This is a genomic window from Geodermatophilus nigrescens, from assembly GCF_900129495.1.
GTDB classification, from domain to species: domain Bacteria; phylum Actinomycetota; class Actinomycetes; order Mycobacteriales; family Geodermatophilaceae; genus Geodermatophilus; species Geodermatophilus nigrescens.
Genome location: NZ_FQVX01000002.1, coordinates 850,607 through 908,277, shown reverse-complemented (window position 1 = coordinate 908,277; position 57,671 = coordinate 850,607). Strand labels below are relative to the sequence as shown.

Annotated in this window: 46 protein-coding genes and 1 riboswitch (2 of these 47 running past the window's edge); of the genes, 26 read left to right on the top strand and 20 right to left on the bottom strand. The window is 75.8% G+C overall.

The genetic code is table 11. The features are described 5' to 3' along the window. On the bottom strand, positions 1 to 142 hold the 5' portion of the coding sequence (gene pdxS / locus BUE37_RS24185) for a pyridoxal 5'-phosphate synthase lyase subunit PdxS (protein ID WP_073420329.1). 758 nt of this gene lie to the left of the window's left edge; the window shows 142 of its 900 coding nt (coding positions 1-142); its start codon is at positions 140 to 142; its stop codon lies beyond the left edge, outside the window. Between the two features lie 67 nt (positions 143 to 209). Here pdxS and pdxR point away from each other — a divergent pair, with 67 nt between their 5' ends. After that, entirely contained in the window at positions 210 to 1,616 is a 1,407-nt protein-coding gene (pdxR, locus tag BUE37_RS11840; protein ID WP_217651218.1) for a MocR-like pyridoxine biosynthesis transcription factor PdxR, read from the top strand. A gap of 48 nt (positions 1,617 to 1,664) precedes the next feature. Here the strand turns inward: pdxR and BUE37_RS11835 are convergent, their stop codons facing one another. Continuing rightward, positions 1,665 to 2,282 carry a TetR/AcrR family transcriptional regulator gene (locus tag BUE37_RS11835; protein WP_073420328.1) on the bottom strand — a complete coding sequence of 206 codons (618 nt, stop codon included), beginning with the start codon at positions 2,280 to 2,282 and terminating at the stop codon, positions 1,665 to 1,667. Positions 2,283 to 2,422: 140 nt separating this feature from the next. On the opposite strand from BUE37_RS11835, the gene BUE37_RS11830 reads away from it, so the two are divergent. Genes BUE37_RS11830 through BUE37_RS11820 form a run of 3 tightly spaced genes read left to right on the top strand, consistent with a single transcriptional unit; the run spans position 2,423 to position 5,906 of the window. Continuing rightward, positions 2,423 to 3,226, top strand: coding sequence for an SDR family NAD(P)-dependent oxidoreductase (locus BUE37_RS11830; protein WP_073420327.1), 804 nt, complete (start codon positions 2,423 to 2,425; stop codon positions 3,224 to 3,226). A gap of 26 nt (positions 3,227 to 3,252) precedes the next feature. Beyond that, positions 3,253 to 4,371 carry a DUF5938 domain-containing protein gene (locus BUE37_RS11825; RefSeq protein ID WP_073420326.1) on the top strand — a complete coding sequence of 373 codons (1,119 nt, stop codon included), beginning with the start codon at positions 3,253 to 3,255 and terminating at the stop codon, positions 4,369 to 4,371. Then, complete coding sequence (locus BUE37_RS11820) at positions 4,368 to 5,906, top strand: acyl-CoA synthetase (RefSeq protein ID WP_073420325.1); 1,539 nt, start codon at positions 4,368 to 4,370, stop codon at positions 5,904 to 5,906. Before BUE37_RS11825 ends, BUE37_RS11820 begins: the two co-directional genes overlap by 4 nt. A 49-nt stretch (positions 5,907 to 5,955) precedes the next feature. Here BUE37_RS11820 and BUE37_RS11815 read toward each other — a convergent pair whose 3' ends face one another. Beyond that, on the bottom strand, positions 5,956 to 6,513 hold the full coding sequence (locus BUE37_RS11815) for a TetR/AcrR family transcriptional regulator (protein WP_073420324.1): 558 nt from the start codon (positions 6,511 to 6,513) through the stop codon (positions 5,956 to 5,958). Between the two features lie 82 nt (positions 6,514 to 6,595). Between BUE37_RS11815 and BUE37_RS11810 the strand changes: the two genes are divergently transcribed. Then, entirely contained in the window at positions 6,596 to 7,318 is a 723-nt protein-coding gene (locus BUE37_RS11810; RefSeq protein ID WP_073420323.1) for an SDR family oxidoreductase, read from the top strand. Between the two features lie 9 nt (positions 7,319 to 7,327). Here BUE37_RS11810 and BUE37_RS11805 read toward each other — a convergent pair whose 3' ends face one another. From BUE37_RS11805 to BUE37_RS11795, 3 genes are read right to left on the bottom strand one after another with little or no spacing between them, the layout of a single operon-like run. Then, on the bottom strand, positions 7,328 to 8,395 hold the full coding sequence (locus tag BUE37_RS11805; RefSeq protein ID WP_073420322.1) for a DNA polymerase domain-containing protein: 1,068 nt from the start codon (positions 8,393 to 8,395) through the stop codon (positions 7,328 to 7,330). Positions 8,396 to 8,421: 26 nt separating this feature from the next. Then, positions 8,422 to 9,987 (bottom strand): alpha/beta hydrolase, encoded by a 1,566-nt coding sequence (locus tag BUE37_RS11800; protein ID WP_073420784.1) that lies wholly within the window; start codon positions 9,985 to 9,987, stop codon positions 8,422 to 8,424. Positions 9,988 to 10,022: 35 nt separating this feature from the next. Continuing rightward, positions 10,023 to 11,090, bottom strand: a complete 1,068-nt coding sequence (locus BUE37_RS11795; RefSeq protein ID WP_073420321.1) for an ATP-dependent DNA ligase — start codon at positions 11,088 to 11,090, stop codon at positions 10,023 to 10,025. A gap of 89 nt (positions 11,091 to 11,179) precedes the next feature. Here BUE37_RS11795 and BUE37_RS11790 point away from each other — a divergent pair, with 89 nt between their 5' ends. Both BUE37_RS11790 and BUE37_RS11785 read left to right on the top strand, forming a co-directional pair. Then, positions 11,180 to 12,697 (top strand): serine/threonine protein kinase, encoded by a 1,518-nt coding sequence (locus tag BUE37_RS11790; protein WP_073420320.1) that lies wholly within the window; start codon positions 11,180 to 11,182, stop codon positions 12,695 to 12,697. A 34-nt stretch (positions 12,698 to 12,731) separates the two neighbouring features. Continuing rightward, a complete protein-coding gene (locus tag BUE37_RS11785; RefSeq protein ID WP_083628572.1) occupies positions 12,732 to 15,290 on the top strand; it encodes an ATP-binding protein in 2,559 nt (852 codons plus the stop codon). Here the strand turns inward: BUE37_RS11785 and BUE37_RS11780 are convergent. The 6 genes from BUE37_RS11780 to glgX all read right to left on the bottom strand — a co-directional run bounded on the left by BUE37_RS11780 (position 15,280) and on the right by glgX (position 23,695). Continuing rightward, positions 15,280 to 15,642, bottom strand: a complete 363-nt coding sequence (locus tag BUE37_RS11780) for a DsrE family protein (RefSeq protein WP_073420319.1) — start codon at positions 15,640 to 15,642, stop codon at positions 15,280 to 15,282. The genes BUE37_RS11785 and BUE37_RS11780 overlap by 11 nt on opposite strands. A 135-nt stretch (positions 15,643 to 15,777) precedes the next feature. After that, on the bottom strand, positions 15,778 to 16,509 hold the full coding sequence (locus BUE37_RS11775) for a dihydrofolate reductase family protein (RefSeq protein WP_073420318.1): 732 nt from the start codon (positions 16,507 to 16,509) through the stop codon (positions 15,778 to 15,780). Then, positions 16,509 to 18,260, bottom strand: a complete 1,752-nt coding sequence (treZ, locus tag BUE37_RS11770) for a malto-oligosyltrehalose trehalohydrolase (protein ID WP_073420317.1) — start codon at positions 18,258 to 18,260, stop codon at positions 16,509 to 16,511. Before treZ ends, BUE37_RS11775 begins: the two co-directional genes overlap by 1 nt. 108 nt (positions 18,261 to 18,368) lie before the next feature. After that, positions 18,369 to 18,944 carry a LysM peptidoglycan-binding domain-containing protein gene (locus BUE37_RS24835; protein ID WP_073420316.1) on the bottom strand — a complete coding sequence of 192 codons (576 nt, stop codon included), beginning with the start codon at positions 18,942 to 18,944 and terminating at the stop codon, positions 18,369 to 18,371. 5 nt (positions 18,945 to 18,949) lie between these two features. Next, positions 18,950 to 19,082: riboswitch (cyclic di-AMP (ydaO/yuaA leader) on the bottom strand. Between the two features lie 153 nt (positions 19,083 to 19,235). Then, positions 19,236 to 21,581, bottom strand: a complete 2,346-nt coding sequence (gene treY / locus BUE37_RS11760) for a malto-oligosyltrehalose synthase (RefSeq protein ID WP_073420315.1) — start codon at positions 21,579 to 21,581, stop codon at positions 19,236 to 19,238. Continuing rightward, complete coding sequence (gene glgX / locus BUE37_RS11755; protein WP_073420314.1) at positions 21,578 to 23,695, bottom strand: glycogen debranching protein GlgX; 2,118 nt, start codon at positions 23,693 to 23,695, stop codon at positions 21,578 to 21,580. The genes treY and glgX overlap by 4 nt, the downstream gene beginning before the upstream one ends. A 474-nt stretch (positions 23,696 to 24,169) precedes the next feature. Between glgX and uvrB the strand changes: the two genes are divergently transcribed. From uvrB to BUE37_RS11710, 9 genes are all read left to right on the top strand, one after another. After that, positions 24,170 to 26,287, top strand: a complete 2,118-nt coding sequence (gene uvrB, locus BUE37_RS11750; RefSeq protein WP_073420313.1) for an excinuclease ABC subunit UvrB — start codon at positions 24,170 to 24,172, stop codon at positions 26,285 to 26,287. Positions 26,288 to 26,612: 325 nt separating this feature from the next. After that, a complete protein-coding gene (locus BUE37_RS11745) occupies positions 26,613 to 27,734 on the top strand; it encodes a TerC family protein (RefSeq protein ID WP_083628571.1) in 1,122 nt (373 codons plus the stop codon). 249 nt (positions 27,735 to 27,983) lie between these two features. After that, positions 27,984 to 28,580, top strand: a complete 597-nt coding sequence (locus BUE37_RS11740; protein WP_281248082.1) for a TerD family protein — start codon at positions 27,984 to 27,986, stop codon at positions 28,578 to 28,580. Between the two features lie 162 nt (positions 28,581 to 28,742). Further along, complete coding sequence (locus tag BUE37_RS11735; RefSeq protein ID WP_073420311.1) at positions 28,743 to 30,140, top strand: VWA domain-containing protein; 1,398 nt, start codon at positions 28,743 to 28,745, stop codon at positions 30,138 to 30,140. Positions 30,141 to 30,229: 89 nt separating this feature from the next. Beyond that, positions 30,230 to 31,432 carry an HpcH/HpaI aldolase/citrate lyase family protein gene (locus tag BUE37_RS11730; RefSeq protein ID WP_073420310.1) on the top strand — a complete coding sequence of 401 codons (1,203 nt, stop codon included), beginning with the start codon at positions 30,230 to 30,232 and terminating at the stop codon, positions 31,430 to 31,432. Continuing rightward, the gene (locus tag BUE37_RS11725) at positions 31,429 to 32,727 is read left to right on the top strand and encodes a phosphoribosyltransferase domain-containing protein (protein WP_073420309.1); all 1,299 of its coding nucleotides are present in this window, start codon (positions 31,429 to 31,431) and stop codon (positions 32,725 to 32,727) included. Before BUE37_RS11730 ends, BUE37_RS11725 begins: the two co-directional genes overlap by 4 nt. Next, positions 32,724 to 33,851, top strand: coding sequence for a cysteine protease StiP family protein (locus BUE37_RS11720; RefSeq protein ID WP_175562813.1), 1,128 nt, complete (start codon positions 32,724 to 32,726; stop codon positions 33,849 to 33,851). Before BUE37_RS11725 ends, BUE37_RS11720 begins: the two co-directional genes overlap by 4 nt. Next, positions 33,848 to 34,666, top strand: coding sequence for an HAD family hydrolase (locus tag BUE37_RS11715; RefSeq protein WP_217651217.1), 819 nt, complete (start codon positions 33,848 to 33,850; stop codon positions 34,664 to 34,666). The genes BUE37_RS11720 and BUE37_RS11715 overlap by 4 nt, the downstream gene beginning before the upstream one ends. Before the next feature lie 2 nt (positions 34,667 to 34,668). Beyond that, entirely contained in the window at positions 34,669 to 35,547 is an 879-nt protein-coding gene (locus tag BUE37_RS11710; RefSeq protein ID WP_245794542.1) for an alpha/beta hydrolase fold domain-containing protein, read from the top strand. Here BUE37_RS11710 and BUE37_RS11705 read toward each other — a convergent pair. Further along, positions 35,544 to 36,830 carry a hypothetical protein gene (locus tag BUE37_RS11705; RefSeq protein ID WP_073420308.1) on the bottom strand — a complete coding sequence of 429 codons (1,287 nt, stop codon included), beginning with the start codon at positions 36,828 to 36,830 and terminating at the stop codon, positions 35,544 to 35,546. The two genes, BUE37_RS11710 and BUE37_RS11705, sit on opposite strands and share 4 nt — an antisense overlap. Positions 36,831 to 37,090: 260 nt before the next feature. On the opposite strand from BUE37_RS11705, the gene BUE37_RS11700 reads away from it, so the two are divergent. From BUE37_RS11700 to BUE37_RS11680, 5 genes are all read left to right on the top strand, one after another. Next, complete coding sequence (locus BUE37_RS11700; protein WP_217651216.1) at positions 37,091 to 38,209, top strand: DUF475 domain-containing protein; 1,119 nt, start codon at positions 37,091 to 37,093, stop codon at positions 38,207 to 38,209. Between the two features lie 142 nt (positions 38,210 to 38,351). Next, on the top strand, positions 38,352 to 38,969 hold the full coding sequence (locus tag BUE37_RS11695; RefSeq protein ID WP_073420306.1) for an AIM24 family protein: 618 nt from the start codon (positions 38,352 to 38,354) through the stop codon (positions 38,967 to 38,969). A 3-nt stretch (positions 38,970 to 38,972) separates the two neighbouring features. Continuing rightward, positions 38,973 to 39,617 (top strand): AIM24 family protein, encoded by a 645-nt coding sequence (locus BUE37_RS11690; protein ID WP_073420305.1) that lies wholly within the window; start codon positions 38,973 to 38,975, stop codon positions 39,615 to 39,617. A gap of 10 nt (positions 39,618 to 39,627) precedes the next feature. Beyond that, positions 39,628 to 40,599 (top strand): AIM24 family protein, encoded by a 972-nt coding sequence (locus tag BUE37_RS11685; RefSeq protein ID WP_083628569.1) that lies wholly within the window; start codon positions 39,628 to 39,630, stop codon positions 40,597 to 40,599. 65 nt (positions 40,600 to 40,664) lie between these two features. Beyond that, on the top strand, positions 40,665 to 42,608 hold the full coding sequence (locus BUE37_RS11680) for a S9 family peptidase (protein ID WP_073420304.1): 1,944 nt from the start codon (positions 40,665 to 40,667) through the stop codon (positions 42,606 to 42,608). Position 42,609: 1 nt separating this feature from the next. On the opposite strand, the gene BUE37_RS11675 is transcribed toward BUE37_RS11680, so the two are convergent. Together BUE37_RS11675 and BUE37_RS11670 are read right to left on the bottom strand one after the other, a co-directional pair. Beyond that, a complete protein-coding gene (locus BUE37_RS11675; RefSeq protein ID WP_073420303.1) occupies positions 42,610 to 44,922 on the bottom strand; it encodes a hypothetical protein in 2,313 nt (770 codons plus the stop codon). A 3-nt stretch (positions 44,923 to 44,925) separates the two neighbouring features. Continuing rightward, positions 44,926 to 46,632 carry an Hsp70 family protein gene (locus BUE37_RS11670; protein ID WP_217651215.1) on the bottom strand — a complete coding sequence of 569 codons (1,707 nt, stop codon included), beginning with the start codon at positions 46,630 to 46,632 and terminating at the stop codon, positions 44,926 to 44,928. 98 nt (positions 46,633 to 46,730) lie between these two features. Here BUE37_RS11670 and BUE37_RS11665 point away from each other — a divergent pair, with 98 nt between their 5' ends. Continuing rightward, positions 46,731 to 47,720 (top strand): TerD family protein, encoded by a 990-nt coding sequence (locus tag BUE37_RS11665; RefSeq protein ID WP_175562851.1) that lies wholly within the window; start codon positions 46,731 to 46,733, stop codon positions 47,718 to 47,720. 93 nt (positions 47,721 to 47,813) lie between these two features. Here BUE37_RS11665 and BUE37_RS11660 read toward each other — a convergent pair whose 3' ends face one another. Then, complete coding sequence (locus BUE37_RS11660; protein WP_073420777.1) at positions 47,814 to 48,470, bottom strand: MBL fold metallo-hydrolase; 657 nt, start codon at positions 48,468 to 48,470, stop codon at positions 47,814 to 47,816. A gap of 48 nt (positions 48,471 to 48,518) precedes the next feature. On the opposite strand from BUE37_RS11660, the gene BUE37_RS11655 reads away from it, so the two are divergent. The 3 genes from BUE37_RS11655 (at position 48,519) to BUE37_RS11645 (ending at position 53,797) form a co-directional block, all read left to right on the top strand. Beyond that, positions 48,519 to 49,943: an amidase gene (locus BUE37_RS11655; protein ID WP_073420302.1), complete on the top strand. Its 1,425-nt coding sequence runs from the start codon at positions 48,519 to 48,521 to the stop codon at positions 49,941 to 49,943. 138 nt (positions 49,944 to 50,081) lie between these two features. Then, entirely contained in the window at positions 50,082 to 52,979 is a 2,898-nt protein-coding gene (uvrA, locus tag BUE37_RS11650; RefSeq protein ID WP_073420301.1) for an excinuclease ABC subunit UvrA, read from the top strand. 14 nt (positions 52,980 to 52,993) lie between these two features. Further along, positions 52,994 to 53,797 carry an MBL fold metallo-hydrolase gene (locus tag BUE37_RS11645; protein WP_073420300.1) on the top strand — a complete coding sequence of 268 codons (804 nt, stop codon included), beginning with the start codon at positions 52,994 to 52,996 and terminating at the stop codon, positions 53,795 to 53,797. 12 nt (positions 53,798 to 53,809) lie between these two features. Here BUE37_RS11645 and BUE37_RS11640 read toward each other — a convergent pair whose 3' ends face one another. Together BUE37_RS11640 and BUE37_RS24830 are read right to left on the bottom strand one after the other, a co-directional pair. Continuing rightward, on the bottom strand, positions 53,810 to 54,436 hold the full coding sequence (locus BUE37_RS11640; RefSeq protein WP_073420299.1) for a copper resistance CopC family protein: 627 nt from the start codon (positions 54,434 to 54,436) through the stop codon (positions 53,810 to 53,812). 68 nt (positions 54,437 to 54,504) lie between these two features. Then, positions 54,505 to 56,565 carry an HNH endonuclease signature motif containing protein gene (locus BUE37_RS24830; RefSeq protein WP_073420298.1) on the bottom strand — a complete coding sequence of 687 codons (2,061 nt, stop codon included), beginning with the start codon at positions 56,563 to 56,565 and terminating at the stop codon, positions 54,505 to 54,507. 239 nt (positions 56,566 to 56,804) lie between these two features. On the opposite strand from BUE37_RS24830, the gene BUE37_RS23830 reads away from it, so the two are divergent. After that, a complete protein-coding gene (locus BUE37_RS23830) occupies positions 56,805 to 56,981 on the top strand; it encodes a hypothetical protein (RefSeq protein ID WP_175562850.1) in 177 nt (58 codons plus the stop codon). Here BUE37_RS23830 and BUE37_RS11630 read toward each other — a convergent pair. Beyond that, on the bottom strand, positions 56,971 to 57,645 hold the full coding sequence (locus BUE37_RS11630; RefSeq protein ID WP_073420297.1) for a response regulator: 675 nt from the start codon (positions 57,643 to 57,645) through the stop codon (positions 56,971 to 56,973). The genes BUE37_RS23830 and BUE37_RS11630 overlap by 11 nt on opposite strands. Beyond that, a protein-coding gene (locus tag BUE37_RS11625) for a sensor histidine kinase (RefSeq protein WP_073420296.1) crosses the window boundary here: on the bottom strand, positions 57,642 to 57,671 show its end. It continues 2,460 nt past the right edge of the window; 30 of the gene's 2,490 nt are visible here — the last part of the coding sequence; its start codon lies beyond the right edge, outside the window; it ends in the stop codon at positions 57,642 to 57,644. The genes BUE37_RS11630 and BUE37_RS11625 overlap by 4 nt, the downstream gene beginning before the upstream one ends.

The following is a 57,671-nucleotide window of genomic DNA, read 5'->3' as shown; positions in this document are numbered from 1 at the left end:
TGACGGCGACGGCGCCCGCGTCCTCGGCGATGCGGGCCTGCTCGGGGGTGACGACGTCCATGATCACGCCGCCCCGCAGCTGCTCGGCCAGGCCGCGCTTGACGCGGTCGGTGCCGACGACGGAGGGGGTCTGCTCGCTCATGGCCGCCACGGTGCGCCATGCTTTGGTCCTGACAGCAGTCCAAACCGGGCGGAAGCGGGAGGACCAAGTGGCGTACACCGGCGACCTGTTCGTCCCGGTCGACCGGGCGGCCGCGACGCCGCTGAGCGTGCAGATCGCGGCGTCGGTGCGGGCGGCCGTCCTGGGTGGCGCGCTCGGCCCGGGGGACACGCTGCCGCCCACGCGCACCCTCGCCGCCGACCTCGGGGTCTCCCGCGGCGTGGTGGTCACCGCCTACGAGCAGCTGGTCGGCGAGGGGTTCGCCACCGGGCGGCGGGGCGGCGGGACGGTGGTCGCCGTCCGGCCCGACGTGATCGCGGCGCGCCCGGCGGCGGCCCCGCCGTCCGCGCCGTCCCCGTCCGCCGGGTCCGACGTCGTCGACCTCACGCCCGGGCGGCCGGCCACCCGGCTGCTCGACGACGCCGAGTGGCGCTCGGCCTGGCGCCGGGCCGTCGCCGACGACCTCCCGGCCGGGCCGCCCGACCCGCTCGGGCTGCCCGCGCTGCGGCAGGCGGTGGCCGTCTACCTGCGCCGCGTGCGCGGGGTGGAGGCCGGGGCGGACGACGTCCTCGTCACCGCCGGCGCCAGCGACGCCCTCGCCCTCGCGGCCACCGCCCTCGGGGCGCCGGGCCGCCCGCCGCGGGTCGTCGTCGAGGACCCCAGCTACCCGGCGGCGCGGCGGGTGCTGGCCACCGCGGGCGCCGTCGTCGTGCCCCTGCCGGTGGACGCCGACGGTCCCCGCGTCGCCGACCTGCGGGCGCTGTCCCCGGCGCCGGACGCGGTGCTGCTCACCCCGTCGCACCAGTACCCGCTGGGCGGGCGGATGCCGGTGCAGGAGCGCGTGGACCTCCTCCGGTGGGCTGCGGAGGAGGGCGTCGTCGTGCTGGAGGACGACTACGACAGCGAGTTCCGGCACCGCCGCCGCCCGCTGCCGGCCATGGCCTCCCTGCCCTCGCCGGCCGACGTCGTGCTGGTCGGCAGCTGGTCCAAGACGCTGAGCCCGTGGCTGCGCTGCGGCTGGATGGTGCTGCGCGGCGCGTTCGGCGAGCGGCTGCGCGCCATCCGCACGCTGCTCGACTCGCCGGTCTCGGGCGTGCAGCAGGCCGCGCTGGCGCACTACCTGGCCGACGGCGGCCTCGCCCGGCACACCGCCCGCGCGCAGCGGCACTACAACCACCGCCGGTCGATGGTGGCCGCCGCGCTGGGGGAGCGGCCCGACGTGACGCTGGGCGCGCTCGACGGCGGGCTGCACGTCGTCGTCCACCTGCGCCCGGGCACCGACGCCGCCGCGCTGGTCCGCGCCGCCGCGGGCCGCGGGGTCGTCGTCGCCGACCTCGCCGACTACTCGGCGGGTCCGCCGGCGTCGCCCGGGCTGGTCCTCGGCTACGGCGCGCCGACCGACCTCGAGCTGCGCCGCGGGCTCGCCGTCCTGTCCGAGCTGCTCGACGCCGCCTGAGCGCTGCGGCTCAGGCGGGCCCGCGCGCCGCGCGCGGCTGCACCGGCCTCAGCGGACGAGGTGCGGCAGGACCTGGCCGACCGCGGCACGGAGCTCGCCGGCCGCCGAGGGGACGCCTGCCAGCTGGCGGAGGAGCGCCTGCTGGAACAGGCCGTCGAAGACCGCGTACACGACCGGCGGGGCGACCTGCGGCGTCCGCCCGGAGAGCTCGGCGTAGCGGGTGACGATCCGCCCGATCATCCGCTCCAGCAGGAGGTCGATCTCGGCGACGTCGGCCCGGAACGCCGGCTCGAACATCGACTGGTTGCGCAGGTCGTACCAGAGGCGGTGCATCGGCGCCTCGTCGGTGAGGGTCTCGGTCAGCTTCCGCAGGAAGCCGGCGGCGAGCTCCTCGGCCGTCGTCGCCGTGGCCACGACCTCGTCGTACCGGGTCGCGCACCGCTCCTTGTACTCGCGCACGCAGTGGGTGATCAGGTCCGTCTTGTCCGCGAAGTAGTAGTGCAGGACGCCGTGGGAGAAGTCCGAGTTCTGCGCGATGTCACGCAGGCCGGTCTGTGCGTACCCGCGTTCGGCCAGCGTTTTCAGCGCCGCGGCGGCCAGCTCGCTGCGCCGGGCGGCGACCTTGTCCACCGGCCGGCGGCCCAGGCGGTGTGCTGCTGCCGTCACGCGTCCTCCTCCTCGTGTCCGCGGATGCTACGTGCCCGGCGTCCGTCTGGACAGTCGTCAAGAGAAGTCTTGACAGTCGTCAAAGAGCATCACGAACATGACCGCCGTCACACCGGGCTTCGACGAGGAAGGACACCGGCATGTCGGTAGGCGCACTGGACGGACGCAGGGCACTGGTCACCGGAGGAGCACGAGGCCTGGGGCAGGCGATGGCGCAGGCGCTCAGCCGCGCGGGGGCCTCGGTCGTGATCGGGGACGTCCTCGACGACCTCGGCGCGGAGGCGGCCCAGCAGATCGCGGCGGAGGGCGGCAAGGCCGCGTCCACCCACCTCGACGTCACCGACGAGGCGAGCTGGGAGGCCGCGATCGCGGAGACCGTCGCCGAGCTGGGCGGTCTCGACGTCCTGGTCAACAACGCCGGCATCGAGGTCACCGAGCTGGTGGTCGACCTCGACCCCGCCAACCTGCGTCGCATGTTCGACGTCAACGTCGTCGGCACGGCCCTCGGCATGAAGCACGGCCTGCGGGCGATGCGACCGGGCGGGGCGGCCGGGAGCGGCGGCTCGATCGTCAACATCGCCAGCGTCGCGGCGACCATCGCCTTCCCGGGCATCGCGGGTTACTCGGCGAGCAAGTCGGCGATCGACCGGATGACCCGGATCGCCGCCGCCGAGGCGGGCAAGCTCGGCTACGGCGTGCGCGTCAACTGCATCTACCCCGGCCTGGTCCCCACGGAGATGGGCATGAAGCTCGCCGTCGACTGCGCCGAGCTGGGCCTGTTCCCCAGCGTCGAGGAGGCGGTCGGTGCCGTCGTGGCGCTCACGCCGTCCGGGCGGCTCGGTGAGCCGGCCGACATGGCCGACGCCGTGGTCTTCCTCGCCTCCGACGCCTCCCGCTTCGTCAACGGCACCGGCCTCGCCGTCGACGGCGGCATGGGCTCCTGAGCGACGAGAGAGAAGGGGAACCGACCATGAGCACCAAGCCCGTCGTCGTCTACGGCGCCTCCGGCTACACCGGCCGGTTGATCTGCGAGTACCTGCGCGAGCTGAACGTCCCGTTCGTCGCCGCGGGGCGGAACAAGGACCTCCTGCAGGAGGTGGTCGGCCGGATCCCGGGGATCGAGACCGCCGAGTACGACATCGTCGAGGTGGAGCACACCGTCGAGGCGCTGACGGAGCTGTTCGACGGCGCGCGCGTCGTCTGCAACACCGTCGGACCCTTCATCAAGCTGGGGTTCGAGGTGGCCGAGGCGTGCCTGGCCACCGGTGCGCACTACCTGGACACCACGGGCGAGCAGGACTGGGTCATGGCGGTCCGGGAGCGGTTCGCGGCGGACTACCAGGAGAAGGGGCTGCTGCTCGCCCCGGGCATCGCGCAGATGTACACCACCGGCGAGATCGCCGCGCAGATCGCGCTGGAGACCCCGGGCCTGGACACCCTGGACGTCCTGGTGCTCTGGAAGGGGTTCCCGACCAACGCCTCCACCGAGACGATCTTCACCATCCTCAAGGCCGACTGGTTCCACCTGGCCGAGAACCAGTACGTGAAGCTCGACCCGCTGTCGAGGTGGGACGTCGTCGTGCCCGGCCAGCACGAGCTCGGCCTGACCGTGCCGTGGGGCGGCACCAGCCACCCCGTGTGGTTCAAGGACGACCCGCGGGTCGCCAACGTCAAGGTCCAGGGCGGCGTGATGAACCGGCCGGTCATGGAGGCCGTCGTCGCCACCACCGCGGCGGTGGAGAGCGACATCAAGACCCTGCCGCGCGACCAGTGGGACGACGCGCTCGCCGAGGTCGCCAAGGCCTGGTCGACGGGGATGCCGCCCCGGGAGAACCCGCGGCTGAACACCTCCGTCGACTCCGTGCACGCCTCCGGCCCGCTCGGGCGCAAGCACGTGGTCATCCACGGCAACAGCAACTACAAGCAGACCGGGCTCCTGCAGGCCTGGGCGGCGATGTCACTGCTGCAGCAGCCGCCGCTGCGGGCCGGTTTCGCCTCCGGCTGCCAGGCGTTCGGTCACCGGCAGCTGCTGGGCGTGCTGCGCCAGTTCGGCCTGGTCCTCGACCCGGTGGTGACCGAGCACCGATGAGCCTGACCGCCTTCCTCGACAAGGGCGCCGACCTGGGTGCCGGCGCTCCGTGCCTGACCGTCGACGGCCGGTCGACGTCCTACGGCGAGGTGCAGGCGTTCAGCCGGCGGGTGGCCCGGGCGCTGGTGCGCTCGGGCACCCGCCCCGGCGACACGGTCGCCGTCCTGTCGGCCAACGACCCGACGGCGTTCGCGTGCGTCTTCGGCATCGCCCGCGCCGGCGCGGTCTGGTGCCCGGTCAACCCGCGCAACGAGGCCGAGGAGAACCGCGAGCTGCTCGACCTGTTCGGGTGCTCGGTGCTGCTCTACCAGGCCGCCTTCGCGCCGCTGGTCGCCAAGGTCCGCGACGCGCTGCCCGCGCTGACCACCCTGGTCTGCCTCGACGGGGACGGGGACGGCGACCCGTCCCTGGACGCCTGGCTCGACGCCGGAGGCGACGTCGACCTGCCCGACGAGGGGCTGTCGCCGCCCGACGACGTCGTCCTGCTCGTCGGCACCGGCGGGACGACGGGGCGGCCGAAGGGCGTGCGGCTGACCGGCCGCAACCTGGAGGCGATGGCGGCGCTGACCCTGATGAGCTACCCGTTCGGCGGGCGGCCGCGGTACCTCGCGCTGGCCCCGCTCACCCACGCCGCCGGGGTGCTCTGCTTCCCGGTGATGGCACTGGGCGGCGAGGTCGTCGTGATGCCGCGGCCCGACCTCGGCGAGTTCCTGGCGCTCGTCGAGCGGCACCGGGTCACCCACGCCTTCCTGCCGCCCACGCTCGTCTACATGCTGCTCGAGCGCCCCGAGCTCGACGCGACGGACCTCTCGTCGCTGCAGTGCCTCTGGTACGGCGCCGCACCGATCTCGGCGGACCGGCTCGAGCAGGCGCTGACGCGCATCGGGCCGGTGATGGGCCAGCTCTTCGGCCAGTCCGAGGCGCCGATGATGGTCTCGACCATGGCCCCCGCCGACCACTTCCGGCCCGACGGCAGCGTCGCCCGCGAGCGGCTGCACTCGGCCGGCCGGCCCACGCCGCTCACCCGGGTCGCGATCATGGACGACGAGGGCCGGCTGCTGCCGCCGGGGGAGCGGGGCGAGGTCGTGGTCCGCGGGCCGCTCGTGATGGACGGCTACCACCGCGACCCGGCCGCCACGGCGGAGGCCGCCCGGTTCGGCTGGCACCACACCGGCGACATCGGCTACCTCGACGACGACGGCTGGCTGTACCTGGTGGACCGGGCCAAGGACATGATCATCAGCGGCGGGTTCAACGTGTACTCGGCCGAGGTGGAGCGGGTCCTGATGACGCACCCCGGCGTCCAGGACTGCGCCGTCCTGGGGCTCCCGGACGAGAAGTGGGGGGAGCGGGTGGTCGCCGTCGTGCAGGCCCGGCCCGGTGTCGCCCTCGACCCCGGTGACCTGCGCGCGTTCGCCCGCGACCGCATCGGCCCGGTCAAGGCGCCCAAGCAGGTGGAGGTGTGGCCGGACCTGCCGCGCTCGAAGATTGGGAAGGTGCTCAAGCCCGACGTCCGGGCCCGCCTGCTCGCCTGAGGCGCGAGCCGGTCGGTCGGCGTGCCCGCGGGGAGGTCGCCGTCCCGTGTCACCGCTGCGGGGCCGGCAGGGCGGTCATCGCCGTCTCGGCGATCGCCAGGAGGTCCTCGGTGGTGCCCCCGTCCCGGGCGCAGCCGGACATGCCGCGCATGACCGCCACGAGGAAGGTGGCGAGCCGGTCGGTCGGCGTGCCCGCCGGGAGGTCGCCGTCCCGCACCCCCCGGTCGAGCCGGCGTCGCAGCCGCTCCTGCACGTCCGCCCGCTGCGCCGCGAGGCGGGGCTCGGTCAGCATCAGGCAGCCCGGCGGCGTCGACGCGGCGGTGTGCGCCCGCGCGGTGTCCTCCAGCATCCGGGCGACGGCCTCGCGCGCCGTCGGGAGGGCGGTCGCGCGGTCGACGCCCTCGCACGTGCGGCGGAAGTACTCGGCCGAGGCCTCCGCGAACAGGGTCTCCTTGTCGCCGAAGGCGGCGTACAGGCTGGGCGGGGTCACCCCCATGGCCCCGGTCAGCATCGCGATCGAGGTGCCCTCGAAGCCCGAGCGCCAGAACTGCTCGACGGCGGCCGCCAGCGCCGTGTCGCGATCGAAGCTGCGCGGTCTGCCGGCCACTCCCCGAGCATAACGTAGCGATCGCTATGGAAGCTGCTACGCTCGCCGCAATCCATAGTGATCGCTACAGAAAGAGGACGTCATGAGGCTGCAGGGTGCGGTCGTGCTGGTCACCGGAGCCAACCGGGGCATCGGGGCGGAGTTCGTCGCCCGGCTCCGGGAGCGCGGGGCGGCGAAGGTCTACGCGGCCGCCCGCGACGTGCGCACCGTGCAGGCGGCGGACGGGGTCCACCCCATCGAGCTCGACGTCACGGACCCGCGCCAGGTCGAGGACGCCGCCCGCGCGGCCGGCGACGTGCAGGTCCTCGTCAACAACGCGGGCATCTCCACGGGCACGGCGCTGGTCACCGGCGACGAGGCGGCCATCCGGCGGGAGATGGACACCAACTTCTACGGCCCGCTGCTCACGACCCGCGCGTTCGCGCCGGTCCTCCGGGCGAACGGTGGCGGGGCCGTCCTCAACGTCGTCTCGGCGCTGTCCTGGTTCACCGCCCCGGGCTCCGGCGCCTACGCCGCCTCGAAGGCCGCGGCCTGGATGCTGACCGACAGCACCCGGCTCGAGCTCGCCGCCCAGGGCACGCACGTCGTGGGCGTGCACATGGGGCTGGTCGACACCGACATGGCCCGGGGCCTGCAGGCGCCGAAGATCGCGCCGTCGGTCCTGGTCGGTGCCGCCCTCGACGCCGTCGAGTCGGGCGCGCAGGAGGTGCTGGCCGACGACTGGGCGCGCTTCGTCAAGGCCGGCCTCCCGCTGGACCCGGAGCAGCGGTACGACCGGCTGTTCTCCGCCCTCGGGGCGCGCTGAGGAGCCGGCTCAGTCGGCGGCGGGCTCGGGCTTCCGGGCGCGGCTCGGCTGCACCCGCATCGGCTCGCCCGGCATCTTCGGGTAGTCGGGGGGATAGGGCATGTCGCCGAGCCCGAGGTCGGTGGCCTGCCGCTCGGCGAGCTCGAGCAGCGGCTCGATGCCGAAGGCGTGCCCGGCGAGGCCCGCGTGCTTGTCACCGACCGCGCGGAACCGCTCCGGCATGGTCAGCACCGTGAAGTCGGTCGGGTGCACGTCGGGCAGTTCGTCCCAGTCCAGCGGCGCGGACACCGGCGCGTGCGGCTTGGGCCGGATGGAGTAGGCGCTGGCGATCGTGCGGTCCCGGGCCATCTGGTTGTAGTCGATGAAGATCTTCTCGCCGCGCTCCTCCTTCCACCACGACATGGTCACGCGGTCGGGCAGGCGGCGCTCCAGCTCGCGGCCGAACGCGATCACCGCCCGGCGCACGTCGGTGAACGTCCACCGCGGCTGGATCGGCACGTAGATGTGCACGCCCCGCCCGCCGGAGGTCTTGGGCCAGCCCTCCATGCCGAACTCGGCCAGCAGCTCGCGCACGTGCGGGGCGACCCGGACGGCGTCGGAGAAGTCGGTGCCCGGCTGCGGGTCGAGGTCGATGCGGATCTGGTTCGGCGACTCGACGTTGGTCTTGTCCACCGGCCAGGGGTGGAAGGTCAGCGTGCCGAGGTTGGCGCACCACGCGACGACGGCGACCGAGTCGGGCGCGATCTCGTCGGCGGTGCGCCCGCTCGGGAACGTGATGTGCGCCGTCGGCACCCACTCGGGCGCGTTCTTGGGCACCCGCTTCTGGTAGAAGGCGTCACCGGTGTTGTCCATCCGGGTGGACAGCCGGGCGCCCTCGAACACCCCGCCGGGCCAGCGCTCGAGCGTCGTCGGCCGGTCCCGCAGGGCGAACAGGATCCCCTCGCCGACGGCGACGAAGTACTCGACGACGTCGATCTTGCGGATCCCGTGCTCGGCGAAGTACGGCTTCTCCGGGCTGGAGACGCGCACCTCGTGCCCGTCGACGGTCAGGACGACGGCGTCCTTGCTGCTGGCCACCCGTCAGCTCCCCGGGTCGGGACGGGTCAGGCCGGGCACGTCAGCCCGTCCTGCGGCACCGTCAGGTCGATGAGGTAGGCGTTGACGGCGGCGCTGATGCAGTCGGTCTTCGGGTAGGCCGTGTGGCCCTGCCCCTGCCAGACCAGCAGCGACCCCGCGGTGAGGTCCTCGGCCATGTCCTCGGCGCCGGGCAGCGGGGTCACCGGGTCGCCGGTGTTGCCCACGACCAGGATCGGCGCGCTGCCCTCGGCGTCCCGCTCGGGCAGCGGGGTGCGCGGGGCCTCCCACGTCGAGCAGGTGTAGAGGCCGGCGGCGGAGCCCGCGCCGAACAGCGGGTAGCGGGCCGACCAGTCCTGCGCGAGCTGCAGCACCTCCTCCTCTGAGAACGTCTCGTCCTCGGGGGTGTCGGCGCAGTTGATGGCCAGGTTCGCGTCGGTCAGGTTCGTGTACGACCCGTCCTCGAGCCGGCCGGTGTAGGAGTCGGCGAGGGAGAACACGCCCGCGGCGTCGCCGTTGCGGGCGGCGGCCAGCGACTGCGACAGCTGCGGCCACGACGCGGTGTCGTAGAGCGCCGCCAGCACCGCCGTCATGATCACGCCGGGCGTCGCCGCCCGGGTCTCGCCGGGCCGGGCGCTCGGGATCGGTGCGCCCGCGGCCTGGGCGAGCAGCTCGTCGAGGAAGCGCCGCGGTTCGCCGCCGAGCGGGCAGCCCGACACCAGGCCGGTGCAGTTGCCGGCGAAGGCGTCGAAGCTCGCCTCGAGCCCGGCCGCCTGCGACTCGGCCTTCTCCTGCGGGTCGGCGTCGGGGTCGACGACGGCGTCGAGCACCAGCGCGCGGACGTTCTGCGGGAATAGCTCGGCGTAGGTGGAGCCGAGCGTGGTGCCGTAGGAGTAGCCGAGATAGCTCAGCTGCTCGTCGCCGAGCGCCTCCCGCAGGAGGTCCATGTCGCGGGCGGTGTCGACGGTGTTGAAGGTGCCCAGCGCGTCGCCGTACTCGTCGGCGCAGGCATCGGCGGCCTCGTCGGCCAGGGCGAGCACCTCGTCGAGCTGGGCCTGCGTCGTCGGGCGGGGCTCGGCGGCGGTGGACCGGTCCTTGAGCTCGGCGGGGATGCACTCGACGGCCGTGGACAGGCCCACCCCGCGCGGGTCGAAGCCGACCAGGTCGAAGCGGCGCAGCACGTCCTCGGGCATCGACAGCGCCAGCCCGATCGCCGCGTCGGCGCCGGAGCCGCCGGGCCCGCCCGGGTTGACCAGCAGCGAGCCGATCCGGTCGGTCTGCCCGGCGAGCGTCGCGCGCACGAGGAACAGCGGCAGCGTGGCGCCGTCGGGCTCGTCGTGGTCGATGGGCACCTCGGTGCGGCCGCACTCGAAGGCCAGGTCGCGCTCGCTGCCCGGCGTGCCGGCGACGAGGTCGGTGATCTCGGTGTCGCAGTCCTGCCAGGTGATCGGGGCCGCCTCCGGCTCGGCCGGCGTGGACGAGGCCGCCGACGACGACGCGTCGCTCCCGCCGGAGGACTCGGAGAAGGAGGTGCACCCGGTGACCGCCAGGAGCAGTCCGGTCGTGGCGGCGAGCATGCCGCGGCGCAGACGCATGACCTCCACCGTAGGTCGGGACGGGCGGGTGCCGGTCATCCGGTGAAGACCTCGGCGAGGTCGTAGCGGACCGGCACGTCGAGCTGGTCGTAGGTGCAGCTCTCCGGCGTCCGGTCCGGCCGCCAGCGCAGGAACTGCCCGGTGTGCCGCAGCCGCCGGCCCTCCAGCTGGTCGTACTTGACCTCCACGACCAGCTCCGGCCGCAGCGGCACCCAGGAGAGGTCCTTCTTCGCGTTCCAGCGGCTCTGGGCGCCGGGCATCCGGTGCTCGCCGTTCTCCTGCAGCTCGGCGTTGGCCCAGTCCTGCCACGGGTGCCCGTCGAGCGCGTCGGCGCGGTAGGGCGCCAGCTCCTCGACCAGCTCCGCCCGCCGGGCCATGGGGAAGGACGCCGCGACGCCGATGTGCTGCAGGCCGCCGTCGTCGTAGAGGCCGAGCAGCAGCGACCCGACGATCGGCCCGCTCTTGTGCCAGCGGAAGCCCGCGACCACGCAGTCGGCGGTGCGCACGTGCTTGACCTTCGTCATCAGCCGCTGGTCGGGCCCGTAGGGCAGGTCGGGGGCCTTGGCGACGACGCCGTCGAGGCCCGCGCCCTCGAACTCCTCGAACCAGCGCTGCGCGGTGGTCGCGTCCTGCGTGAGCGCCGTCAGGTGCACCCGGTCGGTGCCGGTGACCACCTGCTCCAGCCGTGCCCGTCGCTGCGCGAACGGCACCTCGAGCAGCGACTCGTCGCCGACCGCCAGCAGGTCGAAGGCGACCAGGTGGGCCGGTGTCTGCTCGGCCAGCAGGTCGACCCGCGACTTCGCCGGGTGGATGCGCTGCAGCAGCGACTCAAAGTGCAGCCGGTCGCCCTGCGGGACGACGATCTCGCCGTCGACGACGCAGCGCTCCGGCAGCGCCTCCTTCACCGCGGCCACGACCTCGGGGAAGTAGCGGGTCAGCGGGCGCTCGTTGCGGCTGCCCAGCTCGACCTCGTCGCCGTCGCGGAAGACGATGCAGCGGAACCCGTCCCACTTCGGCTCGTAGTACAGGCCGTCGGCGGTGGGCAGCTTCGTGGCCGCCTTCGCCAGCATCGGCTTCACCGGCGGCAGCACGGGCAGGTCCATGCAGGTCAGTCAACCAGCGGGGCCCGACACGGCACAGGACGACGTCGACCGGACGGGTGGTCCCTCCGGGCGTGCGGGATCCTCGGGGGATGCAGCAGGGGACAGACGCCGCGCCGGGCGGCCGGGTGCTCGGCGGCCGGTACACGCTCCTGTCCCTGCTGGCGACCGGCGGCATGGGGCAGGTGTGGCGCGGGCGCGACGAGCTCCTACGGCGCGACGTCGCGGTCAAGGTGCTGCGCGGCGAGTTCAACGGCGACCCGACCTTCCGAGCCCGTTTCCGCGCCGAGGCGCAGCACGCCGCCGGCCTGGTGCACCCGCACATCGCCACGCTGTTCGACTACGGCGAGGGGGCCGACGGCGCCGACGGCGATCCGGTCGCCTGGCTGGTCATGGAGCTGGTGCAGGGCGAGTCGCTGGCCGGCGTGCTGACCCGCGGCCCGCTCGACCCGGCGGAGGCGGCGCGGCTGCTCCGCGACGCGGCCGCGGGCCTCGGCGCGGCGCACGCGGCCGGCGTCGTGCACCGCGACGTCAAGCCCGGCAACGTCCTGGTCGCCGCCGACGGCACCGTGAAGATCACCGACTTCGGCATCGCCCGGTCGGCGGCCAGCGCCGCGCTCACCGGCACCGGGCAGGTCATCGGCACCGCGCAGTACATGGCGCCGGAGCTCGTGTCGGGCCTGCCCGCGTCCCCGGCCAGCGACGTCTACTCCCTCGGCCTCGTCGGCTACCAGTGCCTCACCGGGCGGCTGCCCTTCGACGGCGAGACGCCCATGCAGGTGGCGCTCATGCAGGTGCACGCCCAGCCCGCGCCCCTGCCGGAGACCGTCCCGGCGGGGCTGCGGGCGGTGGTCGAGCGGGCGCTGGACAAGGACCCGGCCCGCCGCTTCCCCGACGGCGGCGCCCTGCGTGCGGCGCTCGCCGCGGTCCCCGGGCCCGCCGCCGGCGCGGCCGCCCTCGCGCGCGCCGACACCGCGGTCCTGGGCGGCGCGGTCCTCGGCGGCGCGGTCCTCGGCGGCGCGGTCCTGGGCGGCGCCGTCCCGCCGCCGGCCACCCGGGTGCTGACGCCGCCCGCCCCGTCGACCCCCGCACCTGGGACGGGATCGGCTCCCCGGCGCCGCCGGGGCCTCCTGCTCGCGCTCGGGGCGCTGCTCGCGGCGCTGGCCGTCGTCGGCGTGGTGCTCGCGAACGCCGGCGACGGCGGGGACGCGACCCCGGCGGCCCCGACGACCACGTCGTCGGCACCCGCACCGGCCCCGGACCCGACGGTCGCGGTGACCGCCGCCGACCACGTCGGCCGCCCCGTGGGCGAGGTGCAGCAGGAGCTCACCGCCCGCGGGCTCCAGGTGACGCTGCGCCCGGTCACCACCGCCGACGTCCCCGACGGCCAGGTGATCACCCTCGACCCCGTCGGCGCGCTGGCGCCCGGCACGGTCGTCACCGTCACGCACGCCGTCGCCCCGCCGCCGGCCCCCGCCCCGCCGACCACCGCGCCGGCACCGGAGGCGCCGGCCGAGGAGGACGACGAGGACGAGGGCAACGGGAACGGCAACGGCCGCGGGAACGGCAACGGGAACGGCAACGGGCGGGGCGGCCGCGGCGACGACTGACCGGGACGGCGCCCGCGGGGGCTAGCGTCCGGGCGTGCGCCTGCTCGAGCGCGGGGAGCAGACGGCCGCCCTCGCCGCGGCCGCGCGGTCGGCGGCGGCCGGCCGCGGAGGCGTCGTGCTCGTCACCGGCGAGGCGGGCATCGGCAAGACGGCGCTGGTGACCGGGCCGGCCGCCCGGGTCCCCGGTGTCCGCGTGCTCACCGGCCGCTGCGACGACCTGGCCACGCCGCGCCCGCTCGGGCCCCTGCGCGACGTCGCCCGCGAGGTCGGTGGCCCGCTGGCCCTGGCGCTGGCCGGTCGCGGCGACGTCGCGGACGCGCTGCTCGCCGAGCTGTCGCGGCCGACCGTGCTGGTGCTCGAGGACGTGCACTGGGCCGACGACGCGACCCTCGACCTCGTGCGGACGGTCGGCCGTCGGGTGACGGGGCTGCCCGCCGTCCTGGTGCTCACCTACCGCGACGCCGAGCCCGACGGCGGGGCGCCGCTGCGGTCGGCGCTCGCCACCCTGCCGCCGGCGGCGGTCACCCGGTTGCCGCTGGCGCCGCTGTCGGAGGCGGCGGTCGCCGAGCTCGTCGGCGAGCAGGTCGGCGACGGCGCGGCGCGGGTGCACGCCCTCACCGGCGGCAACCCCTTCTACGTCACCGAGCTGGCCGCCGCGGGCACGACGGCGCCGCCGCCGTCGGTGCGCGACGCCGTCACCGGCCGCGTCGCCGCCCTCTCCCCGGCAGCCCGGGCGCTGGTCGAGCTCGTGTCGGTCGTCCCCGCCCGCGCGGGCACCGGCGTCCTCGACGCGGTCCTCCCCGGGTGGCCGGTGGCCGCCGCCGAGCCGGAGCGGGCCGGCCTGCTGACCGTCGGCCCGGACGCGGTCGCCTTCCGCCACGAGCTCGCCCGCACCGCCGTCGCCGAGACGCTCCCCGCCGCCGACCGGCGCCGCCTGTCGGCGGCCGTCCTCGCCGCGCTGCAGCGGCTGGGCGCCGACCCGGCCGACCTCGTGCACCACGCGGAGGCCGCCGGCGACGTCGCCGCCCTGGCCGCGGCCGCGCTGCCCGCCGCCCGGGCCGCCGCGGCGGCGGGCGCCACCCGCGAGGCGTTCGCGCACTACCGCCGCGCGGTGCCGCTGGCCGGGGCGCTGCCCGACGCGGAGCGGGCGGCGCTGTCCGAGGAGCTGGCGGGCGCCGCCTACCTCGCCGGGCAGGTGCCCGACGCGCTGGCGGCCGTCGACGCGGCCGCGGCCGCGCACCGCGCCACCGACGACCGGCGGGGGCTGGGCCGGTGCGCGCGGGTCCGGTCGCGGCTGCACTGGTACGCCGGCGACGGCGCGGCCGCGCGCCGGGAGGCCGCCGCCGCGGTCGCGCTGCTCGAGCCGCTCGGCGACTCCGCCGACCTGGCGCGCGCCCGGGCCGCGGTCGCGCAACTGGCCATGCTGGGCGACCGCGCGGAGGAGGCGCTCGCGGAGGGCCGGCGGGCGGCCGCGCTGGCCGACCGGCTCGGCGACGCCGCCACCGCCGCGCACGCCCGGGTGACCACCGGGACCGTCGAGGCACAGGCCGACCCCACCGCCACGGCCACCCTGGAGGACGCGCACCGGGCGGCAGCGGCGGCCGGTGACCACCACGAGGCGGTGCGCGCGCTGGTCAACCTGGCCTGGACGCAGCTGCTGTGGCTGCGGCCGGGTGCCGCCAGCGCGGCCGCGGATCGGGCGGCCGCGCACGCCGCGGCGCACGAGGTCGACGCGCTCGGCGGCTACGCCCGGCTCACGACGGCGTGGCTGCGGCTGCGCGCCGGCGATCCGGTGGACGTCGAGACCGCCGCCCGCGCGGAGGCCGGCCGCGACGGCTCGGTGAGCGACCTGCTGGCCCGCACGCTGCTGGCCGAGCGGGCGGTGCGGCGCGGTGACCCCGACGCGGACGAGCGGCTGGCCGACGTCGCGGCCCGGGCCGACCGCACCGGCGAGCTGCAGCGCCTCGTGCCCGTGCTCGAGCTGGCGGTCGAGGACGCGCTCGTCCGCGGGGGACCGATGCCCACCGCGCGCGCCGCCCGCGCCGTCGAGCTGGCCCGGGCGGCCGGTGGCGCCGGCTGGGGTGGCGGGCGGCTGGCGGCCTGGGCGTCGCTCGCCGGGGTGCGCCACGACGCCGACGGCCCGGCCGCGCCCGCCCACGCGGCCCTGCTGGCCGGGGACCCCCGGGCCGCCGCCGACGCCTTCGGCGCCCTCGGCTGGCCGCACGACCGCGCGCTGTGGCTCTCCTCCCTCGACGACGCGGACGCCCTGGCCGAGGCGCTGGAGACGGCGCGGGCGCTGGGCGCCGCGCCGCTGGCCGCGCGGGTGACCCGGCGCATGCGGGAGCTCGGTCTCGCCGTCCGGCACGGGCGGCGGGGGACCACCCGTGCCCACCCGGCGGGGCTGACCGCCCGGCAGGCCGAGGTGCTGCGGCTGCTGGCCGAGGGGCTGACCAACGCGGAGATCGCCGCGCGGCTGGTGGTCTCGCCGCGGACGGCCGAGCACCACGTCACCGCGGTCCTCGGCCGGCTCGGCGCCGGCGGCCGGCGGGAGGCGGTCCGCCGGGCGGCGGAACTGGGCCTGCTCAGTAGCTGAAGGTGGTGGCGCCCTCGTCGCCGATCCACGTCCAGAGCGGGACGGTGCCGGCCAGCTCGGCGCCCTTGACCAGCCGCCCGGCGTCGAGCTGCTTGGCCTCGAAGCAGACCGGGCAGACGAACCAGCGGCCGCCCGCGGCGAGGAAGCGGTCCATCAGCGACGGCAGCGGCGGGCACCCGGCGCACGCGGTGCCGACCGCGGTGCCCTCCAGGGCGAGCCGGACGGCCTCCTTGGCCGCGAACACGACCGTCTCGCGGCCGGTCTCGGCGGCGCCGACGGCCATGAGCATCGCGACGGTGACCTTCTCCGGGTCCTCGAGACCGGTGGTGAGACTGACGACGGCCTTGGCCATGACGTCCTCCTGGGGTCGCGGCCCGCCCGGGGTGGCGGGTCCGGCGACGACGCTAGGGACGCCCCGACCTGCGGACATGGGTCCCGGGCGCCCATCTGAGCGCCGCGGACCCCCACGCGAGCGCCGCCCCGCCGGTCAGGTGCGGGCCGCGCCCACCGCGTAGCGGGTGAACAGGACGCCGTCCTCCTCCAGCACCTGCAGCAGCCGCGGGCGGACGACGTCGCGCAGCGCGGGCCCGACCAGCCGCGCCTCGCCGCCGACCAGCGCGGGGGAGAGGGTGAGGTCGAGCTCGTCGACGACGCCCGCCTCCAGCGCGGCCGCCAGCAGCGCCGGCCCTCCCTCGCACACCAGCTGCTCGAGCCCGCGCCCGGCGAGCTCGTCGAGCGCCAGCGGCAGGTCGACGTCGTCGTCCCCGCAGACGAGCACGTCCACGCCGGCGGCGGCGAGGGCTGCCCGGCGCTCGGCGGGCGCCGCCGCGCAGGTGACCAGCACCGTCGAGGGCACCGCCAGCCGGCCGTCCGGGGCGAGCGACGCCCGCCGCGACACCACGACCACCGGCGCCCCGGCGGGCCGCCCGAGCGACGACCGCAGCGCGGCTACGGCGGGGTCGGCGTCCACCGGCCGGTAGCCCTCCGCGGTGGCCGTGCCGGCACCCACCAGGACGCCGTCGGCGAGCGCCCGCAGCGTCCGGAAGACCCTCTCGTCCCCCGGCGACCCGAGCCCCGCGCTCCGCCCGCCGACGGCGATCGCGCCGTCGAGGGAGGTCACGAAGTCCACCCGCAGCGACCGGCCCGGCGGGAGCCGGTAGGCGTCGGCGAGGTCGCCGTCGGACAGGTCGCCCGCGGGGTCCGGGTGCAGCCGGCGCATCAGGTGGTGAGGACCGCGGCGCTCTCGGCCGGCAGGGTCACCGTCGTCCCGTCCAGCGCCGGCTCGCCGGACGTCGCGAACAGCACGCCGGTCGCCGTCCGGTCGAGGTCGACCTCCTGCTCCTCGCCGGACAGGTTGGCCACCACCCGCAGCGAGCCGCGGTGCACGACCAGCACGCGGTCGTCCTCGTCCCAGCCGACCTCGACGGCCGACAGGTCGGCGTCGGCCAGCTCGGGGTGCGCCCGCCGGAGTGCGAGCAGCGTGCGGTGGACCTCCAGCAGCCGGGCGTGCGGCTCGCGCTCCGGCTCGGACCAGTCGAGCTTCGAGCGGCGGAAGGTCTCCGGGTCCTGCGGGTCGGGCACCTCGTCGGCGTCCCAGCCGTGCCCGGCGAACTCGCTCTTGCGGCCCTCCGCCGTCGCCCGGCCGATGTCGGGGTCGGTGTGGCTGGTGAAGAACTGCCACGGGGTCGCCGCGCCCCACTCCTCGCCCATGAACAGCATCGGGGTGAACGGGCTGGTCAGCACCAGGGTGGCGCCGACGGCGAGCAGGCCGGGGGAGAGGGTGGCCGAGATCCGGTCGCCGACGGCGCGGTTGCCGATCTGGTCGTGGTCCTGCAGGTAGCCGAGGAACTTCCAGCCCGGCAGGCGGGCGGTGTCCACCGGCCGGCCGTGGTGCCGGCGGCGGAAGCTCGACCAGGCGCCGTCGTGGAAGAACGCGCCGGTGAGCGTCTTGGCCACGCCGCCGAGCCCGGCATCGGCGAAGTCGCGGTAATAGCCCTGCCCCTCGCCGGTCAGCGTGGCGTGCAGCGCGTGGTGCAGGTCGTCGCTCCACTGGGCGTCGATCCCGGTGCCGCCCGCGATGCGCGGGGTGACCAGGCGCGGGTCGTTGAGGTCGCTCTCGGCGATGAGCGTGAGCGGCCGGCGCACCGCGACCGACAGCGCCTCGACCTCGCGTGCCATCTCCTCCAGCACGTGGGTGGCCCGCTCGTCGACCAGCGCGTGCACGGCGTCGAGACGCAGCCCGTCGACGTGCATGTCGCGCAGCCACATCAGCGCGTTGTCCAGGATGTAGCGGCGCACCTCGTCGGAGTCCGGCCCCGACAGGTTCACCGACTCGCCCCAGGTGTTCGCGCCGCCCTCGGAGAAGATCGGCATGAACAGGGGCAGGTAGTTCCCGGACGGCCCGAGGTGGTTGTAGACGACGTCCTGGATGACGCCGAGGCCGCGCTGGTGGCAGGCGTCGACGAACCGCTGGTAGGCCGCCGGGCCGCCGTAGCTCTCCTGCACGGCGTACCAGAGCACGCCGTCGTAGCCCCAGTTGTGCGTGCCGTCGAAGGTGTTCACCGGCAGCAGCTCGACGAAGTCGACGCCGAGGTCGACGAGGTGGCCGAGCCGGTCGATCGCCGAGTCGAGCGTGCCCTCGGGGGTGAACGTGCCGACGTGCATCTCGTAGACGACGCCGCCGGCCAGCGGGCGCCCGGTCCACGCGCCGTCGCCCCACGCGTACGAGGACGGGTCGAACCGGCGGGAGAGGCCGTGCACGCCGGCGGGCTGCCGCCGCGCGCGCGGGTCGGGACGCGGCGTGTCGTCGTCGCCGAGCAGGAACCCGTAGTCGGCGTCGGGGCCGGCCTCGACCTCCGCGCGCCACCAGCCCTGGTCGTCGCGGCGCATGTCGTGCACGGCACCGTCGACCTGCACGCGCACCCGCTCGGGCACGGGCGCCCAGACGGCGAACTCGACGGGTGCGGACATGCGGGGACCTCCAGAGGTGGTGCGGGGTGACCGGACCGTCTTGCCCGCGCTGCGGCCCGCCAACCACCGGTGCGGCGGCCGGGGGGAGCCCCGGCCGCCGCACGCGGGTCACGGCAGCTGCAGCACCTGGCCGACCGAGATGCGGTTCGGGTTCGGCACCTCGGCGCGGTTGGCGGCCCACAGGGCCCGCCAGCCGCCGTCGACGCCCTCGGCTCGGGCGATCTTGGCGAGGGTCTCGCCGCGGACGACGGTGTGCGTGTCGCCGGAGGCGGCGGGCGCGGCGGCGGGGGCCGCCGCGGGGGCCGGGGCCGGTGCCGCGGCGGGGGACCCCGCCTCGGGCGCCGACGGGTCCAGGGCCTTGCCGCAGGTGGGCCAGGCGCCCGGGCCCTGGACGTCGAGCGTGCGCTCGGCGACGGCGATCTGCTGCTCCTTGGTGGCCAAGTCGGCGCGCGGCGCGTAGGACAGGCCGCCGAAGGCCTCCCAGGTGCTCTGGCTGAACTGCAGCCCGCCGTAGTAGCCGTTGCCGGTGTTGATCGACCAGTTGCCGCTGGACTCGCACGCGGCGACGGCGTCCCAGTCGTTGGGGGCGGCGGCCGAGGCGGGGCCGGCGACGACGCCGATGGCGGCGGCCGCGACGCCGGTCGTCACGAGGGCACGGCGGAGCAGGGACGTGGACGTGCGCATGGGGGTACTCCGATCCGCCGCCTGCGAGGTGAGCTGTCGGGTTCGGAGCGATCGGTGCCCCGGCCGCACGGACGTGCGGCTTCACCCCCAGGCGCTGGTCCGGTCCCCCCGTGACCACGGCGCAGGCGCCGAGATGGGTCCCCCACCCCCGTCCTGGCTGTGCAGAGGTGCGGAGGCCGGTGGACGGGGTTCGGCGGGCCGGCTCCGGCGCCCTCCCGGTGTGGGAGAGCGCCGGGCCACGGTAACGGTCAGGTCACGCGACGCCTCACGCGCCCCAGCCGCAGCCGCCCGTCAGTCGCGGACGAGCAGCGCCACCGGCAGCCGGGCGAGCAGCTCGCCCACCGGCGTCCCGCCGGCGTCGGAGACCACCCGGGTGCCGGTCAGGACGTCCCGCCAGGCGCCGGTGGGCAGCGCCAGCGCGGTGTCGCCCCAGCCCGACGCCGCCAGCGCCACGGGCAGCCGCGTCGCCACGGGAACCGCGCCACCCTGCTCTGCGGACCCGCGGTCGAAGGCGACGACGTGGCCGGCCGCGCTGCCGGTCGCCCGCACCGGCGTGTAGCCGGTGAACAGCTCCGGGCGGTCCCGGCGCAGGCGCAGCGCCCGCGAGGTGACGAGCAGCTTCGCCGCGCCGGTGTCGTCGACCTCCGGCACCTCCCCGCCGTCGAGCCGGGCCAGCAGCGCGCGCCGCGCGCCGTAGTCGACCGGCCGGCGGTTGTCCGGATCGACCAGCGAGTGGTCCCACAGCTCGGTGCCCTGGTAGACGTCGGGGACGCCGGGCATCGTCAGCTGCAGCAGCTTCTGCGCCAGCCCGTTCGACCGCCCGGCCGGCGCGATCCGCGCGACGAACGCCTCGATCTCGCTGTGGGTCGTCGCGTCGTCGAAGGCGGCGTCGACCATCGCGTGCAGCGCGGCCTCGAACTCCTCGTCGACGTCGGTCCACGTCGTCGACAGCCCGGCCTCCCGGGCCGCCTTCTCCGCGTAGGCGTGCGCCCGCTCGCGGGAGAGCGGCCAGGCGCCCACCAGGTTCTGCCACACCAGGTGCGCCAGCGGCCGGTCGGGCAGCGGGTGGCGCGACAGCCAGCCGCGCACCAGGTCGGCCCACTCGGGGGTGACCTCGGCGAGGACGGCCAGGCGGGCCCGGGTGTCCTCGCTGCGCTTGGTGTCGTGCGTGGTGAGGGTGGTCATCGACTCGGGCTTGCGCGCGAGCCGCCGGGCCTGCGCCTCGTGCCACTCGTCGGTGGTGGCGCCGAAGCGGGCCGGGTCGCCGCCGACCTCGTTGAGCACCACGAACCGCGCCCACCGGTAGTAGGCGCTGTCCTCGACGCCCTTGGCCATCACCGGGCCGCTGGTCTGCTCGAAGCGGGTGGCCGCCTCGGTGCCGGCCTGCGCCAGCACCGGGTGCAGCGCGTCGACCGCCGCCACCAGGTCGGGCCGGCGGTCGCGCACGGCGGCCACCGCGGCGTCGAGGTGCTCGCGCCCGTCGGGCAGGTAGCTGCGGTAGACGGAGAAGGTGGCCAGCAGCTCGGCCAGGGCCTCCGTCTGCGTCGCGGCGTCGACGCCCGGCAGCTCGCCGATCACCCGCACCAGCCGGGCGACCTCGGAGCCGAGGATCCCGTCGGTCACCTCGCGCTTGCAGTCGTGCACCAGCTGCGCGTAGTCGACCTCCCGGCCGGCCAGCTCGGTGTCGAGCGCGGTCAGGCCCGCCTCGCCGGCCGGGTCGACGAGCACGTCGCCGACCTCGGCGAGCGCGTCGTAGCCGGTGGTCCCGGCGGTGCGCCAGCTCTCCGGCAGGTCCTCGCCGGGCTCGAGGATCTTCTCGACCACGGTCCAGCGCCCGCCCGAGGCCTCGGCCAGCCGGTCGAGGTAGCCCTTCGGGTCGGCGAGGCCGTCGGGGTGGTCGATCCGCAGTCCGTCGACGGCGCCGTCCTCGACCATCCGCAGCACCAGCTCGTGGGTGGCGCGGAAGACCTCCGGGTCCTCCACCCGCAGCCCGGCCAGGGTGTTGATGGCGAAGAACCGCCGGTAGTTGAGGTCGGCGTCCGCGCGCCGCCAGTCGACCAGCTCGTAGTGCTGCCGGTCGTGCACCTCCTGCGGGGTGCCGTCGCCGGTGCCGGGGGCGAGGGGGAAGCGGTTGTCGTAGTAGCGCAGCTCGCCGTCGACCACCTCCAGCTTCTCGACGTCGTCGGCCGAGCCGAGCACCGGGATGCGCACGCGCCCGCCGCCGGAGTCCCAGTCGACGTCGAACGCCGACGCGTGCGCGCTGTCGCGGCCGTGCTGCAGCACGTCCCACCACCAGGGCGCCTCGGCCGGGTCGGCCACGCCCATGTGGTTGGGCACGAGGTCGAGCACCAGGCCCAGGCCGGACCCGTGCAGCGCGGCGACGAGCCGGTCGAAGCCCTCCTGCCCGCCCCGTGGCTCGTCGACGTGCGCGTGGTCGACGGTGTCGTAGCCGTGCGTGCTCCCCGCCGCCGAGCGCAGCAGCGGGGAGGAGTACGCGTGGCTGACGCCGAGGTCGGCCAGGTAGCCGGCCACGGCCGCGGCGTCGTCGAGGGTGAAGTCGGCGGTCACCTGCAGCCGGTAGGTCGCCGTCGGGACGGCCCTCCGGCGAGCGGCGTCGCCGTCGGTCGCCTCGGTCACGGGGCGGCCTGCAGGACGACGGTGGCGCGCGCCTCGACCCGGACGGTGTCGCCGGCCTTGACCTGCACCGGCTCGACGGCACCCATCTCGGCGGTGTCGACGACGATCGTCCAGCCCTCGGCGTACTCGCCCGGCGGCACGGTGAACTCGATCGGCTCGTGGTGGGCGTTGAAGGCCAGGTAGAAGCAGTCGTCGACGACGTCCTCGCCGCGCTCGTCGGTCTCCCGGATGCCGTGGCCGTTGAGGTACATGGCCAGCGACTTGGCGAACCCGGCGTCCCAGTCCTCGTCGCTCATGAGCTCACCGGCCGGGGTGAACCAGGCGACGTCCTGCACCGGGTCGCCCTCCTCGCGGCGCACCGGGCGGCCGTGGAAGAACCGGCGGCGGCGGAAGGTCGGGTGCTCGGTGCGCAGCCGGGTGACCAGCTTGGTGAACTCCAGCAGCCCCTCGTCGACCGAGTCCCAGTCGATCCAGGTCAGCTCGGAGTCCTGGCAGTAGCCGTTGTTGTTGCCGCCCTGCGTGCGGCCGAGCTCGTCGCCGTGCAGCAGCATGGGCACGCCCTGGCTGAGCATCAGCGACACGAGGAAGTTGCGCCGCTGGCGCGCCCGCAGCTCCAGCACCTCGGCGTCGTCGGTCTCGCCCTCGACGCCGCAGTTCCAGCTGCGGTTGTGGCTCTCGCCGTCGTTGTTGTCCTCGCCGTTGGCCTCGTTGTGCTTCTCGTTGTAGGAGACGAGGTCGTTGAGCGTGAAGCCGTCGTGCGCGGTGACGAAGTTGATGCTCGCCACCGGCCGGCGGCCGGAGTGCTTGTAGAGGTCGGCCGACCCGGAGATCCGGCTGGCGAACTCGCCGATGGTGGCGTCCTCGCCCCGCCAGAAGTCGCGGACGGTGTCGCGGTACTTGCCGTTCCACTCGGTCCACAGCGCCGGGAAGTTGCCGACCTGGTAGCCGCCGTCGCCGATGTCCCACGGCTCGGCGATGAGCTTGACCTGGCTGACGATCGGGTCCTGGTGGACCAGGTCGAAGAAGGCCGACAGCCGGTCCACCTCGTGGAACTGGCGGGCCAGGGTGGAGGCGAGGTCGAAGCGGAAGCCGTCGACGTGCATCTCGGTCACCCAGTAGCGCAGCGAGTCCATGATCAGCTGCAGCGCCTGCGGGGTGCGGACGTTGAGCGAGTTCCCGGTGCCCGTCGTGTCCATGTAGTACTGCTCGTCGCCCTCGACCAGCCGGTAGTACGTCCGGTTGTCGATGCCCTTGAACGACAGCGTCGGGCCCATGTGGTTGCCCTCGGCGGTGTGGTTGTAGACGACGTCGAGGATGACCTCGATGCCGGCCTCGTGCAGCGTCCGGACCATGCCCTTGAACTCCTGGACCTGCTGGCCGTCGGTCTGCTGCGCGTACTCGTTGTGCGGCGCGAAGAAGCCGATCGTGTTGTAGCCCCAGTAGTTGCGCAGGCCCTTCTGCAGCAGCGTGTCGTCCTGCACGAACTGGTGCACGGGCATGAGCTCGATCGCGGTGATGCCCAGGGACTGCAGGTGCTCGATGACCGCCGGGTGCGCGATGCCGGCGTAGGTGCCCCGCAGCTCCTCGGGGATGCGCGGGTGGGTCATCGTCAGGCCCTTGACATGGGCCTCGTAGATGACCGTCTTGTTGTAGGGCGTCCGCGGCGGGCGGTCCACGCCCCAGTCGAAGTACGGGTTGACGACGACGGACTTCGGCATGTGCGGCGCGGAGTCGTCGTCGTTGCGCTCGCCGGACCCGAAGCGGTAGCCGAAGCAGGCCTCGTCCCAGTCGATGTTGCCGTCGATGGCCTTGGCGTAGGGGTCGAGCAGCAGCTTGTTGGGGTTGCAGCGCTGCCCGTTCTCCGGGTCGTAGGGGCCGTGCACGCGGAAGCCGTAGCGCTGCCCGGGCTGGATGCCGGGGAGGAAGGCGTGCCACACGTAGCCGTCCATCTCGGGGAGCCGGATCCGCTCCTCGTTGCCCGCCTCGTCGAAGAGGCAGAGCTCCACCTTCTCCGCGACCTCGCTGAAGATGGCGAAGTTCGTCCCGGTGCCGTCGTAGGTGGCGCCGAGGGGGTAGGCGGAACCGGGCCACACCTGGGTCCGGGGCTGGGTCATGGACGTCGTTCCTCCTGCAGGGGGCGCCCCGGGCGGGGGTCCGGGACGCGGTGGCCCCCCGCCACGGCCGTCGGCAGGGGGTCTGGGCACGGGCTGCCCGCCCGTCCCTTGCCCGATCCGGCCCGGCCCACACCTGCCGCGGTGCAGGTCACGTCCCGCCCGTCCCGGCGGTCCCGGTGGTCCCGGCGCCGCGACGACGACGCCCCCCACGGCGGGGCCGCGGGGGGCGTCGTGCGCAGGTCCGGCGGCGCCTGTCCGGCGGCCGGGGAGCGGCGCCGGGTCCGACCTCGCCCTGTCCGGGTGGCACTGGTCCCTGCGCGCTCCTGCGAGGCGACACGCTAGCGGGGACGGCGCGCCGGGACGAGCACCGAGGCCCCTCCCGGCCTCCCGGCACGGTCCCGTCCGTCCCGCCCGGCGCAGTCGCACGTCCCGTCCCAGCGGTTTCTGTCGCACGCCGGTCGTACCGTCGTCCCCGTGCGCGCGACCACCGACATCCGGCCCACCCAGGGGCGTTTCCGCGTCGTCAGCGAGTTCCAGCCCTCGGGTGACCAGCCGGCCGCCATCAAGGCCCTCGCCGAGCGGGTGAACGCCGGCACGCAGGACTCGGTGCTGCTGGGCGCCACCGGCACCGGGAAGTCGGCCACCACCGCCTGGCTCATCGAGCAGGTGCAGCGGCCCACGCTGGTGATGGCGCCGAACAAGACCCTCGCCGCCCAGCTGGCCAACGAGTTCCGCGAGCTGCTGCCGGACAACGCCGTCGAGTACTTCGTCTCGTACTACGACTACTACCAGCCCGAGGCCTACGTCCCGCAGACCGACACCTACATCGAGAAGGACTCCTCGATCAACGAGGAGGTCGAGCGGCTGCGGCACTCGGCCACCAACAGCCTGCTCACCCGGCGCGACGTCGTCGTGGTCTCCACCGTCTCCTGCATCTACGGCCTGGGCACGCCGTCGGAGTACGTCGAGCGGGCGCTGAAGATCTCGGTGGGGGAGGAGCGCGACCGCGACGAGCTGCTGCGCACCCTGGTCACCGAGCAGTACACCCGCAACGACCTGTCGTTCACCCGCGGCACGTTCCGGGTGCGCGGCGACACGATCGAGGTCTTCCCGGTTTACGAGGAGCTCGCCGTCCGGATCGAGATGTTCGGCGACGAGGTGGAGCGGCTGTACTACCTGCACCCGCTCACCGGCGAGGTCGTCCGCGAGGTCCAGGAGCTGTTCGTCTTCCCCGCCAGCCACTACGTCGCCGGTCCCGAGCGGATGGAGCGGGCGATCGGCACCATCGAGGCAGAGCTCGAGGGGCGGCTGGCGGAGCTCGAGAAGCAGGGCAAGCTGCTGGAGGCGCAGCGGCTGCGCATGCGCACCACCTACGACATCGAGATGATCCGCCAGGTCGGCTTCTGCTCGGGCATCGAGAACTACAGCCGGCACATCGACGGCCGCGCGCCGGGCTCCGCGGGCGCCTGTCTCATCGACTACTTCCCCGACGACTTCCTGCTGGTCATCGACGAGTCGCACGTGACCGTCCCGCAGATCGGCGGCATGTACGAGGGCGACATGAGCCGCAAGCGGACGCTCGTCGAGCACGGCTTCCGGCTGCCCTCGGCGATGGACAACCGCCCGCTGAAGTGGGAGGAGTTCACCGACCGGATCGGCCAGACCGTCTACCTGTCGGCCACCCCCGGCCCCTACGAGCTGGGCCGCGTGCAGGGCGACGTCGTCGAGCAGGTCATCCGCCCGACCGGCCTGGTCGACCCGGAGGTCGTCGTCAAGCCGACCAAGGGCCAGATCGACGACCTGGTGGGCGAGATCCGCGAGCGCACCGAGAAGGACGAGCGGGTCCTGGTCACCACCCTGACCAAGAAGATGGCCGAGGACCTCACCGACTACCTGCTCGAGCTCGGCATCAAGGTCCGGTACCTGCACTCCGAGGTCGACACGCTGCGCCGGGTCGAGCTGCTGCGGGAGCTCCGGCAGGGCGAGTACGACGTGCTGGTCGGCATCAACCTGCTGCGCGAGGGCCTCGACCTGCCCGAGGTGTCGCTGGTGGCCATCCTCGACGCCGACAAGGAGGGCTTCCTGCGGTCGGGCACGTCGCTGATCCAGACGATCGGCCGCGCCGCCCGCAACGTGTCCGGCCAGGTGCACATGTACGCCGACACGATCACGCCCTCGATGGCCACGGCGATCGAGGAGACCAGCCGGCGCCGCGAGAAGCAGATCGCCTACAACCGCGAGCGGGGCATCGACCCGCAGCCGCTGCGCAAGAAGATCGTCGACCTCCTCGACGGGATCTACCGCGAGGCGGAGGACGGCGGCGCGGAGCTCGTCGGCGGATCGGGCCGGCAGCAGTCGCGCGGCAAGGCGCCGGTGCCGGGGCTGTCGTCGAAGACGAAGGCGAAGGGCAAGGCCGGGGCGATCGACGTCCAGGGCCTGCCGCGCGCGGAGCTCGCCGACCTGATCAGCCAGATGAACGACCAGATGCTGGCCGCCGCCCGCGAGCTGCAGTTCGAGGTGGCCGCCCGGCTGCGCGACGAGCTGACCGAGCTCAAGAAGGAGCTGCGCCAGCTCGACGCCGCGCACGCCTGACCGGGCCCGCGGGGCCGGCCGGTGCGCCGGCCCCGCGGACCGTGCGCCGGGCCCGGCGGCCCGCGGACACCTCCGGGTGAGACGGACGCAACCGTCTGCCCGGGTCGGGAACCCGCCGCGCCCCGCCGCCCGTTGAGCGTCCTGGACCCACCCGTGCGACGTTCCTGCGCCTCGCGGACCGGGTCCTGCGTGGAGGGGAGTATCCCGCCGCGGTGGCGTCGTCAGCACGGGCCGCAGGACCCCGGCGCCACCGGCCGACCGCGATGCGGTCGGTGGGAGAGACCTCCGGTGCTGACAACTGCCAGTGGACCGGAGGTACCACCGTATGGACGTCCCCTTCTGGGTGTGGGCGATCACCGTCGGCGCGATCATCGCGATGATCGCGTTCGACTTCGTCGGGCACGTGCGCACCCCGCACGCGCCCTCGCTGCGGGAGGCGGCCACCTGGTCGGCGGCCTACGTCGCCATCGCCGTCGTGTTCGGCATCGGGGTGTGGATCTTCGCCGGCGGCCAGTACGGCGGTGAGTACTTCGCCGGCTACATCACCGAGAAGAGCCTGTCGGTCGACAACCTCTTCGTCTTCGTCCTGATCATGGCCAGCTTCGCGGTGCCCCGGGAGCTGCAGCAGAAGGTGCTGCTGTTCGGCATCGCGTTCGCGCTGATCCTGCGGACGGTCTTCATCTTCCTCGGCGCCGCGGCGATCGAGAACTTCAGCTGGGTCTTCTACCTCTTCGGTGCCTTCCTCATCTACACCGCGGTCGCGCAGGCGCGTGCCGGCGGCGACGACGACGAGGAGTTCAAGGAGAACGGCTTCCTGCGCCTGGTCCGCCGGGTCGTCCCGACGACGTCGGACTACCACGGCGACCGGATGACCACGAAGCTCGACGGCAAGCGCTTCATCACCCCGCTGGCCATCGCCCTGGTCGCCATCGGCAGCGCCGACATCCTCTTCGCCGTCGACTCGATCCCGGCGATCTTCGGCCTGACCGAGGAGACCTTCTTGGTCTTCGCCGCCAACGCCTTCTCGCTGCTCGGTCTGCGCCAGCTGTTCTTCCTCATCGACGGCCTGCTCGACCGCCTCGTCTACCTGCACTACGGCCTGGCGGTCATCCTCGGCTTCATCGGGATCAAGCTGCTCATCCACGCGCTGCACGAGAACGAGCTGCCCTTCATCAACGGCGGCGAGCACGTCACCGCCATCCCGGAGATCCCGACCTGGCTGTCGCTCCTGGTCATCGTCGTCACGCTGGCCGTCACCACGGTGGCGAGCCTGGCGCGCAGCCGCCGCGACGCCCGCGAGGCCGCCGCGGTGGGCGCCCCGGAGCCCAGCGCGGGTCACGATGCGGCCGCCGTCGCCGGGGAGACCGGGACCCCGACCGTCCGCACCGACGGCGACGTCTCGCCTGCGGTGCGTACCGACGAGCGCGGCGGGCACCGCTCCTCCTGACCCGGCCGGGCCGGGCGGGCGCTCGGGCGGCTCCCGCCCGGCCCCGCCCGGCACCCGGGTCGCGGCACCTGTTCACCCGGGTGGCCGTGCGGCAGTATCCGAGACACGTCCGCTCCGCCGGGTGCCCGACCGGCACCCGGTGCGGCGGTGCCGGGGGACGGCGCCGGGCGCCCGCGCCCGCGTCCCCCGGTCGCACCGGCCCGCCGGTGCGCTGCGCAGCGGCGACCGCCGCGGCGCTCGACGACAGTCATGGGAGCTCAACAGATGGGTGTCAGCCTCTCCAAGGGCGGGAACGTCTCGCTGACCAAGGAGGCGCCGGGTCTGACCGCCGTGAACGTCGGCCTCGGCTGGGACGTCAACACGTTCTCCGGCGGCGACTTCGACCTGGACGCGTCGGCGATCATGCTCGACGCCGGCGGACGGGTCACCCCGGACGACTCGGGCTTCATCTTCTTCAACAACCTGCGCAGCGCCGACGGCTCCGTCGTCCACGTCGGTGACAACCTCACCGGCCAGGGCGAGGGCGACGACGAGGTCATCCAGGTCAACCTGGCCGGTGTCCCGCCGACCGTCGACAAGATCGTCTTCCCGGTGTCGATCTACGACGCCGACAACCGCAAGCAGAACTTCGGCGCGGTCCGCAACGCGTTCATCCGCGTCGTGAACCAGGCGAACGGCTCCGAGATCGCCCGCTACGACCTCACCGAGGACGCCTCGGTCGAGACCGCCATGGTCTTCGGTGAGCTGTACCGCAACGGCGCCGACTGGAAGTTCCGCGCCGTCGGCCAGGGCTACGCCTCCGGCCTGCGCGGCATCGCCCAGGACTTCGGCGTCAACGTCGGCTGACCTGCCGCACCCCCCGCCGGGCCCGGACGCCACCGCGTCCGGGTCCGGCGCCCCGGCCGGCGGGGACCCCGCCCGCCGCACCCCGAGCCCCCCGAGACCCGGAGGACCCGCCGTGTCCGCACCCGCCCGCCGCCGCCCGGCGCACCCCGCCTGAGCCGCCCGGTGGTCCACGTCCTCACCCGGGGCGGCAACGTCGGCCTCGCCCAGGCCGGCCTGACCGGCCCCGTCGTCGTCACCCTGACCTGGAAGCCCGCGCCCGGGGTCGACGCCGACCTCTCGGCGTTCCTCACCACCGGCGCCGGCCGGGTCCGCAGCGACGACGACTTCGTCTTCTACAACCAGCCCGCGGGGGCCGGCGGCGCGGTGCGCCACCTCGGCAAGTCCGCCCGCGGCGGCGCCACCGTCGACCAGGTGCGCATCGACCCCGCGGCGCTCCCGGCCGACGTCGAGAAGGTCGTCATCGGCGCCTCGCTCGACGGCGCCGGCACCTTCGGCGGGCTCTCCGGGCTCGCCGTCGAGGTGGGCGCCGAGGGCGGCGGTCCGGCCGCGGTGCGCTGCAAGCTCGCCGCCGGGCCCGAGACCGCGCTCGTGTTCGCCGAGGTGTACCGCCGCGGCGCCGAGTGGAAGGTCCGCGCCGTCGGGCAGGGCTACACCAACGGCCTGGCCGGCCTGGCCACCGACGTCGGCGTCAGCGTCGACGACGAGCCCGCCGCCGCACCCGCCGCGGCAGCCGCGGCGCCTGCCGCGCAAGCTGCCGCCCCGCCGCCGGCGCCCGCCGCACCGGCCGCGCCGCCGGTCAGCATGGAGAAGCGCCGGCTGGTCGACCTCGAGAAGAAGCTCGCGACCTCCGCGCCGCAGATGCTCAGCCTGGTCAAGACCGCCGGGGTCAGCCTGGAGAAGCGGGGCCTCGGCGAGCACACCGCCCGGGTCGCGCTGGTGCTCGACATCTCCGGCTCCATGGCCGCGCTCTACCGCGCCGGCGCCGTCCAGCGGCTCGCCGAGCGGGTGCTCGCGCTCGGCCTGCGGTTCGACGACGACGGCGTCGTCGACGTCTTCCTGTTCGGCAAGGACGTGCACCGGCCCGAGCCCGGCCTGCGCCTGGAGGGCCACCAGCAGTACATCGCCGACCTCACCCGGCAGTACCCGCTGGAGTACGACACCCGCTACGGCGCCGCGATGGCCGCCGTCCGGCAGGCCTACTTCGGCGACAGCCGCGAGCGGGTCGAGCCGCAGCCCGCGCAGGTGCCCGTCTACGTCATGTTCCTCACCGACGGCGCCCCGAGCGACAAGTCGGTGGCCACCCGGCAGATCAAGGCGGCGTCCTACGAGCCGGTGTTCTGGCAGTTCATGGGCATCGGCCCGGAGCGGCAGTTCTCCTACCTGCAGCGGCTCGACGACCTCGACGGCCGCTACACCGACAACGCCGACTTCTTCGCCGTCGACCAGGACGACCTCATGGGCCGCCGGCCGATCAGCGACGACGCGCTGTTCGACCGGCTCATGACGGAGTACCCCGGCTGGCTCCAGCGGGCCCGCGCGCAGGGCCTGCTCCGTCCCTGAGTCGCACCGTCCCTGACCGTTCCCGGCCCGACACCTGCCGTTCCGACGGCGGCCAGCCCGCATCCAGCAGAGGGTGAGAGGGATCTGACGTGCGCCACTTCGCCTACCTGACCGACGTCGAGCGTGCCCGGCTGTTCGCCGTCCCACCCGGGGACGTCGGCCCGGCGACGCCACGGGCCCAGCTCGCCCTGGCCCTCGGCGCCACCCTCTACAGCCCCGGCACCCGGCCGGCCCTGGACGCCGACGCCGTCCGGGCCGCCGCGGTCGGCGCCACCAGCACCGTCTGGTGCCTGGAGGACGCCATCCCGCACGCCGCGGTCGGGGAGGCCGAGGCCAACGTCGTCGCCGCCCTCCAGCGCCTCGACCGCCGGGCCGCCGAGGGCGACCCGGCGCCGCTGCCGCTGGTCTTCGTGCGGGTCCGCACTCCCGGGCAGATCCGCTCGATCGCGCTGGCCGCGGGTCCGGCGCTGGCCCGGCTCACCGGCTTCAGCCTGCCCAAGGCGACCGGCGCCACCCTCGGCCCGATGCTCGAGGCGATCGCCGAGGTGGGCGCCGCCACCGGCCTGCCGCTGTACGGCATGCCGATCCTCGAGACGCCCGACCTCGCCTGGCGGGAGACCCGCGCCGAGGCGCTGGCCGCGCTCGCCGCGGTCGTCGAGGCGTACCGCGAGATCGTGCTGTGCCTGCGGGTGGGCGGCACCGACCTGTCGGGGCTGTTCGGCCTGCGCCGCGACCGCGACACCACCATCTGGGACGTCGCCGTCGTCCGCGACTGCCTCGCGGACGTCGTCAACCGGTTCACCCGGGGCGGCGAGCACGTGGTCACCGGCGCGGTGTGGGAGCACATCCCCGGGCAGCGCCTCTTCAAGCCGCAGCTGCGCCAGTCGCCCTTCACCCAGCAGGACGAGGGCCCGCTGCGGCAGCAGCTCATCGACGGCGACCTCGACGGCCTGGTGCGCGAGGTGGCCCTCGACAAGGCCAACGGCGTGCTCGGCAAGACCGTCATCCACCCGGCGCACGTGTCGGTGGTCAACGCCCTGCTCACCGTCTCCCGCACCGAGTACGACGACGCCCTGGAGATCCTGACGGCCCGCGGCCGGGGCGGCATCGCGGTGTCGGAGCACGGGCGGATGAACGAGATCGGCCCGCACGCGCTGTGGGCGGAGCTGATCAGCCGCCGCGCCGCGGTCTACGGCGTCGTCGCCGACGAGGCCGCGCTGGTCGAGCTGCTGGCGGCCAGCAGCCGCCGGCTGGCCGAGGTGTTCGCGGCGGGGGAGGCGCGGCGCGCGTGACGGCCACACTCCGCGATGCCGCAGGACCCGGCGGGGACGTCGTCGCCGCAGGGATCGGCGGCACCGTCTCCCGCCTGCTCGACGTGCGGCCCGCCGACCCCGGCCGGTTCGCCGCGCTGTGCGGCCTGGCGCTGCGCGACAACCCGCGCCGCGCGCACCTCGTCGTCTCCCGGGTGCTCGGCAAGCACGTGCCGGTCCCGCCGGCCGACGTGATCGCCGCCGCGGACGCCCTCGGCGACGAGGTGGCCGCCCTGCTCGGCGGGCGGACGCCCGGGTTGGTCGTCGGCTACTGCGAGACCGCCACGGGCCTCGGGCACGCCGTCGCCGCCCGGCTCGGGGCGCCGGCGCTGTCGACCACCCGCCGCGTGCACCCGGGCGTGCCGGTGGCCGCGGCGTTCGAGGAGGAGCACTCGCACGCCGTCGCGCACGCGCTGCAGCCGGCCGGCGCGGTGTCGCTGGACGCCCCCGGCCCCCTCGTCCTCGTCGACGACGAGCTGACCAGCGGCCGCACCGTGCTCAACACGGTCGCCGAGCTGCAGGCCCGCTGGCCGCGGGAGCGCTACGTCGTCGCCACGCTGCTCGACGCCCGCCCGCCGGCCGCCCGGGCCGCGTTCGCCGAGCGCGCCGCCGAGCTGGGGGTGCGGGTCGACGTCGCCGCCGTCCTCGGGACGTCGCTCGACCTGCCGGACGACGTGCTGTCGCGGGCCGCCGCGGCGCGCGCCGCGCTGCCCGCCGCGGCGCCGCCGCCGTCCGGGGCGCCCGGTGCGGTGCGCGTGCACGCCGGGCTCTGGCCGGCCGGCGCGCCGACCACCGCCCGGCACGGCCTGACGGCCGCCGGCACCGCCGCGCTGCAGCGGGCCGCGGCGGAGGCCGCCGCCGCGCTCGCCCCGGCGCTCGCCGGCAGCCGCGGCGTCCTCGTGCTCGGCACCGAGGAGCTCATGTACGCGCCGACCGTGCTCGCCGCCGCCCTGGCCGGCCGGCTCGCCGGCGTCCCCGTCACCACCCAGTCGACCACCCGGAGCCCCGTGCACGCCGCCGACGACCCCGGCTACGCCCTGCGCCGCAGCCTCGCCTTCCCCGCGCCCGACGAGCCGTCGCGCACCTCGCTCGTGCACAACCTCGCCGACCCGGCCGCCGTCCCGGCCGGGCGCTGGTCGGACCTGCGCGCCGACGACGTCGTGGTCGTCGTCGACGCCCCGGCCGCCGACGCCGCCCCGCTGGCCGAGGCGCTGCGCCCTTTCGCCGGCCGCGCCGTGCACCTGGTGCCCGTGCCGCTGTCGGAGCCGGCCCCGTGACCGCGCTGCAGCCGGGCCTCGCGCCCGCCGTCCCCGGCCGGTTCGGCTCCTACGCGCCCGAGGAGGTGACCTGGCTGCTCACCGACCTGTCCTCGGTCGCGCTCGAGCGCGGCACGGAGGACCGCGAGGAGGCCATCCAGTCGGGCACCCACTACTCGGAGATGCTGCCGGTCGAGTACCAGCCCGACGAGGCGTACCTCGCGCTGTTCACCGCCGCGCTGGAGGCCTCCGCGCAGCGCCTGGCCGACGCCGTCGCCCGGGTCGGCGAGCTGGTCTGGGACGCCGCGGCCGCGTCCGGGCAGACGCCGGTGCTGGTCTCCCTCGCCCGCGCCGGGACGCCGATCGGCGTGCTGTTGCGCCGCTGGTTCCTCGCCTCGCGCGGCGTGGAGGTGCCGCACTACACCGTCTCGATCATCCGGGGCCGCGGCATCGACCAGGTGGCCATGGCGCACGTGCTCGCGCGGCACCCGGCGGCGGCGGTGCGCTTCGTCGACGGCTGGACCGGCAAGGGCGCGATCCAGCGGCAGCTCACCGAGGCCGTCGCCGCCTGGGCCGCCGCGCACCCGGAGGACGCCGCGCTGGACGACCGGCTCGCCGTCCTCGCCGACCCCGGCGTCTGCACCGAGCTGTACGGCACCCGCGACGACTTCCTCATCCCGAGCGCCTGCCTCAACAGCACGGTGTCGGGCCTGGTCAGCCGCACGGTGCTGCGCGAGGACCTCATCGGCCCGGGCATGTTCCACGGCGCGAAGTACTACGCCGAGCTCGCCGGCGCCGACGTCTCCGCGCTGTTCGTCGACACCGTCGCCGCCGCCTTCCCCGCGACCCCGCCCGCCGACGACGTCCCGCCCGCCGAGCGCCGGCCGACCTGGGCCGGGTGGGCCGCCGTCGAGGCGATCGCCGCCGGGTTCGGCATCGCCGACGTCAACCTGGTCAAGCCCGGGGTGGGGGAGACCACGCGCGTGCTGCTGCGCCGGGTGCCCTGGCAGGTGCTGGTGCGCCCGGACCGCGCGGAGGACCTGCGGCACGTCGCCGCGCTCGCGCGGGCCCGCGGGGTGCCGCTGGTGGAGGTCCCCGACCTGCCGTACTCGTGCGTCGGGCTGATCCGGCCGGTGGGCCGGTGACCGCCGTCCTGCCCGCCACCGGGCCGACCACCGTGGCCGCCGTCGACCTCGACCGCACGCTCATCTACTCGGCGTCCGCGGCGGGGACGACCGAGGGCCTGCAGGTGGTCGAGCACCTCGACGGCGCCCCGCTCAGCTCCGCCACGCCGGCGTCCTGGGAGCTGCTGGCCGAGCTGTCCCGCCGCGCCGTCCTGGTCCCGGTGACCACCCGCACCGAGGCCCAGTACGGCCGGGTGCGGCTGCCGGTCGTGCCCCGGTACGCGCTGTGCGGCAACGGCGGAGTGCTGCTCGCCGACGGTGTCCGCGACCCGGACTGGGACGCCTGGGCGGCCGCCACCGCCGCGGAGGCCGCGCCGCTGCCCGAGCTGCTCGCACCCCTGGAGGCGGTGGCCGGCGAGCCGTGGGTGCGCACCGTGCGCGCGGCCGAGGGCCTGTTCGGGTACCTCGTCGCGCACTCCCGCGACGGCATCCCGGAGGACTGGCTGGCCGCCACCACCGACGCCGCCACGGCCGCGGGCGCCACGCTGAGCGTCCAGGGCCGCAAGGTCTACGTCGTCCCCGCGGGGCTGTCGAAGGCCGCCGGGCTGCTGCGGCTGCGCCGGCTGCTCGCGGGGGAGGGGCCCGCGCCGCGGCTGCTGTGCGCCGGCGACAGCCTGCTCGACGCGCCGATGCTGCTGGCCGCCGACGCCGCCGTCCGCCCCGCGCACGGCGAGCTGCACGAGCAGGGCTGGACCGGCGCCCGGGTCGCGGTCACCGACGCCACGGGTGCGGCGGCCGGCGAGGAGATCGTCCGCTGGCTGCTCGCGCGGGCCTGACCGTGCCGGTCCGGGCGGACCTGGCCGGACTGGTGCCGGAGACCCGGGCCCTCTACGCCGCACGCGGCGAGCGGCGCGGGCCGGCCTCGGCCGACGAGCTGCGCGCCGTCCGCGCGCAGCTGCCGCCGGTGCGTCCGCCCGACGCGCACGCCGGCGCGGTCCCGCTCTGGGTCCACGCGCCGGACGGCACGGCGCGCGGCGCGGTCCTGGACGTCCCGGGCGGCGGGTTCACCCTCGGGCCGACGGCGGCCGGGCTGGCGCGGGCCGCGGAGACGGCGCGGTCGCTCGGCGTCGCCGTCGTGGTCCCCGGGTACCGGCTCGCGCCCGAGTCCCCGTGGCCGGCCGCGCCGGACGACTGCGAGACCGCCGCGCGCTGGCTGCTGGAGCACGCGCCGGCCCGGTTCGGCACCTCCGCGCTGGCGGTCGCCGGCAGCTCCGCCGGGGCCACGCTCGCCACGACGACGCTGCTGCGGCTCCGCGACGCCGGCCTCGCCGGGGCGTTCGCGGGCGCGGTGCTCGAGTACGGCACCTTCGACCTCAGCGGCACCACGCCCGCGGGCCGGCGGATCGCCGGCGAGTGGTTCCTCGAGGCGTACGCCGGGGCGGTCGCCGACCGCACCCTGCCCGACGTCTCGCCCGCCTTCGGCGACCTGCGCGGGCTGCCGCCGGTCCTGCTCGTCGTCGGGGAGCACGACGTCCTGCTGGACGACGACCTGGCCATGGCCGAGCGGCTGGCCGCCGCGGGTGTCGACGTCGACGTCCGCGTCTACCCGGAGCAGCCGCACGGCTTCACCGGCCACCCGACGGCGATGGCCCGCGCCGCCCGCACGGAGCGTGACGCCTGGCTCCTCGCCCGGCTCCTCGGCCCTTCCGGCGGCTAGTCCGCGCGGGCGGTGCGCACCAGCGCGGCCAGGCCCCGCTCGATCGACTCGGCCTCGCGCAGCACCGCGCCCCAGTCCGGCCGCTCGCCTCGGGCGGCCGACTCCAGCGCCGGCAGCCGGCGCGCGAGGTCCTCGAAGGTCCGGCGGAAGCGGCGGGCGCGCTCCTCGGGCAGCCCGCCGAGGAAGCGCCGGGCGTCGACGACGGCGCGCTGCACCTCGCCGAGCAGTGACCCGGGGTCGGCGGCGACGGCGTCCAGACGGGACAGCCGGCCGGTCGCGGCGCGCACCTCGTCGTCGACCCGGCCGGCCGCGGCACGGACCCGGGCCAGCAGCGCCTCGGCCTCCGGCACGTCGAGCGGGGGCTCGCGCAGCGCCGCGGTCAGCGCCGCCAGGGCCGCGTCGGCCTCGGCCAGCTCCTCGGCCGCCCGCTGCGGCGCCCGCTCGACGTCGGACCACGCCGACAGCGGGTAGCGCCGCCGCAGCTCGCTCATCACCGGCGCCAGCCGCTCGTGCCGGGTGCCGAGTGCCTCCCGGCGGGTGCGCACCGACGCCGCGCCCCGGCGCACCGCGTCGGCCCGGTCGCCCAGCCCGCGCAGCCGCTCGGCGGCGGCGTCGGCGGCCCGGCGGGCCCGGGACGCGGCCGCGGCGGCGTCGGCGGCGCGGCGCTCGGCCAGCGCCGCCGCCGCGGTGGCGAGGGCGGCGTCGGCCTCCCCGAGCAGGGGCGCGACGCCCGCGTCGGCGAGCCCGGTGCCGGCGAGCCCGTCCCGCGCGGCGGCGGCCGCGGTGCGGGCCTCCCGCGCCGCGGTCACCTCGGCGGCGGCCGCGGCCCGGGTGCGGGCGGCGGAGGCGAGCACCTCGCCGTACTGCTCGCGGAAGCGCAGCACCTGCGCGTGGACCTCGCGCAGCGCGGTGGCGGCGGCGCCCAGGTCGGCGGCGGCGCGGGCGGGGTCGGACGCGCCCGGCCCGTCGGCGGCGTTGTTGGAAAGCGCCTGCAGATAGTGTCCAATGACCGCGTCGGCGTGGGTCGAGAGATCCCGCCAGTCACGGGCCAACGAGTCGGGAGCGGGGATGCGGTGCTGAGCCCGTCGTCCGCCCGTCCCCCGTGCCGGGGCCGCGCCGGCCTCCTCGGCCGCGGCGACCGCGTCGGGCAGGTCCGCCAGGGCGACGTCGAGGTCGAGCATCGCGGCGGCCGCCGCCTCGCGCGCGGCCGCGGCCTCCCGCAGACCGGCGTCGCGGTCGCGGCGCCACCAGCGGGGAGCGGGTGCACCACCGAGCCCGCCCACGTCCGACTCCTCCCGCGCGACCGGGGCGGTCGCGCCCCGGCGCGGTCTGCCTACCACGTCGGGACCGGCCGCCCCCGGACGGGCGGCCCGGACCGCCCGGTCGGCTGAGCCCGTCCCGCCCGTCGCCCGCCGGAGGGCGGCGGGAACCGCAACCGCGCCCCTCCCGTTGGTAACCGGGGCCCGCGTCCCGGCCGATCCGGCCCGGTGAGCGCGGGCCCGTCGTCGCCGCCTGGTCGACCAGGCGCCGGAAAGGAAACCTGATGCTCCGCTACTTCGGCTTCTCCGTCGGTCTGACGGTGGCCGCGCTCGTCACCGCGGTGGTGTTCGGCGGGCCGGCGGCCCTGCTGGCCGTCGCGGTCCTCGGCGTCCTCGAGGTCTGCCTCTCGTTCGACAACGCCGTGGTGAACGCCAAGGTGCTGCGCCGGATGAGCCCGCTGTGGCGGAAGCTGTTCCTCTACGTCGGCATCTTCATCGCCGTGTTCGGCATGCGCCTGCTGCTGCCGATCGTGCTGGTGTCGGTGACCGCCTCGCTGTCGATCCCCGAGGTCTGGGACCTGGCGCTCAGCGACCAGGAGGCCTACGGCTCGGCCGTCGAGGACGCCGCCGAGGCCATCTACACCTTCGGCGGCATCTTCCTGCTGATGATCTTCCTGAACTTCCTCTTCGACGAGGACCGGGAGATCCACTGGCTGTCGTGGCTGGAGCGCCCGCTGGCCAAGGCCGGCAAGCTGCCCTACCTCGCCATCGTCATCGCGCTGGCCACCATCTACGTCGGTTCCCAGATCGCCGACGACGACAAGTACGCGACCGTCCTCATGTCCGGTCTCGCCGGCCTGTTCACCTACCTGCTCATCGGCGGCCTCAACGAGCTCATGGAGGCCCCGGAGACCGACGAGGACGAGGACGTCGACGCCACCGGCGGGACGACCTCCGGCGGCAATGCGGCCGGGGCGGCGACCAAGGCCGTGGCCGGCGCCGGTGCGGCCGCGTTCCTCTACCTCGAGGTGCTCGACGCGTCGTTCTCCTTCGACGGCGTCATCGGCGCGTTCGCCATCAGCAGCGACATCTTCATCATCGCGCTGGGCCTGGGCATCGGCGCCTTCTGGGTGCGGTCGCTGACCATCTACATGGTCGACAAGGGCACCCTCGACGAGTACCGCTACCTCGAGCACGGCGCCATGTGGGCCATCGGCTTCCTGGCCGTGATCATGATCCTCGAGCTGCGGTTCCACATCAGCGAGTACGTCACCGGCCTGACCGGCCTGCTGTTCATCGTCGCCGCGGTGATCAGCAGCATCGTGGCCAGCCGCCGCGAGGCCGCGGAGGTGCCCGCCGGCACCGCCGAGCAGCGCGACGAGGTGACCGCCGGCCGGCGCTGACGCACCGGCTCTCCAGCGGCCCCGGGGCACCCGCCCCGGGGCCGCTGGTGCGTCCGGGGAGGCCGGGGCGGGGGACCTACCGCCGGCCGGGACTTCGCGGATACGGTCCGGCCGGTCCCCGCACCCGTCCCGAGAGGCATCCGTGGCTCAGCTCACCGCCCACAAACGCGTCCTGCACGCCGACCTCCACGGCGACCGCATCCGGGCCGCCAGCGGCTCGATGGTCGCCGTCGAGGGCAACGTCGACTTCAAGAGCTCCGGCATGGGCGGGGGCGGCGGCATGCGGGCGGCGCTCAAGCGCGCCGTCGCCGGCGAGAGCATCTCGCTGATGGACTGCTCCGGCTCCGGCCGGGTGTACCTCGCGCTGGACGCGATGGACGTCCTCGTCGTCGACCTGGCCGGCGACACGCTCACCGTGGAGAGCGAGCACATCCTCGCCCACACCGAGCAGCTGCGCCTCGACGTCCAGTTCTCCGGGCTGCGCGGCGTCACCAGCGGGCAGGGCCTGGCGACGACGACGGTCTCCGGCCACGGCCAGGTCGCCCTGGTGTCCGAGGGCCCGGTCATGGCGCTGGAGGTCGCCCCCGGCGCCGAGCTCGTCGTCGACCCCGACGCCTACGTCGGCTCCCGCGGCCAGCTGTCGATGAACCTGGTCTCCGGCGTCTCCTGGAAGTCCCTCGTGGGCGAGGGCTCCGGCGAGCCCTTCTCCCTCCGCTTCACCGGCCACGGCCTGGTGCTCGTCCAGTCCGCGGAGCGCTGACCCGTGAGCTTCGAGACCGTCAACAGCAAGGTCGTGCGCGCCCACGTCAGCGCGTCGACGCCGGTGCTGGCCCGCCGCGGCGCGATGCTCGGCTACTCCGGGCAGGTCACCTTCCGGCCGGTGCACGGCCAGGGCCGCGGCATCGGCGGCATGGTCGGCGCGGCCATGTCGGGGGAGTCCAACGCGATGATGGCCACCGAGGGCACCGGCCAGGTGCTCTACGGCTACAAGGGCCTCCACGTCACCGTCCTCGAGCTCGACGGCGGCGCGCCCCTGGTCTGCGAGGCCGACCGGCTGCTCGCCCACGACGCGAACCTGCAGACCAGCGTCCAGTTCCTCGGCTCCGGCGGGATGAAGCAGGCGATCAGCGGCGCGATGACCGGCCAGGGCCTGTTCACCACCAACGTCCACGGCCGCGGCTCGGTCGCGGTGCTCTCGCACGGCGGGGCGTTCCCGCTGCAGCTCAACGGGCAGCAGGTCGGCGTCGACCCGCAGGCCTACGTCGGCCACGTCGGCCAGCTGTCGGTGGACCTCGCCGCCAAGGTGGGCTTCCGCGACGTCGTCGGCCGCGGGTCCGGCGAGGCGTTCCAGTTGAGGATCAGCGGCCACGGCACCGTGTACGTGCAGGCCAGCGAGCAGAAGTTCTGAGGCGGCGACGATGACCTACCCACCCGGCAACCCCTACGGCGGCGGCAACCCCTACGGCGGGCAGCCGCAGCCCGGCTACGGCCAGCCCCCGGGCAACCCCTACGGCCAGCCGCAGCCTGGCTACGGGCAGCCCCCGCCCGGGTACGGCCAGCCCCCGCCCGGGTACGGCCAGCCGCCGCCCGGCTACGGGCAGCAGCCGCCGTACGGGGGCCCGCCGCCCCAGGGCGCGCCCAGCGGCGTGCCGGCCACGCTGAACCCGCAGTCGCTGCCCGACGACGACAACGTCAACCCCTACGTGTTCTGCATCGCGCTCAACGGCGAGTGGTTCATGAGCAAGGGCGCGATGCTGGCCTACTACGGCAACATCCAGTTCGACGCCGTCACGGAGTACTCCTCGGTGCAGGCGTGGGTGGCCAACCGGTTCTCCAGCCCGGTCTACATCCAGGACTGGGTGGTCGCCCAGGGGCACGGCAAGCTGCTCATCGGCGACCGCGGCTTCGACCTCAACGCCTACGACCTCGACGACGGCAACCTGACGATCAAGGCGAGCAACCTCTGCGCGTTCTCCAAGCAGCTGGAGCTCAAGCAGTCGATCGTGCCGGGCTTCGTCACCCTCATCGGCACGGGCAAGTTCATCGCCTCGTCGAACGGGCCGGTGATCTTCGTCGAGCCGCCGTTCCGGGCCGACCCCGATGCGCTGCTCGGCTGGGCCGACTGCCCCTCGCCGTCGGTGCACCACGACGCGCAGTGGATGACGCAGAACATCCGCGGGATGATCTCGGGCGCGCTGGGCCGGGCCTCCGGCGAGGAGCGGCAGTACGACTTCACCGGGCAGGGCACGATCCTGCTGCAGTCCTCGGAGATCGCCCGCGAGGACCCGGCGGTGCTGCGACTGGTCGAGTCGCAGACCCAGCTGCTCACCAACGCCCAGGCCGGGTCCCTGGGCCAGCGGCTGGTCGCCCGCGCGCAGCAGCAGCACTGAGCGCGCCCCGGCCGGGTCCCGCGCGGGCCCGGCCGGGGTGAGCGCTGCACTACGCTCGGTAGGCCATGCGGCCCGCCGACCTCGCCCTGCTGCGCACGCCGGGGGTGCCCACCGTCTCGCCCGACGGGCGGATCGCGGTGGTGGCCGTGACGGCCCCCGACGTCGACGCCGACGAGTACCGCGGGCGGCTGTGGGCGGTGCCCACCGACGGCTCCGCGCCGGCCCGGCCGCTCACCGCCGGGGCCCGCGACTCCGCGCCGGCGTTCTCCCCGGACGGCCGCTGGCTGGCCTACCTGTCCGCCGAGCCCGGCGGCCGGCCGCAGGTGCACCTGCTGCCCACCGCGGGGGGCGCCCCGCGCCGGCTCACCGGCGCCCCGCTCGGCGCGGGTGCCCCGGTGTGGTCGCCGGACTCCCGCAAGCTCGCCTGGGTGGCGCGCGTGCCCGAGGAGGGCCGCTACGGCACCCCGGACGCCGACGGCCGGGTGGTGCCGCCGCAGGCCGAGCCGCCGCGGCTGGTCACCCGGCTGCGGTCGCGCCTGGACGACGTCGGGTACACCGCCGACCGGCCCTCCTGCGTGTTCGTCCTCGACCTGCCCGCCGATCCGCTGGCCGACGACGTCCCGGAGCCCCGCCGCGTCACCGACGGGTCGGGCGAGGACGCCGACGTGGCCTGGTCGCCCGACGGCGCGCTGCTGGCCTTCGTCTCCGCCCGGCACCCCGGCGCGGACCGCGACTGCGTGCGCGACGTGTTCGTCGTCCCGGTGACCGGCGGGCGGCCGCGGCGGGTGACCCGGAGCCGCGGCGAGTGCCGGCTGCCGGCGTTCGACCCGGCCGGCACCACGATCTACGTCACCGCCCGCCCCGACCTCGGCCCCGACGGGCTCGACGTCGCCGCCCGCTCGTTCACCCTGTGCCGAGTCTCCTTCGGCGGCGGGGAGCTCGAGCCGGTGCTCGACCCCGCCGAGGACGGCCGCGGCGACGAGACCCCGGCGACGGTGTTCTCCGGCGGGGCCGCGCTGGTCGGCGTCGAGCGGCGGGGCGGGGTGGAGCTGCTGCGGGTGCCGCTGGACGGCGGCCGGCCCGAGACCCTCGTCGACGGCCCGTTCACCGTGCGCGGGTTCGCCGCGGCGGGCGGGGTCGTCGTCGCCACCGTGGCGCACGACCGCTCGGCGGGGGAGCTGGTGGCGCTCACCCCCGGGCGGCGCCGGCTGCTCACCGGCTTCGGGACGGCGCTGGGCGCCACCGGCCGGCTGCACCGCGCGGCCGAGCGCACCGCCGCCGCCCCCGACGGGACGCCGGTGCACGGCTGGGTCACCGTGCCGCCGGGGGAGGGCCCGCACCCGGTGCTGCTGCTGGTGCACGGCGGGCCGTTCACGCAGGTGGGGTGGTCGCTGCTCGACGAGGTGCAGGTGTACGTCTCGGCCGGCTACGCGGTGGTGCAGTGCAACCCGCGCGGCTCGTCGGGCTACGGCGAGGCGCACGGCCGGGCGGTCGTCGGGGCGTGGGGCGGGCCCGACGCCGACGACGTGCTGGCCTTCCTCGACGCGGCGCTCGCCGACCCCGCGCTCGACGCCGGCCGGGTGGGCATCGCGGGCGGCTCCTACGGCGGCTACCTCACCGCGCTGCTGCTCACCCGCACCGACCGGTTCGCCGCGGCGGTCGTGGAGCGGGCGCTCACCGACCCGGTGTCCTTCGCCGGCACCAGCGACATCGGCTGGTGGTTCGCCGGCGCCCACCTCGGCGAGGACGCGGCGAGCCCGCTGGCCGCCGCCGAGCAGATCCGCACGCCCACCCTGGTCGTGCACTCCGAGGACGACGAGCGCTGCCCGGTCGAGCAGGGGCGGCGGCTGTTCGTGGCGCTGCACCGGCGCGGGGTGCCCACCGGGCTGCTGCTGTTCCCCGGCGAGGGGCACGAGCTGACCCGCTCCGGCCGGCCGCGGCACCGGGTGGCCCGCTTCGAGCACCTGCTCGCCTGGTGGGACCGCTGGCTGCCCGTGGGCGCGGGCTGAGTCAGCCCAGCGCCACCCGCGCGTCCGCCGGCGCCTCGCCGCCCACCAGCAGCCGCCCGCCGACCCGCGTGCACGGGAACAGCGCCACGTGGCCGCCGTCGGGCAGCGGCAGGCCGCCGTCGATCTCGTAGCGGGTGTTGGTGACCTTGCGGCGGGTGCCGTCGTCGGGGCCCTGCGGCGGCGCATCCGGGCGGACCACCGCGACGACCTCGGTGCAGCCCTCGGGCCAGGTCCAGCGCAGCCGGTCGCCGTCGACCGCCGCGCCGGACACCGGCGGCAGCACCACCCACGCGGCGCTGGGGCCCGCGACGGCCACCGGGCCGGTGCGGACGAGGAGGACGTACTCGGTGACCGGCGCCGAGGGCCGGGCGTCCACCGCGAGCCCCGGGCCCATCGCCGGCACGAGCGCGCCGACGGCGTCGGGGTCGGCGACGGCGGTGCCGGGCGCGGGCGGGGACGCGCCGGCGGGCAGCCGGCGCACCTCCGCCGCGGGGACGTCGTGGACCAGCCGGAGCCGGCGGCCGTGGGGGAGGGCGGTGAGCGAGCCGGCGGGCGGCGCCTGGGTGGCCGGGGCCGGCTGCGGCGCGGGGGCCCGGGGCGGCGCGGGGGTCGGGCGGGGCGCGGGGGCCTCGCCCGTGGCCGCCTCCGCGGAGGTGACACCGAGCCGCGAGGCGACGACGACGTGACCGGTGACCGGGCCGTAGCCGCCGTCCTCGAGCGACGTGCCGGTCGTCGTCCCGACCACCTGGCGGCCGCCGTCGGGCCGCACCCGCAGCACCCGGTACTCGACCGGGCCGGCCGACGCCGAGGCCGTCCAGCGCACGTCGCGGGCGCCGCCCGGCGCGGGGACGGCGTGCACGCCGGTGGGCGGGGCGACCGGGAGCGCGGCCAGCTCGGCGCGGGCTGCCGGGTGGTCGGCGACGGCGTCGAGGGCAGCCAGCAGCGCGTCCTCCCGGTCGCGGCCGGTGCAGGGCGGGGCGAGGACGGCGTCGGCCAGCGCCAGCGCCTCCCGCGACCGGCGGAGCAGCTCGGCGGCGTCCTCCCCGCCCGGCCCGGGGACGTCGGCGGCGCTGGCGACGAGCTGCTCGAGCGCGGTCGCGGCGGCGGCGTGCCGCCGGGCCGCCAGCGCGGGCCCGACCGTGCGCCAGGCGGCCTCGGCCCGGGCGGCGGCCTCGGCTGCCTCGTCACGCACGGCCCGGATCGGCGGCAGCAGCTCGCCCGCGGCGGACAGCGCGGCGTCGACGTGCCGGCGGGCGGCGACGGGCCGCCCGTCCCGCAGCGCGGCGCGGGCGGCGGACACCTCGGCCTGCCAGTCGGGGCGGCCGGGCACGCGGGCCGGCGGGGGAGCGGGCACGTCCCCCATGGCGCCCGCCTCGCGGGCCAGGCCGGTGACCACGTCGGCCGCGCGCTGCGGGTCCAGGCCGGCGGCCTGCGCCTCCTGCAGGAGCAGGTACGCGTCGGCGGGGGTGAGCCGGTCCTCCACGAGCACCGCGGACGCGACGCGCGGGCGCAGCGCCGCGCGGACGTCGTCGGCCAGGGCGTCGAGGTAGACGGCGGGGTCGCCGTCGACCAGCAGCGTGCCGGCGGCGGCGAGCAGGTCGTCGACGAGGGCGCGGCGCCGGTCGGGGCGGCGCTGCCGGTTGACCACGAGCAGGGCGTCGCGGCGCCGGCGGACCGTCTCGCGGTCGGCGGTCGGCGGCAGCTCCAGCAGCGCGTGCAGGCTGGGCACCCGGGCGCCCTCGATCCGCCCGAGCTCCTCGAGGCCGTCGCGGACCTGCCGCAGCACCACGGCGGCGTCGGCCGGCGCTGCGGGTGTCGCCGGGGCCTCGGCGCCGAGCACCCGGTGCCCGCGCAGCCGCGCCTCGAAGGCGGCGTCGTCGAGCCCGGCCGCGGCGGCCATCCCGCGCAGGCCGGCCACCTTGTCGGCCGGCACCCCGCCGAAGCGCTCGGTCAGCCGCTGCAGGGCGGCGTCGAGCTCGGCGTACCGGGCGGCGTCGCGGCGGGCCCGCTCGGCGCGGGTCTGCCCGGCCAGCCACTGCCGCCCGCCGGCGGTGCGCAGCTGCGCGGCGAGGGCGTCGTGCGAGGTGAGCAGCGCGGTGACCAGGCCGCGGTACTTGGGGTGGTCGCGCTGCTTCTGCCAGAACGCCCAGACGGCGTCGACCTGCCGGGCGACGTCGTCGTCGGTGAGCTGCCCGGCGGCGTCGAGGGGGAGGTCGTAGACCTCGAACGGGTCGGTGGCGTCGGCGCCGCCGCGGGCCTCGATGGCGGCGAGGACCCGCTTGCGGTAGCCGTTCCCGTCGAAGGGAGGGAGCACGCGTCAGTCCTGCCGGCGGCGGACCCGGCCCACCTGCGCCCGCTCGCGGGCGACATCGGCCTGGCTGAGCGCGGCGCCGGTCTCCACGCGCACGGTGAGCGGCCGGTCGGCGAGGCCCTCGTGCAGGGCGGTGAGCTCGAGGATCCCGTCGAAGCCCATCCGCAGCACCACCTGGATCTCCGTGCCGGCCGGGTACCCGGGCGGGATGTCCTCGATGGAGGCCTCGGCGAGCAGCTTGGCGTCCTCCGGCCGCGGCGACTCCGCGCCGCCGCCCTGCTCGACCACCCGGATGGTGACCACCCGCTGGTCGTCGTGGACGGTGCCGAACGAGCGGCGGACGGCGATGGGCAGCCGGTCGTTGCGGTGCACGAGGAAGACGGTGGCCGGCTCGCCGAAGCGGTCGAGCGCCAGCACGCCGAAGCCGCGGGAGACGGTGTTGAGCACCTGGATCTCCACCGTGCGCCGGACCTGCGCCGCGGTGAGCCCGACGGCGTCGCCGAGGCGGGCACAGGCGGCGTCGACGTCGGCGTCGGCCGCGTACTCCAGCGGCGTGCCGGGGCCGAGCGCGCCGCGGGTGACCAGGTCGGCAGTGAGCAGCCGCTCGAGCTGCTTCTTGCGGCCGTAGACGGCGGCGCCCTTGGCGACGGCGAGGTCGGGGTCGTGCACCTCGGCCGGCACGCCGAGCTCGGCGGTGAGCCGGGCGGCGACGGCGGGCATGCGGGTGGAGCCGCCGACGAGCAGTACCCGGTCGATGCGGTCGACCCCGCGGGCGCGGGCGGCGGCGACGGCGGCGCGGGTGAGCTCCATGGTGCGGTCGAGCAGGCTGGCGGTGAGCCGCTCGAACTCGGCGCGGCTGACCGGCACGTCGGCGCGCCGCCCGTCGTGCTCGACCGGGACGACGACGCTCTCGCGGGTGCTGAGCTCGCGCTTGGCCCGCTCGGCGGCCAGCACGAGGGCCTGCCCGCCGGCGCTGTCGTCGAGCGGGTCCTCGGCGTCGGGGTGCGCGGCGAGGAAGGCGCGGGAGAGGTGGACGGCGAGCTTCTCGTCCCAGTCGGCGCCGCCGAGCTCGTGGTCGCCGTCGGTGGCGACGACGGCCAGCCGCCGGTCGGCCAGCTCCACCACCGCGACGTCGACGGTGCCGCCGCCGAGGTCGTAGACGAGCGCGACCTCCTCGAGGTGGTCGGCGGGGCCGGCGCCGTCGAGGCGGGCGAAACCGTAGGCCAGCGCGGCCGCCGTCGGCTCGTTGATGACGTCGAGGACGGTGAGCCCGGCGTACTCGCCGGCCAGCCGGGTGGCGCGCCGCTCCTCGTCGCCGAAGTAGGCCGGGACGGTGATGACGACGTCCTGGACCGGGGCGGCCGCGCCGAACGCCGTCTCGCTGACCAGGGCCTTGAGCACGAGGCTGCTGACCGCCGGCGCCGACCAGGACCGGCCGTGGCTGACGAAGCGCCAGGAGCTGTCGCCCATCCGCCGCTTGACCAGCGTGCAGACGTCGTCGGGTTGGGCGCGGGCCAGCACGCGGGCGCGCTCGCCGGTGACGTAGTCGTCGGGGCCGACGAACAGGACGACGCTGGGGAGGGTGCGGTCGCCGTCGAGGAGGGGGACGACCTCCGCGACGCCGTCGTCGCCCACCTGGGCCAGACAGCTGTAGGTCGTGCCGAGGTCGATGCCGGAGACGGTGGGCGAGGGCAGGCGGGCACCGCGGGGCACGGTCCGGAGGATAGTGCCGACCCCTAGGGTCGCAGGGGACGTGTCCGCCGCTCAGAGCGCGGGTCCGCCCGGTCGGGCGACCTGCGGGGAGGCCTCCCTTGGTCGACTACACGAAGCGCCCGAAGGCGCAGCCGCCGCAGCCGGAGACCCCTCCGGCGCCGCCGCAGCCGCCGCCGCACCAGCCCCCGCCGGCCCAGCCGCCGTACGGGGGGCAGCCCCCGTACCCGCCGCAGGGCCAGCCGCCCTACGGCCAGCCGCCGCAGGCGCCGCCGCCCGGCTACGGGCCGCCGCAGGGCCACCCACAGGGCGGCTACCCGCCGCCGCAGGGCTACCCGCCGCCCCAGGGGTACCCGCCGCCCCAGGGGTACCCGCCGCCGCAGGACCCGTACGGCCAGCAGCAGGGGTACCCGCCTCAGCAGCAGCAGCAGCCGGCGCAGCAGGGCGGCGTCAACATGAACAAGGTGTCGCTGACGAAGTCGGCGCCGTCGGTCTCGCTGACCAAGACGGCCGGCACCACCGGCATCCTCCGGGTCAACCTCAACTGGAACTCCCGGCCCGGTGGCGGCGGGGGCGGCGGCTTCCTCAAGCGCCTGGCCTCGGCGGCCGGCGGCGGGGCGATCGACCTCGACCTCGGCTGCCTCTACGAGTACGCCGACGGCTCGAAGGGCGTCATCCAGGCCCTCGGCAACGCCTTCCGCGGGCAGCACACGATGGGCAACGGCGAGTCGATCGTCTGGCTCGACGGCGACGACCGCTCCGGCTCCAACAGCGGCGGCGAGAACCTGCTGGTCAACCTGCAGCACACGCAGCTGATCCGCCGGGTGCTCGTCTTCGCGCTCATCTACGAGGGCGTGCCGAACTGGGGTCAGGCCGACGCCGTCGTCACGATGTTCCCGGCCAACGGGCCGCAGATCGAGGTGCGCCTCGACGAGCACGACCCGCGCGCCCGCATCTGCGCGATCGCGATGCTGGAGAACCGGGGCGGGGAGCTCGTCGTCAACCGCGAGGTGCGCTACGTGCACGGCGGCCAGGACGTGCTCGACCGCACCTACGGCTGGGGCATGGACTGGACGCCCGGCCGCAAGTGAGCCGCTGAGCTCCCTCTCCGGGAGCCGTTCCCGTCCTCCGGGGGTCCCGCGGGACCCCCGGAGGACGAGGAACGCCCCAGCGGCGGCCGCGGCTCACCAGCCGCGGGCGCGCCACTCCGGGAGCGACGGGCGCTCGGCGCCCAGCGTCGTGTCCTTACCGTGCCCCGGGTAGACCCACGTGTCGTCGGGCAGGACGGCGAACAGCCGCTGCTCGACGTCGTCGACGAGGCTGGCGAACCGCTCCGGGTCCTGCTGGGTGTTGCCGACGCCGCCCGGGAACAGGCTGTCGCCGGTGAACACGTGCGTGCCGGCGTCCCCGCCGCGCCAGACCAGCGCGATGCTGCCCGGCGTGTGCCCGCGCAGGTGCACCACCTCGAGCACCTGCTCGCCGACCTCCACGGTGTCGCCGTGCGCGACCGTCCGGTCGACGGCCACCGGCAGGTCGCCCGCGTCGGCGGCGTGCGCCACCGTCGTCGCCCCGGTGGCGGCGACGACGTCGGGCAGCGCGCGGTGGTGGTCCCAGTGCCCGTGGGTGGTGACGACGGTGCGCAGGTCGGCGTCGCCGATCAGCGCGCGCAGCACGTCGGGCTCGGCGGCCGCGTCGACGAGCAGCGCCTGGCCCGTCGCGGCGTCCTGCAGGAGATAGGCGTTGTTGGCCATCTCGCTCACCGCGACCTTGCTGATCGTGAGCCCGGGCAGCTCCCGCCGGTCGGCCGGGCCGCCCACCTCGACGTCGCCGGTGTAGGTCATCGGGCCTCCGTTCGAGAACTGTCGCCGCCCGCGGTTACGGTCGCCGTCATGGACGCTAGCGGAGGTCCGGGCGGCGCCCGGGTCGTCGGCCTGCCCGCCACCGTTCTCGCCGCGCGGGTGCGCGCGGGGGAGCTGTCCGCCGTCGACGTGGTGCGCGCGCACCTGGCCCACATCGGCGACGTCGAGCCGCGGGTCGGCGCCTTCCGCGTGGTCCGCGCCGAGGCCGCGCTCGCCGAGGCGGCCGAGGTCGACGCCCGGCCCGACCGCGAGTCGCTCCCGCTCGCCGGCGTCCCGGTCGCGGTGAAGGACAACGTCGGCGTCGCGGGGGAGACGGTCACCGACGGCTGCGCCGCGGCCACCCCGGTCGGCACCGACCACGAGGTCGTCGCCCGGCTGCGCGCCGCCGGCGCCGTCGTCGTCGGCATCACCCGGGTGCCCGAGCTGTGTCTCTACGCGGCCACCGACGGGCCGGGCACGGTCACGCGCAACCCCTGGGACACCGCGCTGTCCCCGGCGGGCAGCTCCGGCGGCAGCGCCGCCGCGGTCGCCGCCGGCATGGTGCCGCTCGCGCACGGCAACGACGGCATGGGGTCGCTGCGGCTGCCCGCCGCCGCCTGCGGCCTGGTCACCCTCAAGCCCGGCCGCGGCGTGCTGCCCGGCGGCATCGGCGCCGACGACTGGTCGGGGATGGCCGTCAACGGCGTGCTCGCCACCACCGTCGACGACGTCGCGCTCGGCACCGCCGTGCTGGCGGGGGAGGACGCGGGGCTCGACTGGTCGGCGTCGCCCGACCCGGGCCGCCCGCTGCGGGTCGCCGTCGGCCGCCGCTCCCCGGTCCCGGGCGCCCGCCCCGACGCCGCGGCCCGCGGCGCGGTCGAGCGCACGGCCCGGCTGCTGCGCGGCGCCGGGCACGTCGTCGTCGAGCGGGACCCGGTGGTCCCGCCGGACGCCGCCATCGGCGGGATCGCCCGCTGGCTGGCCGGCGCGGAGGACGACGCCGCGTTCCTCGGCCTGGACCGGACGGCGCTGCAGCCGCGCAGCCGCACCCACGCCCGGCTCGGCCGGCTGGTCCGGCGGGCCGGGCTGGTCCGCCCGGCCACGGCCGAGCGCTTCCGCGAGCGGACGGCGGCGTTCTTCGCGGACGACGACCTCGACGTGCTGCTGACGCCGATCACCAACGGCCCGCCGCTGCCCGCGCGGCCCTGGCACGAGCGCGGCTTCCTGGCCAACGTCACCGCCAACGCGCGGTGGGCGCCCTGGGCCTCGCCGTGGAACCTGGCGGGGGTCCCGGCGGTCGTGGTCCCGGTCGGCACGCGGCCGGAGGGGACGCCGCTGGCGGTCCAGCTCGTGGGTCCCCCGGGCAGCGAGACGCGACTACTCTGGCTGGCCGGGGAGCTGGAACGCCGGCAGCCCTGGCGCCGTCACGCGCCGGTCTTCGACCCCGCCGGCGCACCGGCCCCCGCTCCCGCCTGAGCTGCTGTTCCCGGCGGCAACGTCGCCACCGTCACGGATTGCGCACGGGCGGACACGGCGTTGCCCGTATCGACATCTCGACACCACCCCGCAGGGCCCGGCGAGACCGGCCGGCCCGGCTGACCGACAGGGATCACATTGGACCGTCTCGTCGTCCGCGGCGCCCGTGAGCACAACCTCAAGGACGTCCATCTCGACCTGCCCCGCGACGCCCTGATCGTCTTCACCGGGCTGTCGGGGTCGGGCAAGTCGAGCCTGGCGTTCGACACCATCTTCGCCGAGGGCCAGCGGCGCTACGTCGAGTCGCTGTCGGCCTACGCCCGCCAGTTCCTCGGCCAGATGGACAAGCCCGACGTCGACTTCATCGAGGGCCTCTCGCCCGCGGTGTCGATCGACCAGAAGTCGACCAACCGCAACCCGCGGTCGACCGTCGGCACCATCACCGAGGTCTACGACTACCTGCGGCTGCTCTACGCGCGCGCCGGCCAGCCGCACTGTCCCAACTGCGGCAAGCCGATCGCCCGCCAGACGCCGCAGCAGATCGTCGACCAGGTGCTCTCGATGGAGGAGGGCACCCGCTTCCAGGTGCTCGCCCCGGTCGTGCGCGCGCGCAAGGGCGAGTACGTCGACCTGTTCAGCTCGCTGCAGACGCAGGGCTTCTCCCGCGTCCGGGTCGACGGCACCATGCACCCGCTGACCGAGCCGCCGAAGCTCAAGAAGCAGGAGAAGCACACGATCGAGGTGATCGTCGACCGGCTGACGGTCAAGGAGAGCGCCAAGCGCCGGCTCACCGACTCGGTGGAGACCGCGCTCGGGCTCGCCGGTGGCCTCGTCGTCCTCGACTTCGTCGACCTCCCCGAGGACGACCCGGTGCGGGAGCGCACGTTCTCCGAGCACCTCGCCTGCGTCGACGACGGCCTGTCCTTCGAGGCGCTCGAGCCGCGCAGCTTCTCCTTCAACTCGCCGTTCGGCGCCTGCCCCGAGTGCACCGGCATCGGCACCCGCAAGGAGGTCGACCCCGACCTCGTCGTGCCCGACCCGGAGAAGAGCCTGGCGCAGGGTGCCGTCGCCCCGTGGGCCGGCTCCATGAGCAACGAGTACTTCCAGCGGCTGCTGTCCGGGCTGGCCGACCAGCTCGGCTTCTCCATGGACACCCCGTGGGAGAAGCTGCCGGCCAAGGTCCAGAAGGCCGTCCTGCACGGCTCCCCGGACCAGGTGCACGTGCGCTACAAGAACCGCTACGGCCGCGAGCGCAGCTACTACGCGGCGTTCGAGGGCGTGCTGCCCTTCCTCGAGCGGCGGCACGAGGACACCGACAGCGACTTCATGCGGGACAAGTACGAGGGCTACATGCGCGACGTGCCCTGTCCCGTCTGCCACGGCACCCGGCTCAAGCCGGAGATCCTCGCCGTCAAGCTCAACAGCCGCTCGATCGCCGAGGTCACCGGCCTGTCCATCGGCGAGGCCGCGGACTGGCTGGGCGCCCTCGAGCTCGGCGAGCGCGAGCGGGCCATCGCCGACCGCGTGCTCAAGGAGATCCAGGCGCGGCTGTCGTTCCTGGTCGACGTCGGCCTGGACTACCTGTCCCTCGACCGCCCGGCCGCGACGCTCGCCGGTGGCGAGGCGCAGCGGATCCGGCTGGCCACCCAGATCGGGTCGGGCCTGGTGGGCGTCCTGTACGTCCTCGACGAGCCCTCGATCGGGCTGCACCAGCGCGACAACACCCGCCTGATCGAGACGCTGGTCCGGCTGCGCGACATGGGCAACACGCTGATCGTCGTCGAGCACGACGAGGACACGATCAAGACCGCCGACTGGGTGGTCGACATCGGCCCGGGCGCCGGCGAGCACGGCGGCGAGGTGATCGTCAGCGGCACCGTCGACGAGCTGCTGGCCAGCGAGCGCTCGCTGACCGGGCAGTACCTGTCGGGCCGGATGGAGATCACCGTGCCGAAGGTGCGGCGGCAGCCGCAGCCGGGGCGCGAGCTGGTGGTCAAGGGCGCCCGCGAGCACAACCTCAAGGGCGTCGACGTGACGTTCCCGCTCGGCATGCTCGTCGGCGTCACCGGGGTGTCCGGGTCGGGCAAGTCCAGCCTGGTCAACGACATCCTCTACACGGTGCTGGCCAACCAGCTCAACCGCGCGCGGATGGTGCCCGGCCGGCACCGCACGGTCACCGGCCTGGAGCACCTGGACAAGGTCGTGCACGTCGACCAGTCGCCGATCGGCCGCACCCCGCGGTCCAACCCGGCCACGTACACCGGCGTGTGGGACCAGGTGCGCAAGCTGTTCGCGCAGACGTCGGAGGCGAAGATCCGCGGCTACCAGCCCGGGCGCTTCTCCTTCAACGTCAAGGGCGGGCGCTGCGAGGCGTGCTCCGGCGACGGCACCCTGAAGATCGAGATGAACTTCCTGCCGGACGTCTACGTCCCGTGCGAGGTGTGCAAGGGCGCCCGGTTCAACCGGGAGACGCTCGAGGTGCACTACAAGGGCAAGACGGTCGCCGAGGTCCTCGACATGCCGATCGAGGAGGCCGCGGACTTCTTCGCGGCGATCCCGGGCATCGCGCGGTACCTGCGCACGCTGACCGATGTCGGCCTGGGCTACGTGCGGCTCGGCCAGCCGGCCACGACGCTGTCCGGCGGCGAGGCGCAGCGCGTCAAGCTGGCCAGCGAGCTGCAGAAGCGGTCCAACGGCCGCAGCGTGTACGTGCTCGACGAGCCGACCACCGGCCTGCACTTCGAGGACATCCGCAAGCTGCTGATGGTGCTGCAGGGCCTGGTCGACAAGGGCAACTCGGTGATCGTCATCGAGCACAACCTCGACGTCATCAAGAGTGCCGACTGGCTGATCGACATGGGCCCCGAGGGCGGGTTCCGCGGCGGCACGGTGGTGGCCGAGGGGCCGCCGGAGTTCGTGGCGTCGATCCCGGAGTCGCACACCGGCCGGTACCTGGTGCCGCTGCTCGACCCGGCGGCGGTCGAGGCGGCCGCGGCCGGGCCGAAGAAGCGGGCCACGCGCAAGCGCGCCAGCTGACCGGGACCCCGGGGATGCGCATCGGCGAGGTGCGGGTCGACGCCGTCGCGGACGGGACGTTCGTCGCCCGCCCGAGCTACTTCGGCGCCGACGTGCCGGCCGGTGCGCACCCCGAGGTGTTCGACCGCGACGGCGCCGCGTGGCTGCCGATCGGCTGCTTCGTGGTGCGCTCCGGCGACCGGGTCGTCCTGGTCGACGCCGGACTCGGCCCGGAGGTGCAGCAGCTGCCCGACCGGATGCTGCTCGCCGGCGGACAGCTGCCCACCGGCCTGCGCGCGCTCGGCGTGCACCCCGACGACGTCACCGACGTGGTGGTCACGCACCTGCACGCCGACCACGTGGGCTGGCTGTTCGGGCTCGACGCCGAGCCGGTCTTCGGCGGCGCGACCGTGTGGTTCGGTGCCGGCGACCGGGCGCACTTCGTCGACGGCCCGGGGGAGATGGCCGGGCACGTCCGCGACGGGTTCCGCCGGTGGGCCGGGACGTCGCGGCTCCGCGAGCTGTCGGAGGACGTCGCCGTCGCTCCGGGGATCGACGCCGTCCTGACGCCCGGGCACACGCCGGGGCACCTGTCCGTCGCCGTGACCGCCGGTGACGAGCGGCTGCTGCTCCTCGGCGACGCCATCACCTGCCCGGTGCAGCTCGCCGAGCCGCAGTGGCGCTCGATGGGCGACGTGGACGCCGCGCTCGCCGACCGCACCCGGCGCCGGCTGTGGCAGGCGCTGGCCGGCCCGCGGACGCTCGGCGTGGGCGCGCACTTCCCGCGGCTCGCGGAGGGCCGCGTCGATCCGGACCGGCGGTGGGCGCAGGCGGGCTGACGTCCCGCCGGGTCAGCGTCTCCGGCGGCCGATGACCACCCCGCCGGCCACGGCACCGGCGACGGCGACCGCCCCGACGCCGGGCAGCAGCCAGCCGGGGGTGCTGCCGTCCTCGGCTGCCTCGTCGGCCGCCTGCCCGGCCGCCTCCGTCCGCTCGACGGTGCGCGTGGCCGCGCTCGGCTCGGCGCTCCCGGGAGCCGGCGTGGTGCTGGCCGGGGCCGGCGCCGGGGTGGGCGAGGGCGTCACCGCGACCGGTGGCGCGTGCTCGAAGGCGAAGGTTCCGTCGAGGGCGTGGCCGTCGTCGGACACGGCCGACCAGGTGACGGTGTGCCGCCCGGCCGCGGTGAGCGCGACCGGCGCGGTGAGGACGGCGCCGTGGTGGGCGACCGGTCCGGTGCCGACCGGGGAGCCGTCGGGCCCGGTGACGGTCACGTCGCCGCCGAGGACGCTCGCGCTGAAGGTCAGGGTGACCGCCTGCGGCCTGCTGGTGACGGTGCTGTCGGCGGCGGGGTCGGTGGTCCGCAGACCCGTGTGCGCGGAGGCGGTGCCGGGCGCGACCAGCAGCAGCCCGAGCCCGAGCAGCAGGACGGCGGCCAGCCGCGGGAGTGCGGGAGCGGGACGGGCGGCGAGCGGTGGCACGGGATCTCCAGGTCTGCAGGCGTCACGTCCTTGGTCGTCCGCGGCGCCCGTGGGGTTCCCGGCGGACCTCAGTAGGGCGGTGGCTCCGTGGTCGCGGTGAGGCCGCTGGGTGTGGTGACGGTGAGGGTGCCGTCGGGCTGCAGCGTGTGGGTCCAGCCGGGGGCCTGGTGCTTGCCGCGGTGGTGGCCGGTGCAGAAGCCGGTGAGGTTGGCGGCGGCGGTGGGTCCGGCCGGCCAGGGCGTGCCGTGGTCGAGCTCGCCCCGCTGGGGCACGGGTCGGCGGCAGCCGGGGAAGCGGCAGCGGCGGTCGCGGGCGCGGACGTGCCGGTCGAGGGCGGCGCCGGGCCGGTAGCCGTCGGTTGCGGCGGGTGCGTGCAGGCCGGTGCCGGCGCGGGTGGCGCGGCGGAGGCCGGGGAGGTCGGTGAGGGTGAGCAGGGCGCCGGTGAGGGCGTGGGTGACGGCGATGCGGGGCCGGTCAGCGAGGCCGCCGCCGGCGGTGCGGCCGAGCAGGCCGGCCAGGTGCAGGCGGGCGTCGTCGGTCGCCGCCGTGAGCGCGGTGACCGCATCGGCCGCGGTGGTGACGCGCCCGGCCGGGTTGTCGGCCCAGGCGATCTCGTCGGCGGTGTCGGCGCGTTCGGCGGTGGCGACCAGGCGGCGGGCACGCCCGACCGCCTGCTCGGCGTCGAGCAGCGCGGCGCCGGCGTCGTTCACCGCAGCGTCGGCGCGGGCCCACCAGCCGTCGGGTTCGGGTGGGCCGGCGTTGTCGGGCGGCGGGTCTGGGTCGTCGTCGCTGTGATCGTCGGGATCGAGGTCGTCCCGGGGTGGTGCCCAGCCGGGCGGTGGCCAGGGCTCGTCGTCGTGGGCGGGGTCGAGGTCGGCGTAGAGCTCGCCGGTGGCGACGCGGCGTTCGATCTCGGCCCACCAGGCCGCGTCGGCCTCCAGTTCGGCGATGTGCTGGGCGATGGCGGCGTCGCTCAGGCCGCGCAGCGGGTCCTCGCCCTTGACGAGGCTGACGCCCTCGGCCGTGCCGGGACCCGCGGTGTCCTCGGCCGTGGCCTCCGCGGCGGAGGCCTCGGCTGAGGCGGGTTCCTCGGCGGCGGTGTCCTCGACGGCGGTGTCCTCGACGGCGGTGTCCTCGACGGCGGTGTCCTCGGCGGGTGCCGGGGCATCCTCGGTGGCGCTGTCCTCGGCCGCGGTGGCTTCGGAGGCGGTGACGCGGGCGCCGGTGAGGGCGGCGAGCAGGGCCCGGACCACCTCGGCGGGGACGACCTGGCCGTCGATCTCGCACGGCTGGTCCCCACCGAGCAGCGCGCCGACCGGAGCGACGACATTGAGGACCACCTGCACCGGTGACAGCCCGTTCTCGCCGGGCCGCAGCACCAGGTCGAGCAGGGCATCGGCCATCTTCTGGCCCCGCGTGCGGCCGTCGTCGGGCAGCGCATCGGCGTACGTGCCGAGCGCGGCCATGAGCGCCGCCGCCTCGGGCGTCGTGAGCAGGGCGGAGACGACCGCCATCCCGTCGCAGGAGTCCGGTCGGCACGAGAGGCCGCGCCGCGTGATGGCGCGGGCGAGGTCGTCGGCGGCGGAGCGGGCCTTGCGCTTGAGCACCTCGCGCCGCGCCTTGTCCCGCAGCTGCGCCGGCGTGCAGACGGTCCCCCGGCGGGCGGCCCACGCGAGCAGGTCCCGCTCCAGCGCGGCGCGGACCGTGTCGTCGGCGACGGGGGCGACGTGGTCGAGCAGCGCGGCCACGTGCCCGCCGTGGACGGTCCCGACCTCCAGCGCGTCCAGCGTCGCCGGTAGCCGGTGGACCAGGGTCAGCGACCGCACCAGCAGCGCCTCGGCGGCGGTCGACGTCAGCGACAGCGCCACGCACAGCTCCTGCGTCGCCCACTCGCTCACCGACCGCAGCAGCTCCGGCCGCGCCGCCCACCGCTCCGCCGACATCGCCCCGCGCGTGCCCTGCGGCCGGTCCACCGAGGACGGCCGCGAGAGCGCGAATGCCGCCACCGCCCGGTACCGCAGCGCCGACTGCCGCGACACCTCCTGATCACACGCCTGCACCAGCCCCAGCGGACCCCGCGCCCACCCCACCGGGGGCGCGGGCGCCACACCGGTCAGCACGTCGTCCACACCCGGGAACCTACGGGGCACCACTGACAGGAAACCGCAGGTCAGTGGCGGTGCATCGTCACCCGATCGGGTGACCGGACAGGGGGTCGCCCGGTCGGGTGGACCGTCAGGATCGCGTCAGCGGAGCCGCGGGACGGACGGATCCGGTGCACCCTGGGCACGTGACACCGGACCGAACAGCCATCGCGGCCGGCACCCGTCTCCTCTGCGGCCGGCCGCGGTCCTGCTGGCCCCGTCGGATGCACCCCGACGCCGCCGCGGACGCCCTGCACGCCGTCGAGGTGCACCGCAGCGCCGAGGAGCTCACCGGTGAGCCCGAGGTCGCGCTGTGCGGCGTCATCGTCGCCGTCCACGACGAGCCGTGGCCGCCGGACGCCGCCGAGCGGTGCCCGGAGTGCGACCGCCTCACGGGGTGAAGCGGTACCCCATCCCCGGCTCGGTGCGCAGGTAGCGCGGCGCGGACGGGTCCGGCTCGAGCTTGCGCCGCAGCTGGTTGAGGTAGACCCGCAGGTAGTGCGTCTCCCGCTCGTACGCCGGCCCCCACACCGACTGCAGCAGCTGCCGCTGGCCCACCAGCCGCCCGGGTGAGCGCACCAGCTCGGCGAGCAGCGCCCACTCGGTCGGCGTCAGCCGCACCGGGACGCCGTCCACGGTCACCTGCCGGGCCGCCAGGTCGACGGTGAAGTGCCCGGTGACGACGACCGGCTCGTCCGGGCCCGCGGAGCCGCGCCGCAGCAGCGCCCGCAGCCGGGCCAGCAGCTCGCCCATGTCGAAGGGTTTGGTCACGTAGTCGTCGGCGCCGGCGTCCAGGGCGCGGACCTTGTCGGTGCTGTCCGCCCGCGCCGAGAGCACCAGCACCGGCCCGGCGAACCACGGCCGCAGCCCGGCGAGCACCTCGGTGCCGTCGAGGTCGGGCAGCCCCAGGTCCAGCACGACGACGTCGGGGTGCGCCGACGCCGCCTCCCGCAGCGCCGCCGCGCCGTCGGAGGCGAGCACCACCTCGTACCCGGCCGCGCGCAGCGTGATCCGCAGGGCGCGGGCGAGCTGGGGGTCGTCGTCGACGACGAGCACCCGGCTCACGCGGGCACCGGGGACGGCACGGCCGC

Excerpts from the sequence above, each read along its gene's own strand:
- BUE37_RS11685 (WP_083628569.1), top strand. The coding sequence starts at position 39,628 with ATGACCTACCCACCCGGCAACCCCTACGGCGGCGGCAACCCCTACGGC.
- BUE37_RS11820 (WP_073420325.1), top strand. The coding sequence starts at position 4,368 with ATGAGCCTGACCGCCTTCCTCGACAAGGGCGCCGACCTGGGTGCCGGC.
- BUE37_RS11745 (WP_083628571.1), top strand. The coding sequence starts at position 26,613 with ATGGACGTCCCCTTCTGGGTGTGGGCGATCACCGTCGGCGCGATCATC.
- BUE37_RS11825 (WP_073420326.1), top strand. The coding sequence starts at position 3,253 with ATGAGCACCAAGCCCGTCGTCGTCTACGGCGCCTCCGGCTACACCGGC.
- BUE37_RS11830 (WP_073420327.1), top strand. The coding sequence starts at position 2,423 with ATGTCGGTAGGCGCACTGGACGGACGCAGGGCACTGGTCACCGGAGGA.
- BUE37_RS11800 (WP_073420784.1), bottom strand. The coding sequence starts at position 9,987 with ATGCGTCTGCGCCGCGGCATGCTCGCCGCCACGACCGGACTGCTCCTG.
- BUE37_RS11645 (WP_073420300.1), top strand. The coding sequence starts at position 52,994 with ATGCGCATCGGCGAGGTGCGGGTCGACGCCGTCGCGGACGGGACGTTC.
- BUE37_RS24835 (WP_073420316.1), bottom strand. The coding sequence starts at position 18,944 with ATGCGCACGTCCACGTCCCTGCTCCGCCGTGCCCTCGTGACGACCGGC.
- BUE37_RS11655 (WP_073420302.1), top strand. The coding sequence starts at position 48,519 with ATGGACGCTAGCGGAGGTCCGGGCGGCGCCCGGGTCGTCGGCCTGCCC.
- BUE37_RS11740 (WP_281248082.1), top strand. The coding sequence starts at position 27,984 with ATGGGAGCTCAACAGATGGGTGTCAGCCTCTCCAAGGGCGGGAACGTC.
- BUE37_RS11795 (WP_073420321.1), bottom strand. The coding sequence starts at position 11,090 with ATGGACCTGCCCGTGCTGCCGCCGGTGAAGCCGATGCTGGCGAAGGCG.
- BUE37_RS11775 (WP_073420318.1), bottom strand. The coding sequence starts at position 16,509 with ATGCGCCGGCTGCACCCGGACCCCGCGGGCGACCTGTCCGACGGCGAC.
- BUE37_RS11660 (WP_073420777.1), bottom strand. The coding sequence starts at position 48,470 with ATGACCTACACCGGCGACGTCGAGGTGGGCGGCCCGGCCGACCGGCGG.
- glgX (WP_073420314.1), bottom strand. The coding sequence starts at position 23,695 with ATGACCCAGCCCCGGACCCAGGTGTGGCCCGGTTCCGCCTACCCCCTC.
- BUE37_RS11780 (WP_073420319.1), bottom strand. The coding sequence starts at position 15,642 with ATGGCCAAGGCCGTCGTCAGTCTCACCACCGGTCTCGAGGACCCGGAG.
- treZ (WP_073420317.1), bottom strand. The coding sequence starts at position 18,260 with ATGTCCGCACCCGTCGAGTTCGCCGTCTGGGCGCCCGTGCCCGAGCGG.
- BUE37_RS11700 (WP_217651216.1), top strand. The coding sequence starts at position 37,091 with ATGCTCCGCTACTTCGGCTTCTCCGTCGGTCTGACGGTGGCCGCGCTC.
- BUE37_RS11790 (WP_073420320.1), top strand. The coding sequence starts at position 11,180 with ATGCAGCAGGGGACAGACGCCGCGCCGGGCGGCCGGGTGCTCGGCGGC.
- BUE37_RS11810 (WP_073420323.1), top strand. The coding sequence starts at position 6,596 with ATGAGGCTGCAGGGTGCGGTCGTGCTGGTCACCGGAGCCAACCGGGGC.
- BUE37_RS11680 (WP_073420304.1), top strand. The coding sequence starts at position 40,665 with ATGCGGCCCGCCGACCTCGCCCTGCTGCGCACGCCGGGGGTGCCCACC.
- BUE37_RS23830 (WP_175562850.1), top strand. The coding sequence starts at position 56,805 with ATGCACCCCGACGCCGCCGCGGACGCCCTGCACGCCGTCGAGGTGCAC.